The sequence below is a fragment of the Rhodothermaceae bacterium genome, assembly GCA_009838195.1.
In the GTDB taxonomy this organism is placed as follows: Bacteria; Bacteroidota; Rhodothermia; order Rhodothermales; family Bin80; genus Bin80.
On the sequence record VXSC01000037.1, the window covers coordinates 1 to 57,671 of the forward strand.

Annotated in this window: 41 protein-coding genes and 1 pseudogene (1 of these 42 running past the window's edge); 11 read left to right on the plus strand and 31 right to left on the minus strand. The window is 50.8% G+C overall.

All coding sequences use genetic code 11. The features are described 5' to 3' along the window. Positions 1-361: hypothetical protein (locus F4Y64_08650; GenBank protein ID MXX97665.1), on the plus strand; the 361-nt coding region annotated here is incomplete at its 5' end. 689 nt (positions 362-1,050) lie between these two features. Then, entirely contained in the window at positions 1,051-5,217 is a 4,167-nt protein-coding gene (locus F4Y64_08655; GenBank protein ID MXX97666.1) for a hypothetical protein, read from the plus strand. 403 nt (positions 5,218-5,620) lie between these two features. On the opposite strand, the gene F4Y64_08660 is transcribed toward F4Y64_08655, so the two are convergent. From F4Y64_08660 to F4Y64_08705, 10 genes are all read right to left on the minus strand, one after another. Then, entirely contained in the window at positions 5,621-6,235 is a 615-nt protein-coding gene (locus tag F4Y64_08660) for a superoxide dismutase (protein MXX97667.1), read from the minus strand. Between the two features lie 81 nt (positions 6,236-6,316). After that, positions 6,317-6,850, minus strand: coding sequence for a hypothetical protein (locus tag F4Y64_08665; GenBank protein MXX97668.1), 534 nt, complete (start codon positions 6,848-6,850; stop codon positions 6,317-6,319). Positions 6,851-6,859: 9 nt separating this feature from the next. Next, on the minus strand, positions 6,860-8,359 hold the full coding sequence (locus F4Y64_08670; GenBank protein MXX97669.1) for an NADH-quinone oxidoreductase subunit N: 1,500 nt from the start codon (positions 8,357-8,359) through the stop codon (positions 6,860-6,862). Positions 8,360-8,364: 5 nt separating this feature from the next. Further along, complete coding sequence (locus F4Y64_08675) at positions 8,365-8,658, minus strand: 4a-hydroxytetrahydrobiopterin dehydratase (protein ID MXX97670.1); 294 nt, start codon at positions 8,656-8,658, stop codon at positions 8,365-8,367. Positions 8,659-8,674: 16 nt separating this feature from the next. Beyond that, positions 8,675-10,225, minus strand: a complete 1,551-nt coding sequence (locus F4Y64_08680; protein ID MXX97671.1) for a citrate transporter — start codon at positions 10,223-10,225, stop codon at positions 8,675-8,677. 17 nt (positions 10,226-10,242) lie between these two features. After that, the gene (locus tag F4Y64_08685; GenBank protein ID MXX97672.1) at positions 10,243-11,856 is read right to left on the minus strand and encodes an NADH-quinone oxidoreductase subunit M; all 1,614 of its coding nucleotides are present in this window, start codon (positions 11,854-11,856) and stop codon (positions 10,243-10,245) included. An 18-nt stretch (positions 11,857-11,874) separates the two neighbouring features. Further along, complete coding sequence (nuoL, locus tag F4Y64_08690; GenBank protein MXX97673.1) at positions 11,875-13,869, minus strand: NADH-quinone oxidoreductase subunit L; 1,995 nt, start codon at positions 13,867-13,869, stop codon at positions 11,875-11,877. Between the two features lie 8 nt (positions 13,870-13,877). Beyond that, a complete protein-coding gene (gene nuoK / locus F4Y64_08695) occupies positions 13,878-14,183 on the minus strand; it encodes an NADH-quinone oxidoreductase subunit NuoK (GenBank protein ID MXX97674.1) in 306 nt (101 codons plus the stop codon). Between the two features lie 6 nt (positions 14,184-14,189). Next, positions 14,190-14,690, minus strand: a complete 501-nt coding sequence (locus F4Y64_08700; protein ID MXX97675.1) for an NADH-quinone oxidoreductase subunit J — start codon at positions 14,688-14,690, stop codon at positions 14,190-14,192. A gap of 93 nt (positions 14,691-14,783) precedes the next feature. Beyond that, the gene (locus F4Y64_08705; protein MXX97676.1) at positions 14,784-16,421 is read right to left on the minus strand and encodes a hypothetical protein; all 1,638 of its coding nucleotides are present in this window, start codon (positions 16,419-16,421) and stop codon (positions 14,784-14,786) included. A gap of 80 nt (positions 16,422-16,501) precedes the next feature. Between F4Y64_08705 and mdh the strand changes: the two genes are divergently transcribed. Further along, complete coding sequence (gene mdh / locus F4Y64_08710) at positions 16,502-17,449, plus strand: malate dehydrogenase (protein MXX97677.1); 948 nt, start codon at positions 16,502-16,504, stop codon at positions 17,447-17,449. Here mdh and F4Y64_08715 read toward each other — a convergent pair. Further along, positions 17,418-17,708 (minus strand): Smr/MutS family protein, encoded by a 291-nt coding sequence (locus F4Y64_08715; GenBank protein MXX97678.1) that lies wholly within the window; start codon positions 17,706-17,708, stop codon positions 17,418-17,420. The genes mdh and F4Y64_08715 overlap by 32 nt on opposite strands. A gap of 364 nt (positions 17,709-18,072) precedes the next feature. On the opposite strand from F4Y64_08715, the gene F4Y64_08720 reads away from it, so the two are divergent. The 5 genes from F4Y64_08720 (at position 18,073) to F4Y64_08740 (ending at position 22,298) form a co-directional block, all read left to right on the plus strand. After that, the gene (locus F4Y64_08720; GenBank protein ID MXX97679.1) at positions 18,073-18,705 is read left to right on the plus strand and encodes a sigma-70 family RNA polymerase sigma factor; all 633 of its coding nucleotides are present in this window, start codon (positions 18,073-18,075) and stop codon (positions 18,703-18,705) included. Then, a complete protein-coding gene (locus F4Y64_08725) occupies positions 18,702-19,031 on the plus strand; it encodes a DUF971 domain-containing protein (protein MXX97680.1) in 330 nt (109 codons plus the stop codon). The genes F4Y64_08720 and F4Y64_08725 overlap by 4 nt, the downstream gene beginning before the upstream one ends. A gap of 418 nt (positions 19,032-19,449) precedes the next feature. Further along, on the plus strand, positions 19,450-20,061 hold the full coding sequence (locus tag F4Y64_08730; GenBank protein MXX97681.1) for a sigma-70 family RNA polymerase sigma factor: 612 nt from the start codon (positions 19,450-19,452) through the stop codon (positions 20,059-20,061). 215 nt (positions 20,062-20,276) lie between these two features. Further along, positions 20,277-21,155, plus strand: a complete 879-nt coding sequence (locus tag F4Y64_08735) for a PhzF family phenazine biosynthesis protein (GenBank protein MXX97682.1) — start codon at positions 20,277-20,279, stop codon at positions 21,153-21,155. A 12-nt stretch (positions 21,156-21,167) separates the two neighbouring features. Next, positions 21,168-22,298 (plus strand): aminotransferase class I/II-fold pyridoxal phosphate-dependent enzyme, encoded by a 1,131-nt coding sequence (locus F4Y64_08740; protein ID MXX97683.1) that lies wholly within the window; start codon positions 21,168-21,170, stop codon positions 22,296-22,298. A gap of 140 nt (positions 22,299-22,438) precedes the next feature. On the opposite strand, the gene F4Y64_08745 is transcribed toward F4Y64_08740, so the two are convergent. The 8 genes and pseudogenes from F4Y64_08745 to F4Y64_08780 form a co-directional block, all read right to left on the minus strand. Continuing rightward, positions 22,439-22,882 (minus strand): T9SS type A sorting domain-containing protein, encoded by a 444-nt coding sequence (locus F4Y64_08745; GenBank protein ID MXX97684.1) that lies wholly within the window; start codon positions 22,880-22,882, stop codon positions 22,439-22,441. Positions 22,883-23,659: 777 nt separating this feature from the next. After that, positions 23,660-23,743: pseudogene (locus F4Y64_08750) on the minus strand (bclB domain-containing protein). Positions 23,744-25,341: 1,598 nt separating this feature from the next. Further along, positions 25,342-25,701, minus strand: coding sequence for a hypothetical protein (locus tag F4Y64_08755; protein ID MXX97685.1), 360 nt, complete (start codon positions 25,699-25,701; stop codon positions 25,342-25,344). 837 nt (positions 25,702-26,538) lie between these two features. Next, on the minus strand, positions 26,539-26,817 hold the full coding sequence (locus F4Y64_08760) for a hypothetical protein (protein MXX97686.1): 279 nt from the start codon (positions 26,815-26,817) through the stop codon (positions 26,539-26,541). Between the two features lie 9 nt (positions 26,818-26,826). Continuing rightward, positions 26,827-27,234, minus strand: coding sequence for a hypothetical protein (locus tag F4Y64_08765; protein ID MXX97687.1), 408 nt, complete (start codon positions 27,232-27,234; stop codon positions 26,827-26,829). A 29-nt stretch (positions 27,235-27,263) separates the two neighbouring features. Beyond that, positions 27,264-28,589, minus strand: a complete 1,326-nt coding sequence (locus F4Y64_08770) for a Gfo/Idh/MocA family oxidoreductase (protein MXX97688.1) — start codon at positions 28,587-28,589, stop codon at positions 27,264-27,266. Positions 28,590-28,621: 32 nt separating this feature from the next. Continuing rightward, positions 28,622-29,944 (minus strand): Gfo/Idh/MocA family oxidoreductase, encoded by a 1,323-nt coding sequence (locus tag F4Y64_08775; protein ID MXX97689.1) that lies wholly within the window; start codon positions 29,942-29,944, stop codon positions 28,622-28,624. 234 nt (positions 29,945-30,178) lie between these two features. Continuing rightward, entirely contained in the window at positions 30,179-32,317 is a 2,139-nt protein-coding gene (locus tag F4Y64_08780; GenBank protein ID MXX97690.1) for a carbohydrate binding family 9 domain-containing protein, read from the minus strand. A 139-nt stretch (positions 32,318-32,456) separates the two neighbouring features. On the opposite strand from F4Y64_08780, the gene F4Y64_08785 reads away from it, so the two are divergent. Beyond that, positions 32,457-33,278, plus strand: coding sequence for an SDR family oxidoreductase (locus F4Y64_08785; GenBank protein MXX97691.1), 822 nt, complete (start codon positions 32,457-32,459; stop codon positions 33,276-33,278). Between the two features lie 57 nt (positions 33,279-33,335). Here the strand turns inward: F4Y64_08785 and F4Y64_08790 are convergent, their stop codons facing one another. Further along, on the minus strand, positions 33,336-34,277 hold the full coding sequence (locus F4Y64_08790) for a thioredoxin domain-containing protein (protein ID MXX97692.1): 942 nt from the start codon (positions 34,275-34,277) through the stop codon (positions 33,336-33,338). Positions 34,278-34,320: 43 nt separating this feature from the next. After that, on the minus strand, positions 34,321-37,251 hold the full coding sequence (locus F4Y64_08795) for a S8 family serine peptidase (GenBank protein MXX97693.1): 2,931 nt from the start codon (positions 37,249-37,251) through the stop codon (positions 34,321-34,323). Between the two features lie 754 nt (positions 37,252-38,005). Between F4Y64_08795 and F4Y64_08800 the strand changes: the two genes are divergently transcribed. Continuing rightward, the gene (locus tag F4Y64_08800) at positions 38,006-41,368 is read left to right on the plus strand and encodes a T9SS type A sorting domain-containing protein (GenBank protein MXX97694.1); all 3,363 of its coding nucleotides are present in this window, start codon (positions 38,006-38,008) and stop codon (positions 41,366-41,368) included. Between the two features lie 710 nt (positions 41,369-42,078). Here the strand turns inward: F4Y64_08800 and F4Y64_08805 are convergent. The 4 genes from F4Y64_08805 to secA are packed head-to-tail and all read right to left on the minus strand — an operon-like array spanning position 42,079 to position 50,256. Further along, positions 42,079-43,461 (minus strand): phosphoglucomutase/phosphomannomutase family protein, encoded by a 1,383-nt coding sequence (locus F4Y64_08805; protein ID MXX97695.1) that lies wholly within the window; start codon positions 43,459-43,461, stop codon positions 42,079-42,081. After that, positions 43,458-45,050, minus strand: coding sequence for an alpha-D-glucose phosphate-specific phosphoglucomutase (locus F4Y64_08810; GenBank protein MXX97696.1), 1,593 nt, complete (start codon positions 45,048-45,050; stop codon positions 43,458-43,460). Before F4Y64_08810 ends, F4Y64_08805 begins: the two co-directional genes overlap by 4 nt. A 12-nt stretch (positions 45,051-45,062) precedes the next feature. Next, positions 45,063-46,769 (minus strand): DNA repair protein RecN, encoded by a 1,707-nt coding sequence (gene recN, locus F4Y64_08815; GenBank protein MXX97697.1) that lies wholly within the window; start codon positions 46,767-46,769, stop codon positions 45,063-45,065. Positions 46,770-46,782: 13 nt separating this feature from the next. Further along, on the minus strand, positions 46,783-50,256 hold the full coding sequence (gene secA / locus F4Y64_08820) for a preprotein translocase subunit SecA (GenBank protein ID MXX97698.1): 3,474 nt from the start codon (positions 50,254-50,256) through the stop codon (positions 46,783-46,785). A 164-nt stretch (positions 50,257-50,420) separates the two neighbouring features. On the opposite strand from secA, the gene porQ reads away from it, so the two are divergent. Then, a complete protein-coding gene (gene porQ, locus F4Y64_08825) occupies positions 50,421-51,389 on the plus strand; it encodes a type IX secretion system protein PorQ (protein ID MXX97699.1) in 969 nt (322 codons plus the stop codon). Here the strand turns inward: porQ and F4Y64_08830 are convergent. From F4Y64_08830 to F4Y64_08855, 6 genes are all read right to left on the minus strand, one after another. After that, positions 51,370-52,278: a tyrosine-type recombinase/integrase gene (locus tag F4Y64_08830; protein ID MXX97700.1), complete on the minus strand. Its 909-nt coding sequence runs from the start codon at positions 52,276-52,278 to the stop codon at positions 51,370-51,372. The two genes, porQ and F4Y64_08830, sit on opposite strands and share 20 nt — an antisense overlap. Positions 52,279-52,310: 32 nt before the next feature. Then, entirely contained in the window at positions 52,311-53,909 is a 1,599-nt protein-coding gene (locus tag F4Y64_08835) for a 2-oxoglutarate dehydrogenase, E2 component, dihydrolipoamide succinyltransferase (GenBank protein ID MXX97701.1), read from the minus strand. A 56-nt stretch (positions 53,910-53,965) separates the two neighbouring features. Next, on the minus strand, positions 53,966-56,074 hold the full coding sequence (locus F4Y64_08840; protein MXX97702.1) for a sodium-translocating pyrophosphatase: 2,109 nt from the start codon (positions 56,072-56,074) through the stop codon (positions 53,966-53,968). 72 nt (positions 56,075-56,146) lie between these two features. Further along, on the minus strand, positions 56,147-56,779 hold the full coding sequence (locus F4Y64_08845; GenBank protein MXX97703.1) for an aminoacyl-tRNA hydrolase: 633 nt from the start codon (positions 56,777-56,779) through the stop codon (positions 56,147-56,149). Positions 56,780-56,808: 29 nt separating this feature from the next. After that, entirely contained in the window at positions 56,809-57,417 is a 609-nt protein-coding gene (locus F4Y64_08850; GenBank protein ID MXX97704.1) for a 50S ribosomal protein L25, read from the minus strand. Between the two features lie 15 nt (positions 57,418-57,432). Next, positions 57,433-57,671, minus strand: the final stretch of a protein-coding gene (locus F4Y64_08855; protein ID MXX97705.1) for a ribose-phosphate pyrophosphokinase. The gene runs 700 nt beyond the window's last position; only the last 239 of its 939 coding nucleotides appear in the window; its start codon lies off the right edge, out of view; the stop codon is at positions 57,433-57,435.

The window sequence follows — 57,671 nt, forward strand, 5'->3', positions numbered from 1 at the left end:
GGATCGCGCTAAGGTAGCGCTAATCAGGCAGAACCGTCCTGCTATAAGATCTAAAGGACGAATTGGCCGCCTCGATCCTTCGACCGGTGAATTCAAAGAATGGGATTCGCCGAGCGGACCACGATCTCATCCGTACTCACTGGCCGTGATTAACGACAAGATCTGGTACAACGAGTCTGGAATGCGCCCCGATGCACTGGTTCGATTTGATCCCCAGACAGAATCCTTTCAGAGTTGGGCAATCCCCAGCGGCGTAGGAATCATTCGACATGTCTGGGTCACCCGTGAAAACAAACTGCTCATTCACCAGAGCAGTTCTAATCGTGTTGGTCTCGTGACCATTAAAGATTTGGCGAATTAGCAGCTTTGTCCACGGAGTACCTAGTCGAGACATCCCTAATAAGATGCAGAGGGAGGTTCTATTACCCGCCTTTCCGTAGATCCCCTGGATTTATTCATTCGCCCATATCTCGATTTGTTTTGAAAAAAGCATCCGGGTCTCGCGCTGTACGCTGGCCGTTAAAGCAATTGTAATACTTCAATGCTCGGGCCAAAAGATTCAATTTAATGTGAATTAACAGTAATATGGCCAATATTTCCCATTATATAACAGATAAAGGATAGAATCTCTGGAAAAATACTGGAGTAATTACTATCTCCAGTGAGAGGGTCTGTCTATAGCGGTGTAATGATCCGCTAGTTATACAATATTCGCAGGGTGAGTGCGTGGGCCTGTGCCATGCTCCGCTGCGGGACACGCTACCCCCCAGTCGCGCAACCATTGCTACCTGATCGCTGCGCCTAGCCGGTTCGTCAAAAATGAACCTAGGTAGATGGACAGATCCCGCGCGGAGCGACTTTCAGTTCGTGTGAAAAAACAGATCGATCGATCTTATGGAGTGCCAATCCGTTGCGTACAGGGAAGATCTATAAAAAATCTGATATGATTCAAATTATGTCGCTGTTTTATTTGCATAAACGGTAGAGAGCTCCCTCGATTTTGGATTTTGGAATTTTGCAAGAGGCTCAATGTGAGAAAAATTGCCTATAATGCTGGGGCAGACTCACACATTTTCCGATCCAAAAGGATATGGACCGTTGTACAGCAAAGTAATGTTATTTCTCCGGGATGAGGGTGGCAGCCTCAGGACCTGTGCTAGGCCCATCCTGATCTTCGTTGGACTTGGGGTGTTGTTGTCTGTTGTCGCCCTTGGTCAAGTGCCCACGCCAATAACCCATACTGGCGTGACTCCCCGGGTGTTGTGGAATTCGAATTTGCAGGCTCTTGAAAACAGTGAGAACTTCGCGGTGGCAATTGATGGGAATTTGTTGCCGTCGGAAGCAGAGTTTGGCCGCCGTTCCCCGGTGGAGGTGACGTGGTGTTTGAGCCTTTCTGCGCAAGCGGTGATTGCAGGAGAATCAGTGACCGTGAAAGCAACGGTTTCTCCGGTGCAGACACAAGATGTTGACGTTGAAATTTCTTCCGATTCTTTGCTGCGTCCTTTTTTGGACCTGGATGACGGGACGTCGGTCACGATCCCGGCAGGGGCAAGTGAGTCCGCCCCGATAACGATTAAAACTCGTTGGGATGACAGTAATGATTTATTTACTTATGGATGGCTGATAGGAATACCAGAACTGCCACATGTTCACCCTCTCTGTTTATGTCCTGTTTTGCGGATTTTCTCCCCGAATGCTCCCCCGGCGGTCTCACTGTCGGCATCTCCGAACTTGGTGTACGAAGGGGAGTCGGTCACGGTGACAGCCACGTTGACGAAGGCACTGTCGGATGCGGTGACTATTCCCTTGGGATATGGTCCAGGTCGCCCACCGGCATTGGCGTGGTTCGATTATATTACTCTCCCGAGCATTACGATTCCCGGGGGATCCCGTACCGGATCGGGGACGATTACCATTCGGGATGACGGGATCTCTGAGGGGGAGGAGCGTTTCGATGTTGGCTTGAGTTTTCCATTGCCGTCCAAGATAATAGATGGCTACCCTTCGAGGGCGGGTATCACAATTCAAGACCGTGCCCCGGTGGACGTGACGCTCTCGGCATCTCCGGATCCGGTTGAGGAGGGGAATTCTGTCATGGTGACGGCAATGCTGTCCAAGGCGCTGGACACGAATGTAACGATTCCGTTGACCTTGAGCGATGGCTCGGCGGAGGCAGGGGATTATGTGGCACCGTCTCCGGCCCAGGTGGTGATCAAAGCGGGAGCGACGAGCGGAGCCTACCGGATCATGACGGTGGCGGATGACGTTGCCGAAGCAGACGAGACCTTCACAGTGGCCCTTGGCTCCCTTCCGTCCAGGCTGGCCAGGGGAGATCCACACCGGGCCACTCTGACCATCGCCGACAACGACCAAGCCGGGATCCAGGTCCTCCGATCTGTCTCGGTGGCGGAGGGGAGCCAGGAATTTTTGGAGATCGCACTGACTTCGGAGCCGTCCACCTCCGTCGCGGTACAGATGGACTGGTCTTCGGGAACCGACCTGAGTCTGCATCCCATGTCGTTAACCTTTACGCCCGAGGACTGGCATGATGGGCAACTGGTGACGGCGATGGCGGCGGAGGATGATGATTTTGCGGATGATCAGGTTCCAGTGATCCTGACGGCGAGCGGGAGTGACGACTACATCGGGATCGTGGAGACGGTGGTGGTAACGATCATGGACAACGATGCGGGGGAGATACTGGTTGCGCCATCGGTGACGGTGGAGGAAGGGGGCACGCATCCGCTCGCGGTGGGTCTTTCTGCCCGGCCATCGGGCCCGGTGACGGTAACGCTGACGGGACACGCGGGGACGGACCTGGCATTGGAGCGGACTTCGCTCACGTTTACGGTGGCGGATTGGTGGACTCTCCAGCCGGTGGTGTTGACGGCGGGGCCGGACGATGATTTTGCGGACGACACGGCGACGTTGACGCTCACCGCATCAGGTGGCGGCTACACCGGGGTGACGGCCGTGACCGCGGTAACGATCACGGACGACGATACAGCGGGGATCTTGGTGGAGCAGGCGGTGACGATGGAGGAAGGGAGCACGCACCCGCTCCGGGTGGTTCTTTCCGCGCAGCCATCGGGCCCGGTGACGGTAACGCTGACCGGACACGCGGGGACGGATCTGGCACTGGAGCGGACTTCGCTCACGTTTACCACAGCGGACTGGCAGACTCCGAAGCCGGTGATGCTGACGGCGCTGGAGGATGACGAGGATTATGTTGATGAAACAGTCGGACTGCATCTTGCGGCATCGGGCGGTGGCTATGCCGGGGTGGTGGCAACAAGCACGGTGACGATCATGGACAATGATGAACGTCCGGCAACGATCACGATCCACGACCATCAGGGATTGGAAGATGCGGGGGTTCTTCAGCTTCCCATCCGACTCAGTCGCCCCGTTGATCAGTTGGTGACCGTGCAGTATGCGAGTGCCGACAGGGAGGCGGAGGCGGGTCTGGACTATATGACCTCGCGCGGGATTGTGATTTTTGCTCCGGGGGCTACCCGGGGAATGATTGAGATCAAGGTCACCGATGATGAACTTCTGGAAGAAGATGAGTCTTTTGTGGTCACTTTGTCAAATCCGCGCCAGGCCATCATTGCGCGAGAGACGGGGACGGGCACGATTCTGGATAATGATGGCGGGGCGGTGACGCTTCGGGTCGAGGATGCGGTGGTGGTGGACGACGAGGAGCGGGTCCGGTTTCGGGTCGTGCTGTCGCATGCGCAGGGTCAGTCGATCTCGGCTGTGTACCGGACCCGGGACGGGACAGCCCGGGCGGGGGAGGACTATGAAGCGTCTTCGGGGGTGGTGACGCTGATCCCGGGAACCATGGAAGCCATGATTACGGTTCCGCTGCTGCATGGCGGACAGGATCGGCATGAGGAGACGTTCACGGTGCATCTGGAGTCGTCAGGGCATGCAGAGATTACGAAGGGGGTTGGAGTGGCCACGATACAGGAATCAGCCACGGTCAGCGAAGAGGTTCTGGACGCGTATGCGGCGCGGTTTGTTCGGACCTCATCGGCAGAGATTGTGGAGGCATTGGCCGAGCGGTTCCGCTCTGGGGTGGAGGGTGCAGCGTGCGGGGCGGCCGACCGTGCGGAGACGGCCCGGCTCTGGCATTCGGCTTCGTCATGGGATCCGTCTCTGGGCGAACTGTTGGCGGGGTGCCGCATGGCGGCGAGTTCTTACAGTGGTGCATTCAGTGTATGGGGACGGGGGGCATACCGGCAGTTTGGTGGCCCGGATGCATGGACACTGCGCGGCGAGGTAAGTACAGCGATGGTGGGGGCGGACTACCGGTGGCGGGCCGGTTGGCTGGCGGGGGTGCTGCTATCGCACAGTCAGGGGAGTGGATCGTTTGCAGTGATGCGGCAGTCTGGCGAGATCACGTCCGGGTTGACGGGGGTGTATCCGTACATGTCGTATGCAGGTGCGGGCTGGGAAGTGTGGTTGAGTGCGGGTGCGGGTCGCGGACAGGTGGAGATGCAGGAGTTGGACACAGATCTGGCGTCACGGTTTGGGGCAATGGGGGTTCGGGGGAGTTGGGTGTCCGGCGGCAGGATCGGGCTGAACTACCGTGGAGATGTTCTGGTGACGGATGCAAGGCTTCGGGATAGGACGGCAGAGGTGTACCGGGTGCGGGCCGGGGTGGAAGCCAATGCAACGATCAGGCGAGGGCTTCGTCCGTATGTGGAGGCGATGGTGCGCAGCGATGGCGGGCGTGCGGAGACGGGCGTCGGGTTGGAATTTGGCGGAGGGATTCAGGTGGACTATCCGGCGTGGCGTTTGAAGGGGGATGTGCACGCGCAGGGACTGGTGATGCATACGGCGGAGCAGTTCACGGAGTGGGGAATCTCAGGACGGGTGCAGGTGGGCCGTCGATCGGAGGGAGTGATGGTGCAGGTGCGTCCATCGTGGGGACGGGGGATGTCGATCTATGGTCAGCCATTGGATGCGGTGCCGATCGGTGCCAATGTGCACCGGACGGAGTTGGAACTGGGGTACGGCGTTCCATGGAAAGAGGGCACGGCCCGGTCCATTGTGGGGGTCACCCGGATGGCTCAGGGGAGGATGTACCGGCTGGGAGGCGAATTCCATCCGTGGGAACAGGTGAGCTTCTCAGTCTTTGGGCTGGCACATGGCCACGAAACGGCGCTGGCAGACATCGGAATGAATGTGCGAGGGTCGCTGCGGTATTAGATGGATGGAAAGAAGCACAACTGCGAGATAACTAATCAACGGGAATATCCTGACCTCGGCGGCTTGACGAGCTCTATAATTTGACAACCCCTGTTCTGGGTCCTTCTGGAGACGGTTTTTCGTTCACCCCGTTTGCAGTGTTCAGTGTCTTGTTGTGCAAGATCTTTTTTTGTATACCTGTGGGTTCATTCTCCCGAATTTCACGTTTGTTCAACCCTACTAAGCAAGACGACCAAAAACGTCGGCAAGATTTGTGGAGAACTACCGCAATGCACAAGGCCAGACCCAGCAACGAAAGTTTCCGGGTGCCATACCTTCGGCCAAATCAGATTGCCGGTACCTCAATTCGGCAACACCCTCGCTTGCACGGTTAAATGAACTTTTTTCCGCCAGAAAGTCAGGGCTATCCCGTCGCCGCCGCAAAGTTGTCAGCGACCTGTGCCCAGTTCACTACATTCCAGAATGCAGCTACATAGTCGGGGCGGCGATTTTGGTAGTTGAGATAATAGGCATGCTCCCATACATCCAAACCAAGGATAGGAGTATGGCCCTCCATATACGGACTATCCTGATTCGCCGTGGAATACACCTGTAGTGCACCCTCGGAATCTACAATGAGCCAAGCCCATCCACTGCCGAACTGTGTGGCCGCAGCTGCAGAGAATTTCGCCTTAAAATCCTCAAATGATCCAAATGCACTGTTGATGGCCGCTGACAGAGCACCCGCTGGAGAACCACCACCGGTTGGGCTGAGGACTGTCCAAAAGAGATTATGATTAGCGAAGCCACCGCCATTGTTGCGGACAGCACCTTGGACTCCCTCCGGTAAATCAGAAATTCCCCGTAAAAGTTCTTCAATGGACTTCGACTGCAGACTTGCGTGATCCTCCAACGCCTTGTTCAAGTTGGTGGTGTAGGCTTGATGATGCTTTCCATGGTGAATCTCCATGGTTCTCTGGTCAATATAGGGTTCCAATGCACCGTGTGTGTAGGGAAGATTAGGAAGTTCAAAAGGCATTTTAATGTTGTTAAGTTGCGGTGAAAGATACCTCGAACATCACAGATTGTTCGAGAAAACAAGCGAATAGGCTGGAGCAGATTAAGAACGGACGTTCATCAGTTTCTTATAGTCTGCTTCTGTTAAGCTTCCGTCAGAGCGTAAGCGATCAAGGGCCCGCGAAACTGCAGCCCAGTCCGTCTCCTTTGAGTTAGAGGGGTCCGGAAGCAACATAACATTTCGAAGCAGTTGTTCGATATACTCAGTGCTCTCCGGATGCCTTGAAAGATCAAGTTTTACTGAAAAGGTTGCCCTCCCCCTGTTTACTTCCATCACGATGTGTGCCCCGCGAAGCTTAGACCGGCTAGAATCAATAAAAACAATATCGCGATAACATACGGTCTGGGGAGACTCCAGATCTGAGTTTTGAAAAATCAGGCGGTCTTCCAGAAAAACCGCGCCATCTTTTCCGTTGCCAAGAAACGTACCATCATATAGCGCGAGAATATCTTCAGAATGCGCATCCTTCGCATAATCACGGGTTGCACCTCTTAACCTTTTTTGGGGAATTTCGGGAGTAACGTATAACCCGATCTTAGGAGCGTGCGGCAAAAGATCCTCGATCAGTGTTCTCATTTTGAACGGCTACGGAAGGGTTGCAAGCGGACCCTGCGTAAAAAAGGACAGTGTTAGATCCCGAATCCCTGGAACCAAACCAATCCCTAACAACAGGATTGCACATGTTACAAGGACGATGGAGGACGAGCGGGGGATCGGGAAGGCCTCGGATTGGACGGCTGGGTCCGCCTCGGTAGCGGGTTTCATCCAGAATACATACAACACGCGCAGGTAGTAATACCCCGAAAAAACGCTGGCCAACACGCCAACAATTGCCAACCAAGTCAGGCCTGCATCGACCGCTGGTGCAAAGACCGCAAGCTTCCCAAAGAACCCTCCTAAGGGAGGAAATCCAGTCAAACTGAACATGAATACCCCCATCGTGATACCGACCAGAGGCCTCTTGAAACCAATGCCTGCAAGAGAATCAAGGGTTTGCATACGTCCTTCTTTGCCATCCCATTCCAGTAATGCGATCGCACCGAACGCCCCAATATTCATCAGAGCATAAATCAAGAGGTAATAAACTGCTCCCGCATACGCTTCACTGGTCCCCGCGGCCAATGCAATCAATACATACCCTGCATGCGCAATGGAGGAATATGCGAGCATTCGCTTCACATTGTCCTGCGTCAGTGCAAGTAGATTCCCAAATACGACTGTCACCAGTGCAACGAGTGCCAGTGCCAACTGCCAGTCTCTACCCCCAGGTTCCAAGGTTCCAATCCCATGGTAGAGCACGAGTACCAGCGCTGCAAAGGCGGAAGTTTTCGAAGCAGTCGCCATGAACCCCGTCAGGGGCGTAGGTGCACCCTGATAGACATCCGGTGTCCACATATGAAATGGCACCGCGCCAACCTTGAACATAAATCCGACCAGAAACAAGGCAACCCCGACCCAAAACAGAGGGCGTAACCCACTCACAGAATACCCAACAGCCATCTCCGTGAAATACATCGTCCCGGTAGCACCGTAGATGAGAGCAATGCCATACAGGAAGAAACCAGTTGAGAAAGCTCCCAGCAAAAAATACTTGAGTGCACTCTCCAGCGCACCCTCATCACTTCGGACAATGCCAGTGAGGATATAGAGTGCAATGGACATGGTTTCCAGACCAACAAAAACAGTCACCATGTTGTTGGCCGTCCCCAACATTAACATCCCGCTGGTGGCAAACAGCATAAGAGCGTAGATCTCCCCGTAACTCCGACGGATTCCTTTCAGGTAAGGCACTGAAAGAATGATTGAGAAGAGCGCACTGACTAAAATGGTCACGCTGATAAACGAAGCGAGGCCTCCCGTCTGAATGAGCGAGAAAAAAACGGTCGAAGATGGATCGGAAACCTTGAACAACTCGAAGACCATCGCAATCACGACCGACAGCCCCGCAATCCACGGCAACTGGGGGGCATCGTTGCGGAAAACATCCCACACAATGACGATCACACCAACGAGCGAAAGCCAGAGAATAGACGCTCCTCCGGCCAAATCTACCAGGATGGTATCAAATGCGGACGAAATCTCCATAGATGTTACTTACCAAAAACCTTATCAATGGCCTGTGCCAAGAGTACATCCATCTGGCTAACCCGATTCCCCGCACTGTGAGTGGTGAGCTCAATACTGACCTGATTGTATACGTTGTACAAGATGGGATGATGATCTAAATGGTCTGCACAAAACCCAATCCGCACAATGAATGCGACTGCTTCCCGGAAATCTGCAAACTTGAAGGTCCTGGTGAGTCGATCGTTACGAAACTCCCAGTTCTGCAGCGACGCAAGAGCGTCATTCAATGTTTTTTGATCAAGTGGATCACGATTCATGGGCCCAAGAAATTATTTAAAAGATCCATCCGCTATAGAAAACTAGCCAAACCACAGCATACACTGGCAACAAGATCGTCAATCCGTACTTGACTAGGTAACCAACAAACGATGGGACATCGGCACCGTTGGACTCAGCAATAGCCTTGACCATAAAGTTCGGTGCATTTCCGATGTAAGTCATTGCACCAAAGAAGACCGCCGCAATCGAAATTGCCGACAAATAAAGCATGGATGCGTCCGCATTCGCAAATGCTTTCACCTCCACTGCATTATTTATGTCCATACCAAATTTGCCCATCGCTGCCGCAAGGAAGTTGAGGTACGTTGGTGCATTATCTAGTACACCGGACAGCGTACCGGTTCCCCAGTAGAAGGTCGTTGCGGTGAGAACGGAAGCATTCTCCGCAGCATAGTTCGAAATCAATGCCAACGCCGGTACCATGCAGGCAAAGATGCCAAGGAATAACCAGCCAACCTCACGGATGGGTTCAAACGTGAATTCATTCTTTTTCAATGCCTCCTGATCACAGCACTTAAAGGCAAGCACGCACATCGAGAACATGATGATTTCTCGAATCCCAAATGGAAGATGATAGGTGCCAACTAAGTCAAATGGTGTCCCCTTCATTGCCGTGATCACATTGGGATCAATAAATACGGAGACGACAATGATCACAACAAATATGAAGCTTCGGTTCCCCTGCAACTCAATGGTTTTTCCAGAAGAAATATCCGTTGTTGACTTTGCCTTGTTACGGCTGTCCATCACATAAAAAATGGCCAACAACACGATTAAGGTTGGCACCCAAATGTGCCATACATGTGCTGCTGTCCAGAAAAACGGAACACCACGCAGAAATCCTAGAAACAGCGGTGGATCTCCAATCGGAGTCATCGCGCCACCGACGTTTGCAACAATGAAAATGAAGAAAACAATGTGGTACGCTTTCAAGCGCCCCCTATTGAGACGCATATAAGGGCGAATAAATAGCATCGCCGCGCCGGTGGTTGCGATCAGGTTTGCAACTACTGCTCCCACAGAAAGAAGTGAAATATTCGCAAGTGGTGTTCCCCTTGCATTGACTTTTAGGAAGATCCCGCTGGCCGCAATAAATAGCGAAGCCACCAAGGCGATGAACGAGAGATATTCCTGAAGTGCATGCAGCATCGAAATACCGTCGTGCAGTACGAACAGGTAGTACACCGTCACAAAGAGACCCAAACCCACAGCATACTTGGGATAGTGGTGGTGCCAGTGATGTCCATAGAAAAGTGGCCCGGTTGCAATCATCAGAAGAAGAATCACAAAAGGCGCAACCAGCCATAGGGGAGGAAGTACCTTTGCATGCCCCCCACCGTAGCCTTCTTCGTGATCCCCTTCTTCCGCAGTTGCATCCTGCACTGCGTGATCCGCATCCTCTGTACTTTCCATCACCTCCTCGGCACTACCATCAACTTCGTGGACGGTATCATTAGTAGCACCGTCCTCTTGCGCAAAAGCCGTAGAGCTACCTATAACAAGAAACAGTACAAACCATAAGTAAAGTACGCGAGGAATCGTCATGAGGAATTTGGTATTTGTTACGGTTGGTGCGTGGTTGGACTCGGTGATGAAGAAGATCGGTTTGCTCTCCGACTCATCTCATAGGTACGCTGAAGATCGGCATCATCAATCTCCGCATAAGCACGCTTCTCTTCAATAATTTCTATAAGGCGTGTTGCTGCTGGCTCACTCACCTTCAAAAATGGTTGAGGCATGAGACCCAGCAAAACCATCAGCAATGCCATGGGAACCAGTATAACAAGTTCTCGGCGATTCAGATCTGACATGTTCCGGTTTGCTTCAATCGTTAGGGGACCAAAAAACATTCTACTCAGCATCCAAAGCAGATACACTGCCGCAAGGATAACCCCTGTAGTTGCAATAATCGTCAATACGGGCATCCCCGGCGCCTCGCTGCTGAATGCTCCGACCAGAATCAGAAATTCACCAACGAAGCCGTTAAGCCCCGGAAGCCCTGCACTCGCCAGTGCTGTCAGTACCATGAAGAATGTCAGTACCGGTACGGATTTCGCGATACCTCCATAGTCAGACATCAGGCGTGTATGCCGCCTCTCGTACAACATCCCAACAAGCAAAAATAATGCTCCCGTGGAGATTCCATGATTGATCATCTGGATCATGGCGCCTTGAATGCTCTCCAGAGTCAGCGCAAAAATTCCCAGCACCACAAAGCCCAGATGACTCACGCTTGAGTAAGCGACCAGTTTCTTAGCATCTGTTTGCGCACGGGATACCAATGCCCCGTATACAATGCCTATCACAGCAAGGATACCGATCAATAGCGTATGTGCTACAGAGGCACTAGGAAAGAAGGGAAGGCAAAACCGAATCAGACCGTAAGTCCCCATCTTCAACAGCACGCCTGCAAGAATTACAGACCCACCCGTCGGCGCCTGCACATGGGCATCTGGCAACCAAGTGTGAAATGGGAAAACCGGAACTTTGATTGCAAAAGCAAAAGCAAACAGAACGAACAGCCAGGTCTGCATCCCCAACGGGACATTAAAGGCCAACAGCTTGAAATAATTCGTAGTGAATACACCATCGTTGACCGCATTTCCTGCTGCGTATCCAAGATATAGAATTGCAACTAGCATCAAAAGAGAGCCTGCCATCGTGTAGATCACAAACTTGATGGCCGCGTAAATCCGACGCTCTCCTCCCCAGATCCCAATGAGGAAATACATCGGAATCAGGGTTAGCTCGAAGAAAATGTAAAAGAGAAGGACATCAAAGGCGCAGAACACCCCCGTCATGCCAGTCTGCAGGACCAAGAGCAATACATAGTATCCCTTGATATTCTCTTTGATATAGGTCCAGGAACACAAGACAACGATTGGGCCCAAAAATGTGGTCAACAACAACAGCAGCAGGCTAAACCCGTCAATTCCGATGAGATAGCGTACATCCAGACTTTCAGAAATCAACGGAAACTCCACACCGCGAAATTGCAAATCGGCTGCATTAGCTACATCAAATCCAAACCAAAGCGGGAGTGACAGCAGAAACGTGCTCAACGCGACGAGCAGCGCAAACCAGCGCACCGAGCGATCACTCGGCGCAAAAAGCATACAGAGTGCTCCTACCAAAGGTAGAAAAATGATTGCCGTCAAGAGGTTTGCGAACTCCATCGCGGATGCTACTTGATATTAAAGGAGAAATAATGCAATCATTAAAACAGACCCAAGCAGGATTGCCAGTGCATAATTCTGCACAACCCCTGTTTGTAATCGTCCAAATAACCAACTGAATACCATGGATACCCGTGCCACCGCATTCACCAATCCATCCACGACATATTGATCGAACGGTGCAAATGCCTTCTGTGCACCCCCAATCACTGGTCGAACAATCGCCCGATTATAAAACTCGTCCCAATAGTAGCTCGATTGCCACCAGCGGTAAAGCGCACCGAAGCTGCCCTGAATCAACTGATCCCCACCCAACTCATACCTCGCAAAGAATCTCCATGCCCACAAGACTCCTACGATGGCAATGAGCGAGCCCAGCACTATTAACCCAATTTCAACCGAAACACTTACATGAGCATGGACTCCGGGCTCAGCAACCGGACCTAAATGATCTCCATGTCCGACAAGGTAATCATGGATCCAGTTCGACAACCCAATCTTTTCGGCTACTTTAGGGAATCCAATCGCTCCTCCGATCATGGACAATCCAGCCAAAATTACAAGCGGTAGCGTCATTGACCACGGCGACTCATGAGGATGCAATTTGTCCTGCATGGGCCATCTGGCTTTCCCTTCGAAAGTCAGCATGTACGAACGCATCATGTAGAATGCGGTCAGAAGCGCGGTAATAATCCCAATACCCCAGACAAACCATGCATACATGTTCCCATCGTATCCATACTCAAATGCCTTGAACAGGATTTCGTCTTTCGAAAAGAATCCCGCCGTCAATGGGATTCCCGCGATGGCAAGCGTAGACAAGAGATAGGTCCATCGGGTAATGGGCATATATTGTTTTAGCCCTCCCATGAAGTACATATCCTGCGCATCAAAATCGCCATCGTAGCCTTCGTGCCGGAGATCATGCTCGACATGATGCATCCCGTGAATCACACTCCCCGAGCCTAGGAACAGACAGGCCTTAAAGAACGCATGGGTAACGACATGAAAGATTGCGACAAAAAATGCCCCTACCCCTGCCGCCATGAACATGTACCCTAGCTGGGATACCGTTGAATAGGCAAGAACTCGTTTGATGTCACGTTGCGTCAAAGCAATAGTCGCTGCCACAATCGCTGTCACTGCACCCACCACAGCAATCACTGCCATTACCTCTGGGGCCATCAGCACCAGAGGCGAGAGCCTTGCCAATAGATAGAGGCCGCTGGTGACCATGGTCGCGGCGTGAATCAGCGCGGAGACAGGCGTTGGACCTGCCATTGCATCAGGAAGCCAAATGAATAGGGGAATCTGTGCACTCTTTCCGGTCGCCCCCAAAAACAGGAGGAAGACCACGACCATAATGGTGCCTTCCGACATCGCCTCTGCACCCGATAGTACACTGCTGAAGTCCAGTCCTCCGACTTCCCGAACCAGAATGAACATGGCAATGAGGAAGCAAAAATCCCCTACCCTGTTCACAATAAATGCCTTCGTTGCCGCTGCACTGTTCTTGCGTTCCTCATACCAGAATCCGATGAGGAGATATGAGCAGAGTCCCACTCCTTCCCAGCCCAGAAACAGAAGTAACAGATTGTCTGCCAGAACCAGGTTCAGCATCATGAAGATGAACAGGTTCAAATACGCGAAGAACTTCCAAAAAGATCTGTCCTCTGCCATATAGCCGGTTGCATAGAGATGAATCAAAGCCCCGACTCCTGTGACCACCAAAGTCATGATCAGCGAGAGCTGGTCAATCCGATAGGCAATATCAACCGAAAAGTCACCCGCGCCCATCCAGGTATAGACGGAAGTAATGGATGCGGTATCTGTCCCTTGGGAAAAAAGCATCGCTGCAAGCCCAAAGGGAATTGCGACCATCAATGTCCCGACGGTCCCCAATAACCCCTTGTGGACGCGTAAGCCACGCGCAAATAGAGGGATAATTCCCAGTAATACAGCCCCTATGAGCGGCAGTAGAACAATAAGCTGAACAGTCAAATCAGTGGACATTGATTGGCTCAGTGCCTAAACAATTTGATATCATTAACATCGACTGTAAGCTTATTCCGGAAGATTGCGATGACAATGGCGAGACCGATCGCAGCTTCAGCAGCGGCGACCGAAATTACAAAAAACACCAGAATCTGACCAGATACGTCCCCCATAAATTGAGCGAATGCAACCAGAGTAATATTCACTGCATTCAGCATGAGCTCAATTGACATCAAGATCACGATCAGATTGCTTCGGTACAAAACCCCTATCACTCCAATAGAGAAGAGTACTGCACTGAGCGTCAAATACCATGTAAGAGGAATTCCCATCAGGTTCTATTCAAACGTGCGCTTTGCAAGCATCACCGCCCCCACAGTTGCGACCAGAAGAAGGATCCCGATAATCTCAAACGGGAGCACATAACGTGTAAAAAGTGCCTCCGCGATGTTCAATGCAGATCCGGTTTCTGTATTTACGACTGCTGACGACAATGACTCTGAGGTCGTTGCCGTCACGTAAACCATCTGAGCCAGAATCACTGTGAACAAAACAAACCCGACCCCTTTCTTCGCATCAACCCGGTCAACTTCAGGGACTGCACTCAGGTTGAGTAGCATGATGACAAATAAAAACAGGACCATAATTGCACCTGCGTAGACTAGGACCTGCACAACCGCAATGAATTCAGCATTTAGTGTCACATACAGTCCCGCCACACAGAGCATCACAAGAATCAACCATAATGCACTCTGGACGGGGCTGCGTGAAATCAGCATTGCTAGTGCTGCAAACACCGCAATGAGACTGGCGGCAATAAAAAACACTTCAGCAAACATGCAAAATGCTCCGAGTCAAGACTGGGCAAATTTAGGCAAATTTTCGCAGCCGTTCACTATACAGGGGATTGAAAAAATCACGAAATCCCACTTTTACTGTCTTGAATGTATTTGATCAAGCATCTCTTCCAGCGCAGCATCAAATTCTGAAAGGGACCCGTTAGATGTCAGCGGTAACACCGAAATACTTTCTCGCTCCTTGAACATCCAGGCCCCTAGCACCGTGATCGCATCTACCTGCTGCATCGTAAGCCGATCTGGTGGATGAAGTACCCGCTTATGGAAGATGGATTTCGCTGTATCGAAGGTATCTGGGTCACACGGCCATACTGCATGTGCAATCGGAAACCCATACGCCATGAAATGTACCTCTATTTTCCCGTTCAACGTACATAACACTGCACCGGTCCTTTCCAACAGCGCTGTGCGCAGAAAATGTGGACGTGAATGGATGGTTTTCATGAACTCCAATTCATCGCGGATCTGCGCGGCGCGTTCATATTTCTGGAGTTGAGACGCTTTCCTCATTCTACTTTCCAGAAGAGACAATGCTTGTGTATCCCGCCCCTCCAGAAAAGCAGTTGCACACACAAACCCTTCCTCCGTCAGAGGGCCACCAATTTGGGAGCTCTCCAACCCGATTCCATTCCGTTCGGGGGATCGGAATGCGTCTGGGGATGCCCCATAGAGTGATACCAGTACCTGTGCTAAATGCATCGCTTCATTGTGGGTCGCCATTGGACCATAGTGCCTAGCCCCATCTGCCCGTATGTGCTTAATGAGGGTCACCCAGCCTGAGCTGGAAATTTCCCCGAGACGTAAAAATGTCCGACTGCGGTGTTTTCGCCCTGCTTTATTGAATGGTGGGATATGTTCTTTGATTAAGCGCGACTCCAATAGAAGTGCTTCCAACTCCGTCTCTGCCTGCGTCCACTCAATATCGTGGACTTGCCGGATCATTGCACGGATGTGTTGAGCATGGCCCTCTGTACCGGCAAAATAGCTGCGAACCCTCTCACTGAGTACCCGGGCTTTACCAATGTAGAGCAACTTCCCATCCTTCCTCAGCATCTGATAGACTCCAGGAGAATGTGGAAGTTTGTTCAGATAATTTTTGCGAATATGTTCCAGACGCTGCTGATCGGCTGGATTCCTCGCGTAGGAGGTATTTTGAAAACGCAACAATTCATCCAACTCCGTGATCTCGTGCTGTCTTTCCAACATGAGAAGTAACTGGGTCAATACCTCCTGCGTTGCAAGTGCGTCACTGAGGGCACGATGACGATCATCTGGGTTAATATCAAAATGTTTAATCAAGCTCCCCAAACTCCTTGATGGCAGCCCTTTAAGAAGACGACGTGCCAAACGTACCGTGCAGAGAGTCTGACTATTGAGTGCGGGGAGGCCTGCACGACTTAATTCTGAAACAATGAATTTCCAGTCAAACGCAACATTGTGTGCTACGAAAATTGCATCCCCCACGAATTCAATGAAAGCTGGTAGTACATCAGCCACCTGCGACTGCCCATATACATCGGCCGCAGTAATTCCTGTAATCTGAGTAATACGCCATGGCACCTTGCACCCGGGATCAACCAGTCTTTCGAATGTGTCTTCAACCCTATTTCCTTTCACCCTGACCGCCCCAATCTCAAGAATCCGGTCCTGATCCGCATGCATTCCCGTCGTTTCCAGATCTACGATCACAAATTCAGCATCTCTAATCCACATTGGACTCTATTTTGTGAGTAAATTCATCGACTCGTGCGTACTAGCCTTCCAAATTATCACCATCTATTTGAAAGTATCTCATGAATAAGGTTACCGTGATTGGAGCGGGCAATGTTGGGGCCACTGTTGCCGAATGTGTGGCCCGTAAAGATATGGTCAAAGAAGTAGTATTGATTGATATCAAGGACGGCTTATCCGAGGGAAAGGCTCTTGACATCGCCGAATCCGCCCCGATCCACTTATTTGATACCCGGGTTAAGGGAGTCACCAACGATTATAGTGCTACCGCGGACTCTGATATTTGCGTAATCACCAGTGGCGTACCCCGAAAACCAGGTATGAGCCGGGATGACCTGCTGGAGATCAATGCCAATATTGTTCGTTCGGTTACGGAATCATTTGTAGCGGAGAGCCCCGATGCGATCATTATCGTGATCTCCAACCCACTTGATGTGATGACCTACGTAGCCCATCAAGCCAGCGGGTTCCCATCCCATCGGGTTTTTGGAATGGCTGGCGTTTTGGATACTGCACGGTTCCGGGCCTTCCTGTCTATGGAGCTTGGAGTTTCTGTCAAGGACATTCAGGCACTCCTGATGGGCGGACACGGAGATACGATGGTTCCTTTGCCCCGCTATACTAGCGTAGGTGGGATTCCGATCACCGAACTGCTCTCTGAAGATCGGATTGAATCTATTGTCGAACGTACGAAGAGTGGGGGTGGGGAGATCGTACAGCTCATGGGAACCTCGGCCTGGTATGCTCCAGGGGCTGCAGCTGCGGAAATGGCCGAAGCAATCGTCAAGGATTCTGGCCGAGTACTCCCCTGTGCCGTGTGCCCATCCGGTGAATATGGTCTCTCTGATTTATTTATCGGCCTGCCCGTCCGCCTTGGCCACTCTGGAATTGAACAGATCATCACTGTCGATCTGAACGAATCGGAGCAGGCTTTACTAGATGTTTCTGCTGAGCATATCCGCAGTAACTTCGAAGACCTCAGGCGTGTCTTGAATCAATCCGAGGCTTAAGCTCCACCAGTGTAGCCCCCCAACTGCTTGAATCTGTCGCAGTCTTCCAGGAATCGACAAGTGGAGATTTCGCCAGCACGGCATGCACAGTTGCTCGTAGAGTTCCTGTGCCCTTGCCGTGAATAATACGTATGTGATAGATGTCCTCGCTGTGACATGCACGGAGATACTCACGGGTCACATCAGCGGCATCCCGAGGATGGAACGTATGTAGATCCAGAATCCCATCTGTGGGATACTGAGAAATCTCGTCCTTCATGTGCTTACGTCGTAATATGTAAGTGTACGCCCTCCATTCCAGGAGCTAAAAGCTCCGAATGATGCATATCACAAAGTTGCCCTGCAAGGGGATCAAGTGATCTATTCTCTACGCACCATACTCGTTCGATTTCAATTCGGTATCTTTCATAATACTGAACCGAATTATTTAAATAAGCCCTCGGGTGAGGAGCTTTTCTTCGCATGATGGTGCCTCAGCATAAATGGGCGTGATCGGGCCCTTGCATTGGTGCGCCCCGCCTTCAAACTGATACGTAGAGAATTTGTCTAAGAAACCCCGTATAGTACGCAGAGATCACCACAGGCGTTCATCGGCCATCAGCCGCTTTGACGCACTGGATACAATGGTAGATGAGGACCTGATGGAGCTTTTTCAGGCTGGAACTGTGGAGGCCTATAATATCCTGGTGGATCGCTACAGTGAGCGCCTTATGCATTATCTGTATGGATTTCTAGGTGACAAAAAACGCTGCGAAGATCTTCTTCAGGAAACATTCCTTCGCGTTCACCGCAACCGCCACTCGTATCAGCGTATTGCAAAATTCTCTACTTGGCTCTATACCATCGCGGGGAATCTAGCTCGGAGTGAGTATCGAAAGCAGAAGCGTCGGCATATGTATTCGATCCAGTCCGTGAGCAGGGACAATGAGGAATACGAGATGCCACTGCCGGACGAGACCTTTTTACCGGATAAACACACGGAAAGTGCTCTTCAGGATGAGTACATCCAGGAAGCACTGGGTTCGCTCCCACCAAATTTCAGAGAGGTGGTAATTCTGCGGGACGTTCAGCAACTGGCTTACGGTGAGATCGCACAAATCACAGGACTTCCAATGGGAACGGTAAAAAGTCGCATTAATCGCGGACGTAGCAAGTTACAGGGGATACTCAGAGAGATCTATCCCTTTACGGAGGAACCAGATCCCCTCCCCATTGATCTACCAAATAGTACCACACAATTGGAAGCCGTCGAATGAGTCTGCTTCCTGGTGGATTAACCTGCCAGCGTCTGATCATTGAGAAAGATGCTCAGACTCTGGAAGTTCAATGGTCTGATGGCCATCACTGCACTTTTCCACTGGATGGCCTGAGGCGTGCGTGTCCCTGTGCTGCTTGTCAGGGACACGAAAAAATGCATGAACTCCCGGACCCCGCAATTTTTCGCCTCCCTGCCTTAATGCGATGGGAAAATGTTAAGGCCGAAATCGCAGGGAGTGTGGGGGTGCGTCTCATCTGGGATGATGGGCATAACAGTGGCATTTTTACCTGGGCGCGCTTACGCGCTATGTGTCCGTGCGAGTAACCACCATCCCTCCTGTTTTTGCGGAGATTGGCTGGTAAATCCACAAATCCAAAGTATGTAGCTCCGCACTCAAAAGACCTGTCAAGAGCAACCTAAAGCTGTGATAATATCTTCCTCAATCATATTTCGTATATTTAGGTCCGCACTGATATTATACTTTTGCGTACTGATCCCCATATAGTAATTACTGGGTTTTGTGAAAATTTGAATAAGATTGGGCAAATCGTGCCACAATGATATATGGGTTCTGTACGTTTAGTGTGTACTGTAACAAGGTGCATCATTAGTACGTAAGGGGCAGCGAGCCTGTCCCTCAGTCTTTAATAAGATTTATAGTAACGTGAAACAAATAACACGCATCGTTCGAAAGGACTCGCGGCGGCGTACCGCCCTGAGTCGCTTTGACGCTCTTCAGGATATGTGCGATGAAGACCTGATGGAACACTTCCAGGCAGGTGTGGTCGAGGCGTACAATATTCTATGGGAGCGTTGGACCGGTCCCTTGGTGAACTTTCTCTATCGGTTCACGGGCGACAAAAAAGCCTGTGAAGATCTGATTCAAGAAACGTTCCTTCGTGTATACCGGAATCGACATTCCTATAAGCGTATTGCTAAGTTCTCAACCTGGCTGTATACGATTGCGGGAAACTTGGCAAAAACGGAATATCGCAAGCGTAGCCGACGGCGTATGGACTCTATCCAATCGTTTAACCGTGACGGAGAGGAGTTCGAGATGCCCCTGCCCGATGAGACTTTCTCGCCAGATAAGCACGCAGAAAGTGCCATCCAGGATTACTACATCCAGATGGGACTTCTGGCATTGCCGGATCATTTTCGCGAGGTAGTTATCCTCCGTGATATCCAGCAGCTTAGCTATGAAGAGATTGCCATCATCACCGGCCTGCCTATGGGTACGGTAAAGAGCCGGATTAATCGGGGACGCACAAAGCTCCAAGAGCTCCTGCAAGGCATCTACCCCTTCCTAGACGAAGAGGAGGAAGATGATGAGCCGCTTCCTGAGTTTGCATAAGCCAGACAGCTGGACATCAAGTCGGCTGATTAGCTGCTGAGTTGGATCAGGATCGCGAAGGCAGCAACAACTCCTGCAAGTATGGTAAGCGCAATGATGATGTTCTTGCGTTGCTTCCGATTCATGTTCATGAGGGACTCTGTACTGCAATAAAGGCTTTTGGGTACAAATATGCAAGTTTCTGGTAGCAAACCTGGTCTGTGACACACCCGCTTATGGCATCCTTCCCCTTCTTCCAGGTTGATGCATTTACAGATACACCACTGAGTGGGAATCCCTGTGCGATTGTGATGGATGCGGATTCGCTTACGAGCGAGCAAATGCAGGCTATCGCACGCGAACAAAATCTCTCGGAAACGGCATTCATTCTGCACTCTGATCAAGCGGATGTACGTGCCCGCTACTTCACACCATCCGAAGAGATTCCGCTTGCTGGCCATCCTACGATTGCATCGGTCCACCTTCTCGTAGAATGCAGACGTATCTCCCTGACGGGGCCTGTGACCACGATTGCACTGGAGCTTGAAGCGGGGATCATTTCTGTTGACATTCTGACTGCTTTTGGGAAAGCGAATGAGATTGTCATGACACAACTGAAGCCGCAGTTCCTGTCTCTGGTGCCGCACGATCAGGCTCTATCTGCATTTGGCTTATCGAACGACGACCTCATTCCTGAAAAACCGATCCAAATCGTCAGCACTGGAACCCCACAGTTAATGGTACCTGTGCGGGATGTTGATTGCCTTAGAGGAATTCAGGTAGATGTGGCTTCTTTCACACAACTTCGCCGTGAATTCGATTTTTTCAGCGCACACCTGTTTACCCTAAACAACTCGGAAACATTTGCCCGCCATTTTGCCAGCCCACCCGATATATTCGAGGATCCATTTACTGGAAGTGCAACTGGCGGAATGGGAGCATACCTATGGCAGTATGACCTTATCAAGGAGCCTGTCTTTACTGCGCGTCAAGGAACCTGGATGCAACGACCAGGCCGGGCCCGCGTGACGGTCATGGGCCCACGTGCCGATATTACGAGTGTTAAAGTCGCTGGGCAGGCAGTAACGGTGATTGTCGGCACGCTTAATATTTAATCAAAATTAATGATGACTCAAGCTATTGATACTCAGCTTATTCATGCGGGAGAAGAGCGCCGTATTGAGGGAGCAATCCGCATGCCAATTTTTCAAACGGCCATGTTTGAGCATGACGATTCTCCCCTGAGATACATCCGCTACAATAACACACCAAACCAAATTGTGCTCAATCGAAAACTTGCGATTTTGGAAGGAGCTGAGGAAGCATTGGTCACCGGTAGCGGAATGGCTGCAATTAGTGGAGCACTCCTTACCGTACTCAAGCCAGGGGATCATCTTCTGACACAAGACACCGTCTATGGAGGAACACATGGATTCGTTCGTACACTACTGGCAGATCTTGGGGTTAGCGTCTCCTTCTTTGATGCGGATGCTCCCGAAACCTGGAATTCCTTGTTGCAGGCCAATACTCGTGCAGTCTATGTTGAATCCATCACAAACCCCCTACTTCACGTTTGTGATTTGGAAGGGATCGTTGCGTTTGCGCAGGCAAATAAATTGGTCTCCCTGATTGACAATACCTTTGCGACGCCATTCAATTACCCCGCTTCTGCTGCAGGATTTGACTTCTCACTTCACAGTGCAACCAAGTACCTTAACGGACACTCCGATGTTGTAGCCGGTGTCATTGCTGGAAGGGGAGACTGGGTGCGCAAGGCTGGAAAAAATTTAAAGCAGCTAGGAGGCTCCTTGGATCCTCATGCCTGTTTTTTACTTCATCGAGGTGTTCAAACCCTAGCCCTGCGAATGAGGCAACATAATTCCACCGCGCATGCTCTGGCAGAATTTCTTGATTCCAGAAGTGAGGTTGCACAGGTCTACCACCCTGGTCTGAAATCTCATCCACAACACGAGCGGGCAGCTCGCTTATTTGAAGGCTTTAGTGGAATGTTGAGTATCGAACTGAAAGGTGGTTTAGAAGCTACAGAAAAGCTGATGAGTCGCCTCCAGATTCCCGTCTATGCACCAAGCCTCGGAGGTATCGAATCCCTGATGACCCGTCCCGCAATCAGTTCGCACGCAGGACTGACTCCGGAAGAGCGCAAAGCTGCAGGAATTCGTGATTTTCTTTTAAGGATTTCTGTGGGGATCGAAGACTGTCACGACCTGATTGATGATTTCGAACAGGCTCTGAATTAACCGGATCCCCGTTGCTTTTCCCTAGAGGTCGGATCAATATTCTTCATGGTACTTTCATTTGACAGGTTTTCCTACGATACCGGGTAGGAATCTGCTCCGCCGCCTTGGGTGCTGGTTGTTGGCCGAGCACACAGGCAGCCTTACCGCACACGCAGGAAGCGGCCGGCCAGTCTTCGAATTCCCACCGGCGAGTTTGCCTGAATCTGATACACATACAGGCCCGAGGGCAATGCCGAACCCTCAAGACGGATGCTCTGGCTCCAGCCAGCGGTTAGATCGACCGGAGGTTGGGAAAGTACCCGCCGTCCCATCACATCAAACACCTCCACATTCAGGGTGGCGGGCCAAGGAAGATCGACAACGAGGCGTGTGGATTTGCTAAAAGGATTGGGATAGTTTCCGTGAACCATAAACGATTCCGGCACTCCCCCCTGCTCCGACGCGACGGGGCCAAGGAATTCAACATGGAACACCAGACCATCTGTCGCCCTGGTGGCATCGGTCGCCTTAAACATATAAGGAATCGGACTTGACGTAACCATCGTCGGCGTTCCGCTGATCGTGCGAGTCAATGAATCGTACACGAGCTCGGCGGGGAGCTTGGGGGTCAGGGTATAGGTAACCGGTGAAATACCTCCTTGGCATTCTGGGCAATTACTCTACCGGTGCAGAAGAATCGAACAGGGAGGAGCCCTAACGTCAGTAGAGCAAATGACTGATGGATTCCCATAGTCGTACAAAGGATGATGCGCGTCAAACGTTAGATCTTATCCTGACCTCGGCATTCGGGCAACAAAAAACCTTGTTCCATGGTTATTTGTCGGTCCAGACGGCCCCGTCCGACGTTCAATGTCAGTTCTGGCAAAAGATCTTGTCGCCGCCACCAAGCACTGTCCCGTCCGAACGACAGGTGCGCGAATAATCGATTCAAGCCAGCAATCAGGACGACATGTAACAAGTTTCGAGGATTAGTGGGCGGTGCTCAGCGCATTCATTACGGCTTTATAGTCCGCTTTGTCTACTTCGTCTAACAAGGATGTGGCTGCTGGAGCAATGGCAACGAAACGTATGCGGTCCCCATCGAACACGGATGCCCTCGGCGAAGAGCCTCGGGGCCGCTGAATAATTACGAAAACGGTTCCGACTTCAGTAGCATACGAGAGGTTGATTTCTCCGAGAGAAAACGGAAGGGCATAAAATTCCTCTCCACCACTCCCTAGATCAGTATACGCTAGTACGACTCCACGTTCGTGAATTTCACGGGTAATCAGTCCTGAAGACCATCCTGCTACTTCTAGGAACTCCGATACCTGAAAATCACTTGTTCGCAAGGTTACGGTAAAACTCTGAACATTGGCGTTACCCGGTGGTCCTTGCTCTCCTGTAGCTCCCCGTTCACCTGTCCCCCCCTGCGGTCCAGCAGGCCCTTCTGGTCCAACGGGACCTTCGCAGGCAGACAGGAATAGGGCGGCAAGCAGGAATAGAATAGCTGCCAAGCTAAGGGATTGGAGAGAGGGTCCTCTACCATTTATGCAAATAGAAAGCGGCATAATTTCAGTCATTTCAATTTTATCTTGTTGTAATGATAGACGACAGTCAATCCCTGAAAGTGACGGACACTGATGCCACTTTGCACAAGAATTCCCTATCGAAGAGATAGCGGTAAAATAGTGACACTTGAAGTATTTTGTCAGTCATTTATATTCCTTATCTGTGATTTTATCGGAAAATTTTGTTATATTACTGTTAACTCATAATAAATTGTAGCTCCGGGCCAGAACTGGTTCCAGACCTGATGTGCCAGCCGAGTGTGCTGCGCCGTCAACTCATCGGCTATGCGATACCATTCGAGCATCCGTATGATCTCGACATTAACCCGATCTAATCTTCACAGAAATTGGGATCAGTCTGGACAGCATCGGCGAGCACGCGCGCATCCCGGCGGTCATTGGGTCCGACGAATACCAATCCCGGAAGCGATCCAACTGCTTGGGGTTGATGGTAGGCACCTAGAAGATATTCCCCTTGAAGCCGTCCACGACCAGACCATTGGAAACCTCAATGGCAGCTGCAATCTGGCCCGCAGTACAGTTTGCACAATCGAAGATCTAGTCCCACTGTTGGGGATTCCATCCCCTGAATGTGCAATAGAATTCTTACCAATAACGGTTCCTACTGAATTCACGATGCACACCTGGTACGACTCAGTCCCCGAGTCAATGCTACAAAAGATGATGGATTGAGAATTCGTAGACATGATGGTGTATCTGTAGTGTGTGAAAGTAGTCGCGGATTGATGTGATGCTTCATCGGTCCCTATATCGGTGCTCAATGACACAAACTCTCTACGGGGCGAAATCACGGCACTTCCTAGGGCGCGCCGACCAAGCAATCAAGACACAGGAGGCAGTTAGTCACTTTTGGGGAGGTGATCCGCAGAGACCCGATGTGAAACACAAATAGGCAATGCTCTTGTGAGCCTGGAAAGATCAAACGGTCTCAAAATCAAAAACCCTCGGCACAGAACCGATGATCCGTGACCTCTTTCATTGAAGCCCCAAACCCGCAGCTCTATGTCAATCTTCTTCAACTTCTTTGATTGCTCCAATACGTACTTAGGTAGCATCCCCTACAACATACAGGGTGAAATCCCCTCCCATTCCCTTTCCGAAATAGCCAGCGGTGTGTTAGCACCATTTTCTTCGATCTTGGCGGACGGCTTTCTTTGTCTCGCTGGGGCCTGAAAATGAACTGTCCACTGAAGAAGAAGAAGAACCAGAAGTCAAAGTCAGAGTACATGACTGGTGCGATAACCAGAGTGACGAGTGTTGGATTTGACAACCTTCTGATGATCGTAATGCCCAGAGGCCCCCAGAATACAGACCGACCTCCCCGCGAACTGGCGATGTAAATCAAGCAGTGACCTCCAAGAAAGAACGTAACAAGCGACCCATCGAGAGCGGTGGCGAGGCGTGCATTCCCACCTATACCCGAATCTGTGCCAAGCCTTTCGGACGGGGCAACTCCCACCTTTTCAAACGCTTCAGTTGTTACTACAGCGGACACTTCGTGACACTGCGCTAAACAATCTGATGTTGCCTTCACTGTCGCCTTCGACATTGAAGTCTTCGCCACTGCGGCACAACCGAGCCTCGGTGTCCGATAGCGGCAGTTGAGTACATGCCCGCTCGTAGGCCGAATTCAGCGCCTCCTCACGCGTGCTGCCCGTCCCCGTGCCCGTCCCGGATCCGCTTGGTGAACTCAGATTACCGAGCGTGGACGGTTCAAGAGTCAGTGTCACAGTACATTCCCAAGACGCCGATGAAGGGGAGGCAGTGTCACATGCACTTAAGGTCAAGCCGACCGTCGCCGCTGTAAGGATCAATAAGTCTAATCTACGCATCGTTTGTTGACAGAGTATTCGTTTCCGGGTCATACTTTCAGGAGAGCCTCTTGAAAAAACCTAAAATCTAAAACCGGGGCAAATCACAAACAGAGCCCAGTGAACTTTACAGTACAGTTTCCAGTCCGTACGATTTTTTGTGCTTCGGGCACACAGGTCCAGACACTCGCCTAGTGAATATTGTCCAGCTAGCAAGTCGTTATGGACAGGAAACCCTGTTTGCAAAGATAGTAACTCTTCAAGTATTTTTTCGCCAATTGTATTCTTTATCTGTTGTATAATGGCCAATATCGGTGTTATTACTGTTAATTCATGCCAGATTATATGTTTGAGCCAAAGCATGGAATAATCACAATCAATTTAACGGTTGGCGCACAGTGCGAGACCCGGATGGTTCTTTCGCACCAAATCGAGATGCGGGCGAATGACTGAATCCAGGGGATCTACGAAAAGACGGGGGATTAAACCTCCCTCTTGATCTGATTAGATGGGCAAGTTCATCTTAATACATAAAGGTGGTTGGGGAGTCCGATGTATCCTGAGAGGAATCGTTACTTCAGGTCCCAAACCATGGGGTAGGAGCGGCAGAACAGCCGATATGGCATGGACTGTGCTTGCTCACGTATGCAGGTCGCCACTGCAGCCTCTCCGTATTATGCAGGAAAACTCAATGATTGAAATCCCGTCTAATAACCGCTCTGACATGACCCCAGTGTTATGCTCAGGGTAACGTCTGACCCGTCTGTCCTGTCTTGATATTCACAAGGAACCCGAACGGTCAGGCCCCAACTTAAGAATATGATTTCCAAATATTTAAATCTAGAGTCCTTGGGTGCGTCAGTTATTGAACCAGCCCGGTATGGATTCTTCCTCTGTAATCTGCAGATCCTGAATGGCGAACCATCCCTCATTTTCCATTCCGCTACTGTTTTTATATGTGGTAGACTCCCCTTCCAGAATCTCAATATCCACCACATAGGCCAAATCTTTTTTCATACCGGGAGCAACCTCCACTTCGGAGGCTACATCTGCTACACGACCGGTAATCGCTCCGATCATGATCCCATCGCGCGTGTACAGATGCACACGAACCCGCTTGCCCATTAAGTGATACATCGTCTGACCTTATTGGTCTGAACGAGTTGCCATCAACGGCAAATCCACTCCAAATTGAACGACATGAATCCCCCCGCTCAAGCCCTCTTCACCAAGCACCAGGGAGACATGCATCGTTCCAAACTCAGGGTTGTCGAACGAAAATGACAGGGTTTGTGTCTCTTCATCAAACTCGACTGAATATGCGCTGATGATTTCCTCAGGATTATCCTCCTGTCCTTCTTCCGCTAATGAAACCTCTAATGAATCTCCTTGGACAATCATCAGTGTACCCGTGTAAATCCCCTGGGGAGAGTCGATACTGTAAGTCCAGTCACCCGCTACAGGGCTTTCCTCCGTAGACAGTTCTCCAGTAGAGGCACATGCGCCAAGTACAAGTACCAGAAAGAAGATGAATAACGTATATCTATACTTCATAGTTACGTACTATAAGTTAATGTATATGTTTAAGGTCGAACTACCCGGGGTTTGAGAGAGGTCAGTGATTCAATGCGCACGGGCTCCCCCGTCTTTACACTCTCTCTTGCCGCAACTCCAATCAGTACCGACATTGCACCATCTCTGGAACCCGCTGCCTGGCGATAAGGATCTGGAGTATCTTCACCTTTGAAGATATGGTCTTGTAACCTCCGATCTCCCCCACCATGACCACCGCCACCATGCGGGATTTGTATCAATTCAGTCTGCCTGAAATTATCAGTCACACGAAGCTCATCAAAGGGCTCATCTTCCCAGGGCTGACGTTCCTTGATCCAGGCCTCCAGTCTCCCCTCCGTACCATTAAATGCAATCCGGTATCCTTCATAGGGAGAATAGGTTGTACACGAGTAATTGACATGGACTCCATTTGCATACTGAATCTGTGCGCTCATCTTGTCATAGATGTCAATCTCTTCACTCCACACGCATCCATCCCGTAGATAGCCGTCATGGTGTTCGTGAGCAACATAGAGATTCATTGAGCTCTCACTTTCCGTAATATCCCAGTAGTGCTTGCACTTGGAAGCATGTGGGCAGCCTCGGCAATTTGTGTGGCGAAATTCATTGTTATGCCCATAGTATTCAAGATCTCCGTACGCAAAGACTTCTTCTGGCTCCGATTCCAGCCACCAGTTTAATAAGTCGAAGTGATGCGTTGCCTTATGTACAAACAGCGTACCCCCAAACCGTTCCTTTCCATGCCAGCGCCGAAAATAGGATGCCCCATGGTATACATCCAGATACCAGTGAAAATCTACCGAGGTGACCTTGCCAATCCGGTTATTCATCAGGAGCTCCTTCATCGCCTGACGATGCGGAGAATAACGATAGTTGAATGTGACCGTTACATTCTTACGTGTGAGTGCCTGTGTATCAAGAATTGCCTGACACTTCTGAGCATCCGTGGTCATAGGCTTCTCTGTAACGACATCACAGCCGAGTTCCATCGCCCGGATGATAAACTGGTGATGTGTGGAATCCACCGTAGTCACAATCACCGTGTCCGGGCCAGTCACACGGATCATCTCATCGAAATCCGTAAAGGTTGGGCAACTGGCCCCCATGTATTGTTTCACATACTCCAGCCGCCCGGGATTATGGTCACACAAGCCAACATATTCAACCTCATTTGCATAATCACGAATCAGGTTCCGTCCCCACATCGTACTCCCACGAATTCCCGTCCCTACCAGAGCGACCTTCATGCGTTGAGATTTTTTGGTCTCAGGCCTAACAAACAACCCAGCTGCCGCAGCAGTACTACCGGTCCGAATAAAATCACGTCGATTCATTTCTTTGCTGGTTGATTCGTTGGTTGAAAAGATCACTCCTTGAGTTCCCAGCCCGGCTCATATTCCCGCCCCCACATACCCATCGCCTTCTCATCATTCAAAATATGACCGTTTGCCGGATCACAGTGAAGTGTATGTCCCGTTTCCTGAGCAATGTTGCCTAAGTGGCACAGCAGTGTACTCTTGTGTCCCTCATCAATCGGAGAATTCTGCGGAACTCCATCCCGAATGACCTGAAGCATATTTGCAATATGCCGATCTGTGAGCCCTCCACCACCTCGAATATCCAACGTTGCCTCACCTGTTATCCGTGATCGTTTCCATACCTCCCGATTATCCTGATCGTAGACCGTATAGCCATCACGGTCCATAATTACCGTTCCTTGCTCACCATGAATAGATGCACCCCGACCCCGACCCTCAACAGGATAAAGGTTACAGCTTCGGCCATCCCATGTAATGGTCTTGCCCCCCTCAAAGTCAAACGATGCAATTTGCGTATCATAAAACTCCCAATCGTCATCGTAGCGATACCTTCCCCCGGAAGATGTGACTCTGATGGGGTAATCAACACCAAGGGCCCAACGACAAATATCAATCTCGTGCGTCCCATTATTACAGATCTCGCCGGTGCCCCAGTGCCAGAACCAGTGCCAGTTGTAATGAATCAAGTTGTCCTTGTACGGCATTCTTGGAGCAGGGCCCTGCCACAAGTCGTAGTTCAGCCAATCGGGGATCTCAGCAGGTTGGCCTCGACCAATGGACCCGCGGTTGTTGGCATACCACGCCCGGCCGTAGTAAGGACGCCCAATGATCCCTTGCCGGATCGCATCAATGATCTGCGCAGATTCTACAGAAGCACGCTGTTGATTCCCCATCTGCACAACGCGATCATAGCGCTTTTGGGCCCGCACCAGCATCTCCCCTTCTTCAGGATTATAGCTGCATGGCTTTTCCACATAGACATGCTTGCCAGCCTGAAGCGCCATAATTGCAGCGGGGGCATGCCAGTGATCTGGCGCGGCAATGACAAGAATGTCTACATCAGGATTGTCCAGCACCTCACGCAGATCCATCACTCCAGTCGGGACACTGCCACCATTGGCTTCAGTAACCTCTGGAATAGATCTTGCGATCGCACGTTCATCCACATCACAAATGTGCGTGACTTCACAGCCCTCTGCCCTCGCAAACGAAGTGGCGAGTACTCCACCACGGCTGTGAACTCCCATTACGGCAGCTGTAAGCCGGTTTGAAGGTGCGGCTAAACCTCGTGCAGCACCAAGAAAAGTCGCTCCGGCCACACCGGCAGAAGCGGTTTTTATAAATGTTCGGCGATTGGGTAGTCTGGTCATGCGTCGTAATTGTTTGATTCAAAAACAATTTACAACGCAGGCCCATACAAATCGAAATGATTATGTGCGAAAAAGGTATTGAACCTTGAAAAATATCTGTCGACTGCTCTGCCGAAAATACTTTTCAGCCCCCTGTGGGCGGCTGAACTGATCAAAATCGTGCGTTGATCCTACATGTAGTGCCGTGAACGCATTGATCTTGTAGGTTAACAGTGGATCAATTTCCAAAGACTTTTAGAAATCACTGTACTGCACGATAGTGCGCAAGAAGAAGTGACGAGTGAACTGGTATTTCACACGCGTACGTGCAATGTACCCACTGAAGAATTCTTCGCTCGTTTCCTTATCTGAAAGCCGTGAGTAGGAGAATTGCGGTTGAATGGACATCCGCTGCGTCGGGCGCAGTGTCCCCCATGCACTGACTTCCAGACTGTTCCCAATTTCCGGCTCATCGAGAAAGCGGGCAATGGACTCTCCGAGCCCTGCCTCTACTCCCAGACTGATCCTCTTGCTGAAATTGCTGAAGACCATCGCATTCAACCTGGTCATCCCATCAAACTGCGTACCGGCAAAATTCTCCTCCCGGTACCACCAGTTGATTTGAACATTCGTTTGCCGTTTAAGCTGGACGAAGACTGCAGAGCGAAAGAAAAAGTTTTTTTGCAGGCCGTCAAAATTCCAACTGGAACCCACTAACACATTCGGTCGGATCCGATCAACGAACCCCAGCACCTTTTCAGGATAGATCGTTACGCCCTGCCAAAGGTACGCTGACTGGTCGTTATTCTGGCGGACGAAGCCGTTGTCCGCCCGAAATGTTGGACTGATCGCTTCATAGCCCCCTTCAAATGACCAGTACCGCGCCCCCCGATCAAGCTCAACCCTTGCAGCATACCCGCTAAATGACTCACCGTCCAATGCACCTGTGTATCCCTTCTTTCCAAATGTAATGTCCCCCACATCCTTGCTCAATTCTTCATCTGTGGACTCAACACTGTTACTGTACACGAACTGGCCACTGAGTGTATACTTCTGCAGAATCCTTGCAGCTGCATCAACGCTGACGGTTGACCCCGATCCACCTTCATCCAATCTACGATCCGTCACGAGTGCCCCAACGAAGGAATCATTGTTGAAATTATGCCGCACTCGCAAGATATTGGAAACACTGCGCCCCCCTTCCAGCACACGACTCTCTTCCTCAAAGGGCAATAGAAGTGGTGAGTTATTATCTCTTGCGCCGATGTACGCTACATCCACAGACCCAAACCGTCCTGTTAACTTGGCGGCCCCGATCGGATCATTAATGGATCGGGTATAGACGGTCTGGATATCGGTGTCAAACAACCCCGACCCTTCCTGGAAAAATGGACGCCGCTCCTGGAAGAACAGCGCAAACGTGGAATTCACGTCAATCTGTGCCTCGTCCGACTCAATCTGGCTAAAATCCGGATTGACTGTGACATCCGCTGTGAGTTCAGATGTGATGCCATATTTCAGATTCAACGATGGTTCAAGAGTCATGCGATCATTTTTGAACCCGGAGGCGGGTTCGCCCGCGTCCCGGAGTGCACCGACTCCGCCCCCAGTTAATGAGGGTAGTATTTCGAGATTGCGCCCGGCTCTTATACCACGGATCCCATTGATCTCGCCAAGTTGGCAACTTACACATGGATTATCCTGGTCAATAGCAGCCCAGGAATATTGATTTCTGCTTTCACGAGGCCGGGTAATCCAGAGTGTTATTCCCCAAGTTTGCTCGTCTATGCTCGGAAAGCGCAGACTCTTGAACGGAATTGCTATCTCAACCTGGTACCCATTCTCGGTGATCTGGCCACCGGATCGAAACAGGATATCAAATCCTTCATCCTCATTATTCGGGGAAATAAACGTATCGGCCTGGATCCCGAGAGGATTTGCTGCGATGAAATACATGCCTTGGCCATCACGATTGGGATCCAGTACAATTCCGGCATAATCATCCTGCCAAATCTCATCACGATCACTGAGATTGGCTCGTATCTGACTCGGATCATCTACGACAATAATTCCCACATAGAGATAATCGTCATCGTACATGACCCTTCCACTCAATTCCACAGGAGGGCGACTTTGCTCATTCGGGAACACTTCCGAGAAATTACTGATCGGCACAACATCACTCCAGGCATCCTCATCCAATTGCCCGTCAACCCGTACTACTCCTTTTGCTCTGGTGACGGTTAGAGTCGGTTTAAAGCTGGGTTGGAATCCTTCAGAGGATTCGACTTCAGGCTCACTGGTTTCGTATTCTAAACCTCCATTACTGGATTGCGCCTGGGTGAGGGACACCAAACAGCCACACAACACAGTACTTAGAAATAGTCGAAGCATAAATCAGATGGTTTGATCGTGAGGATTATGCTTTTGTATTCCCAGGCATACAACAGCGTCTGCCCGCATTACGAGAGTATTTGCCATATTGTTACGGAGGGTTTACATTTTCTATAGTTCAGATAAATCCAGAAAAATCATGTTTGAAGATCAGGTCGTCTTAATTACGGGAGCTGCAAATGGAATTGGGCTCGCTGCTGCCCAACAGTTTGCCACCATGGGAGCACAGATATTCATCAATGACCTAGATGCAGATGCATGTACATCTGCGGCACGTTCCATCCAAGACGCAGGAAATGCCGCATGGCCCTTACCCGGCGATGTGACGGATCCAAAAACTCCCGATCTGCTGATCCAACGGGTGCTTGACCAGTGCGGGCACCTCAACATTCTGGTGAATAACGCCGGATTTACTTGGGATGGGATGTTGCACAAGATGACCGATGAACAGTGGCAACAAATCCAGGAAGTTCATACGATGGCTCCCTTTCGTTTAACTCGTGCAATTGCGCAAATATGGCGCCCCTTGGCAAAAGAGGAGATGAAAACTGGACACCCTCATCCTCACCGATGTATTGTCAATGTGTCTTCAACCTCTGGCCTTCATGGCAATATCGGACAGATCAACTATGCCACAGCCAAGATGGGCGTGATCGGTATGACGAAAACCATCGCCCGGGAATGGGGCATATTTGGCATCCGTTGCAATGCGGTTGCTTTTGGGTTCATTGATACGAGGCTGACGCGTCCCTTGGATGAAGGACACACGCTCTCGATTGAAGGAGAGGAGATTGCACTCGGGATCCCCCAAAAAATCAGAGATGCCTCCTTTGCTGCGATCCCCATGGGAAGGCCGGGGACGGCGGATGAGGCCGCTGCTGGCATTATTCTTATGGCATTACCACTGGCCAGCTACATCACTGGACATACGCTGGAAGTGACGGGCGGACTCGGAATCTGATTCTTCAAATACGCCGCCTATGCACCAGTTACGACGAGGTCCTTCGCGTAAACTAGGCTATAGATCCTCCCTGACCTTGGCAATCAGGTCATCAAAGGCTTCCACAGGATGCGCTCCACTCAGGAGATAGCCATTTACAAAGAACGCCGGTGTTCCCGTCAGGCCAAAACGCTCGGCCGTTGCAGTCGAAATATCAACCTGAAGTGTCACACTTCGATTCGCTACCGAGGATTCATCGGTAGTACAATTCTGCCAAGCATCAAGATCAATATCAGTTTCCTGCAACCAGGAATGGGCCTGCTGCGGCATTGACTCACTTGAAATATCGCTCTGCAACTCAAAGAAGTTGTCGTGCAGCACCCAAAATGCGTCCTCACTCTGCCTTGCGGCACAATCCGCTGCTACCGCTGCAGGCTTTGCCCAATCATGCATACCCAGCGGGTAATGCAAGTACACAAAACGAATCTCTTCAGGGTACTTATTCAGAAGCTCTTCCATAACTGTGCTGGCCCGCGCACAATACGGACATTGAAAATCACTGAATTCATAAATCGTGATGGGGGCATCCGACGGTCCTCGACTCGGCTTACCTTCGGCAAAACGGCCTAATGCACCATGAGTCTCGGCAGCAACCTGCTTTTCTTGCGTTGCCTGCTCAGCAAATTTCTCGGCTATTTCTGCCTCTGTCAGGCTCACATCGATTGGATTTGTCGTGAGAAGAATAAGATGCCCTTGTTCTTCGGAAAGCAAAAATTGAAGTGTCTGTTGCCCATTGATCGTAAGCGAACCCTGCTTGAGACCGCTATAAAGACTGGGCTCCAACTCCCCAATAGTGAGTTCAGCCCCCTCCAGGTCAGGGATACGGAACCGCAAATTTGCCAAGAGTCGCTCTTGATCAAATCCCTGTGCAGTGACAGAGCATACAACCAAGAAATTGATCAAAAGTAGAGTCCACCGCATGGTAAGCCCGTGAGATCCGTGGCGAACGATGGGTTTCATTAAATGTTGCGAAAAACAGATCGCGCTCGCTCGCCGAGTCTCTTTATCTGATTCGCACAAAACGTCCAACCTGCACGGAACGTTCTGTGGGCGAATCTGCAGTCACACGGTATAGATAGAGCCCCGCAGGCAGCGTCGCACCGTCTAATTCGATATTCTTTGACCAGCCGGCCGTCATATCACTCTCAGGGACGCTCAGAACACGTCTTCCGGTTACGTCGATCACTTCTACCCGAACACGAGCCTGCCAGGGAAGATCAAACGCCAACTGCGTGGTTTCCTGGAATGGATTGGGATAATTGCTGTGAACTGCAAATTTTTCTGGTAAAGATTCTCTTCCACTCGTTTCTTCTATTGCCACAGCGATACAGGTGGGGCCGATTACGAAGTCAACATTTTGCAGCCACTCCTGGAATTCATTATCCTCGGGGGCGCAGAGTTCCTGTCCTGAAAACGCAAGAAACTGGAGGCTATCCAACTGCATCAAACTTCTGGGGAGAATTCCTGTCAAAGCATTGTTTGACAGATCCAACTCTGTTAATTTTGAAAGTTGTCCCAACTCTGGTGGAACCGTCCCGGTAAGCTGATTCTCGTTTAATCCCAATGTTTGAAGATCAGAAAGCTGTCCTAGTTCTGGTGGAATCGGTACGGTAAGCTGGTTGGTAGTCAACCGCAAACCCTCCAACTTCGAGAGTTGGCTCAGCTCCGCTGGGATAGCTCCAGTAAGCCGATTTTCAGTTAAGGACAGGAATCTTAATTCCGAAAGCTGTCCTAGCTCTGGTGGGATTGATCCAGATAATTCATTCAACTCAATAGAAAGCACAATTAGTTTTGAGAGTTGTCCCAGCTCTGGTGGGATCGATCCCGTCAGCAAATTGAATGACAAAATCAACGTTTCTAATTCCATGAGTTGCCCCAACTCATGGGGAATCAAGCCAGAAAGCTCGTTTACGGGTAACCATAAATTCCGTAAACCCTCGACTTGGCCTAATTCTGGTGGAATCATCCCCGAAAGATTATTTCCGGGCAAAATGATTTCGACCCCATCATGAATGACTTGCACTCCGAACCATCCGTTTAATTCCTCAATCGTGGGAGTGGCCGTAGTGTCCCAACCTGAATTGTCCAACCAGTTGTCACCGTCTGTAGATTCATAGAGAGCATGGAGTGCCTCTACCAGACTTACCAAATTGAGAGGTTTGAAGATATTCAACACGTCAGGCTCGTCCGTAAAGGAACCATCGCGAATTTGGACGGAGAAATGGGTCCCGCGAATCTGAGTAGCATCATCGGCAACCGAAAAACGAAACGTCACCATCGTAGAATCTCCAGTATCCAAAATCCCTACTGATTGCTCTGCACCAAGTAGGGTGATATATGGATAGGATTCCAGAGGTGCCAGATTTACCGTCAGCTGTTGGGTGGCGGTTAGGTAATTCACAAAGGTCACGTTGACCGCAACCTCATCCCCAGGATCAAGCTGCTGATTACCGTCGCTATCCTCCCATGACCAATTCTTGACGCGTACAGCCGGGACCGCTACCTCTTGCAAACTGGCCTCGGCATTGACGAGCCCTCCAATCAACTGCCCCTCATGCATGGGCAATGAGTTGTCCGCATCTATATTCTTGGCCGAAAGCCGCAATCGTTCACGAAGCTCATCCGGCAATATGTCGGGAAAACGCGTTTTCACCAGCGCGGCAATGCCGCCGACTAGTGGAGATGAAAATGATGTGCCTGATACATGAAAACAATCTTCATAAGGAGAGCACTCGTCGCTGGTGTACTCGTCATCAGGGAGAGTCGTATTGATATCTACACCAGGAGCATATATGTCGACCGACTTTCCATAATTCGAAAATTCCGCAAGTTGCCCTGAATCTTGCTCAGTTGCACCAACCGAAAGCACCCGAGGATGCGAGTCTGGATAGGTCGGATAGAGATCGTTATTTGAGCTCGCATTACCTGCCGCCGCCACCACCAAAGCCCCCATGTCTGTGGCAAGGTCCAGTGCCTGTGAGACCATACGTAGTTGCCGATCCCCAGGAAATCCACCAAAACTCGTATTGATGATATCGGCACCATTGGTGGCCGCATACAGGATGCCCTCAAAAGCACCACAAATCTCCTCTTCTACGCAGAATATATTTATATGCATCAGCTTTGCATTCCAGGCCGCACCTGCAATCCCCACCCCGTTATCAGATACGGCACTCGCAGTACCTGCAACTGCTGTCCCGTGACCTGTTATTTCTGGATAGGTAGGATCCGGCGTAGGATCATTGTTTGCATCATCCCCATTGTTAAAATTCACCCCGTGCACGTCATCAATGAAACCATTACCATCATCATCTATCCCGTTATCTGGAATCTCATCTTCATTGACCCACACGTTCGCCAACAGATCCTCATGGTCCCAATCTCCGCCGGTATCTATAATTGCAATTACAATCGGATCTGAAGCATCTTCTGCCTTGACTAGGTCCCAGGCCTCTGGCAAATGAACGAGTCCTAGATACGGCTGCTGCTGTGCGTACTGAGGATCATTGGGCTCTGCCTGGAATACTGATCCATATCTACGAAGAACCAACACCGGCTCGGCATACACCACCCCAAATTCCGACGAAAAATCCCGGGAAACCTGCACTGGATCTGTCTGCACCCTATAACGAACATAGTACGTACGGCGAAGGGCCTCCAAGTTCTTTGCTATCTTCGGAGTGGACTCCACATGATCCAAAAAAGGATACACGCGCTCAATACTGTATACATCATACCTCTCTGCCGCACGATCAAAGCCCGACAGATTTGCTTTCGTTGCTCCCTTGCCAATCACAATATCTGACTCAAACTGTACAATTACAACTTGCTCCTGGAACTCAGGACCAGGCTCCTGCGCCACGACTACGTTCGAAAGTCCAGCAAAAAGTAGGATGAACAGGAAGATTGGGTTGAATCTCTTATTCGCTAGCATGATTTAGAAGATGATTGATTTGTGGTGGTAGCCGTTGCAGTTGTACCATCACGACGAAATTTTGTCTATAGCCCGGCCTGAGCCTGTTTGTCTCTAACGAACTGCGCCGGCTTCTAACTCATAGACGTTCCAGAGGAACAAAAGGTCACAAACGAGCCTCTTGCGAAGTTTTTTTGTTGCCCTAACACCTTATCTATTTTGGGGCATCAATTGTCCCCAATTGCCTAGATTACGCGAAGGATCGGCATGGCACAAGTTTCAAATTGTAGTGGATTATTCATGTAGTTCGGCTGTTCTCTGTTTTCAGAGAATCTGTCCTTGAGAATATTATTTCAGCGATTTTATACATTTCGACGTCCTCTTTTGGCGGACGTTTTGTCTCCATTCGATGCGTATTTCCCCAACTTTAGTCCCATCAATTTGAAGATTATTCGCTGGAATGGCTTGAGCTCTGCACCCTGTTCGAGCAGGATACAATGTGCTTTGTTTTGTGCTAGTACGGTTGTTATCCGATGCTGCTGATTGAGTGTGACCTTGAGCGTTCCCCAACTGCAAACCCCGATTGGAGGCTGGAATCAACGATTTGGGTCGATGAAATTCGTAAATTAATGCCAGAATTCGGTCAGCATGACTCCAAAATTTGAAACTTGCACATAGCAGAATGATCACCTCCTACTTTGTACACCCAAGTGATCTTTGGGCGTTTGTTCAATTGAATATCGATCGCGTATCTACTCACTAGATCTCATAAAAAATGCCCCAGCCTAGATCATTTCCTGCTGCAGATCTGTCATTTATCAGTTTGGCTACTTTGGCTCTTGTTGTTTTGTTAATTGGGGTTTCCTTTCTACCCTCTCCTCCACTGCAGCAGCCAGAAACTATCGTTGGCATTGAAAAATCTACCCGTTTTGAAGAGCGGCTCGGGTATCCTGATAAATTTGCGGAGCATTTTGCAGCGGTTCAAGGAATTTATGATGGATATACACCCTATCCTCCTGGCCACAAAATTAGAGAGTTCCAAAAAGCCCTCCTTACCAATGCCAAGCGCGGAAAAATCTCAACCGGACTAAATTGGATTGAGCGTGGCCCCGGAAATGTTGGAGGGAGAAGCCGTGCAATTGTTCCGGATCCATCCGATCAAAATACATGGTTTATAGCTACTGTAGGCGGAGGTGTATGGAGGGCGCGCCGATCAGTAGCATTTGGTCTAGAGAAACTCGATTGGACACCGTTAACCGATCACCTACCCAGTCTCTCAGCTACCACTTTGGATATATCCAGAAATAATCCTAACGTGATATATTTTGGAACTGGAGAAGGGGTGCTCGGTGTCTCTTCCTCCAGCGGAGTTGGAATGTTTAGGTCAACGGATAAAGGAGAAAACTGGACTCATTTGTCGGCAACAAGCGTATCCTATGATGAAGATTGGCGCTTTGTGAACCGTATTGCCGTTCATCCCGATAATCCGAATATCGTCGTAGCTGTAACCAACGGAGCAATTTTTCGCACCGAAGACGGAGGCGAATCCTTCAGTAAAGTCCTGGACCTAAAGCTAGATCTGGGACTGGGAGGGGTTCAGGGCCCGAGAGCCAGTACAGGAAGGGTTCAGGATCTGAAAGCGAATAGAAAGGATTTTAACCTTCAGTTCGCGGCGGTTAACCGATTGGGTATCCTTAAATCAACGGACGGCGGTAAGTCATGGAATACCTCCTTAACAGGATTTGTTTACGGAGCGGAACGAATTGAATTGGCTATTTCTGAATCAGATCCAAATGTCATTTGGGCCTCGGTAGAGGGTACGGGTGCGAGAAGGAATTTAGGTTATCCCATAGCAGATCTTTATCGCTCCGTAGATAATGGCAATTCCTGGCATTTGGTTGAAATTGCTCAGGGAACGTTCCCTGAAGCTACCGTCTTTCTCGGGGCCCAGGGATGGTATGATAATTCAATTACTGTTCACCCCTTTTCCCCCGACACCGTGTATCTAGGTGGTATATTTCGATGGAAAGCCTGGATAAATCCTGGTGGAGAAGAACTTGAACTAAGGACAGTCATCCTTAATAAGCGTGCCCCATTTTTGAGCCTTTACAGCTTTGGGCAAGATTTTGCGGCCGGTAGAGTGGGTGGGGGGCATCTAGATGAGGCGGCTGAAGAAATTACTGAAGACGAAATGTCATCTGTTGAAATTCGATTCGGCCCCGGACTTACGCAAATGGCACACCGATTCACTGTCCCCCCAAACAGTGAACGTCACCGAGACTGGAGAGAAGAAGGAATTCCATATCCCGGATACACATACGCTGATTATGTTGAGGTTCCATTTCAGGCTTGGGATACAGACAATGATCGACAATTAATGGTTTCGTTTCGGGATCAGGGCAATGATGGGGCATGGAATCTTATCCATTCGAATGTCAGGGGTCTCGAATCTTCACACAGCAGGGAACTAACGTTTATTTCCAAATATGACTATGACGCGTCTAGCCCCAAGCCTGAATACACTGAAAAGGGAGGGTTTGCTAAAGGCCTTATGTATTCTTTCTGGCCATACCTCCATCCCGACCAAGCAGAATGGGATCCCAGTTCTTCTCCTGATGGAGTACTTGACATTGATGTTATTCCTGCACGGGGAGTATACCGCACTACGGAGCTATGGGAAAACGGAAATGTTCATGTCGACCACCACGATCTAAGAGTGATTCCGATTGAGGAAAGGATGAACGAATTCCATATTCTCAATGCGAATGATGGCGGAATCGCTTACTCGAGAGACGGTGGATACAGGTGGTTTCAGGGAGACGCGACTGCAGGATTTAATACATCCCAGTTTTACGATGCGACCAAACGTCCAAGTGGTCAAGAGTACCTCGGTGGTACGCAGGATAATGGTACTTATCGTTCCAGTTTCTCTCCCAGTAACCGTCAAGGATGGGCCCATGTATTGGGCGGAGATGGCTTTGACGTAATATGGAAGGGAGCGGATTCATTGATGGGGTCAATTCAGTTTAATTACATTTTGCGATCAATTAACGGTCTACCATGGGAAGTGGCTGGTAATATCCAGGGTTTTGACGGGCAATTTTTAACAACCCTTGGTTGGACACCGGAGTCAAAGGATGTTGTCTTTACAATTTCCCCCACATCTGGTCTGCTTCGATCATTGGATTTCGGGGGCTCATGGCATATAATTCCACTTTCCGACTACGGTCAATGGCGTACCCCCTTGAGGGGTGGCGGTAAGGTGCGTGTTTCTCTTGCGGATCCCTCAGTGGTTTGGGCCGGAAATCGATTTACGCAGGAGTACGGAGGAATAACTCTCCATGTATCTGAAAATGCGCTGGACCCTGTTCCTGGTGATGGAGTTGATCATCCTGTGAGGACTCGTGCAATTCCCCCACCTAGCTTTACACCATCAGCTCGGATTGCTGGGCTGGCAACACATCCTTTTGATCGTGCTACAGCCTACGTCACATTTGCTGTTCCTTGCTTCCCAAAGGTAATCCGAACTGAAGATATGGGAGATACCTGGGAAGATCTTTCAGGATTTGTTGGGGTACCTGAAACGGTTTGTGAGAGCACCAATGGATTCCCTGATGCTCAGGTATGGGATATTGAGGTATTCCCGAATACACCTTCGATCATTTGGGCGGCGACCGACATGGGAATTTTTGAATCGCATGATGATGGCGAGACCTGGGCTTATGCAGATAATGGATTGCCTGCTGTTAGCGTATGGCGTATCCGCATTGTCGATGACGAAATCATTCTCGCCACACACGGTCGTGGGGTATGGACATTGAATATTGACCAAATAAACACCGATACGGATCGTATTGCCCATGAAATTCCAGATTCATTCAAATTGCTCGATAATTACCCCAATCCATTTAATCCGACAACCACAGTCAACTTTAAGGTCGCATCCGAGAGTCACATACGCGTGACCGTATTCGACATGCTTGGACGCAAAGTCGCGATTCTGACAGATCAACCTTATGCCGGTGGAATCCATCAGATTCAATGGGACGCTTCGGCCATGGGGAGTGGCCAATATCTTTATCGTATGGAGGCAGATGACAAAGTGATCGACACCAAATCAATGATCCTGGTCAAATAATGTGTCACTTGCTCTGCAGATTTCGTAAACAATGTAATTTCAAACGTAGCCCGTAGCCTTGTTCTCAACATGCCCCCCATCAGCCATCATCTGTGCAAAGTATTGGCCCGGCCATGACCTGACTTCCCGTTCATTTCACTCATGTCGTGATACCATTAAAGCAGAGAGATCTCCTCACAGCCCCTGATTTGCCGAAGATCAAGAAAAATTCAGGCCCAGGTTCGGGAGAAACGACTGTGCAAACGGATTTCGAGACCCTAACGACATCCCGCTAAAGCGGGTCGGGGGCATTGACATGCACATCTGGATCTACGGCCGGGAAAATCTGGATTCCTATCATACTCGTTGAACAGGGCCATTTGAAGCATTTGCTCCTCGGTAAGTACCACAACTCTGAACATCAGATGACACATCATCTTCTGGTGCCCACGCACGAAAACAAACCGTACTCTAAATTCATCCCTGAACCACCCAAACGCCTGCTCCACCGTGAATCGTTTTCGATAGCAGACCGATCAGCACCGACTCCAAAAACGGCTGGACCTTATGCCTGATGAATCTACTGTCCCATAACACAAGCGCGAATGTGAGCATCCAGTCCCAGTTAAAGAGATTTGTAGATGAGAACGAAGATTTAACGGCTACGAGGCAAGATTACGTCCGTTTTTTCACTGGATGTCATAGATCTTATTGCGGACCTCGGACAAGCATTATTCCCCAAACTGAACCCGCGTATCTTCAACTAATTCCTCTGCTTCCTTACGCGTTGGAGCTTCCGCATAAATCCGAAGCACAGGCTCCGTACCGGACGGACGGACTAATAGCCAGGCATCCTTCATCAAATGCTTAAAGCCATCTAGTGTATCCACCGACTGGACTTTCCGACCTGCAATTTGCCGCAGCCCACCCGTCTGGCGTAAGGCTGCAATAATTTCAGGCTGCTTTTTCGTTTGCACATCTGAGCGGTAGTAGGCATGCGATCCAAACTCATCAAATAACTCCTGTACCAAGGCGGTGAGGGGTTTGCCGCGTTGCACCAGCATCTCCAATAACACAAGTGCCACATAAATGCCGTCCCGCTCCGGGATATGCCCCGCTACCGCTATGCCTCCCGATTCTTCCCCACCAACAAGTACACTGATCTCAAGAAAACGTGGCGCCACATATTTGAATCCGATCGGATAGGTCTCCACCGGTAAGCCCCAAGCAGTTCCCATCTTTTCCAGGATCGCAGATGTTGCAAACGTGCGTACAATCGCACCATTCTGGTTGCACTGTTTGTGCAAATGTGCTGCCAGAAGTGCCATTACCAAGTGAGACGTAACGACATTGCCCCGCTCGTCCACAATACCAATCCGATCCGCGTCACCATCATGCGCAATCCCGATTGCAGCTTTTTCCTGTACAACACGACGCATGAGTTCCCCCAGATTACGCTCTATCGGTTCCGGTGGCCTGCCTCCAAAACCAGGGTTGATCTCCCCGCGAATTTCTGTAACAAACTGATCTCCCAATAGCGTGGATAGAATACCCCGACCTGCCCCATACATTGGATCATGTACAACCTTCAGATCCATGGATTCCAGATCAAATTTCCCCTTCAAATACTCCACATACTCTGTCGTGATATCCCGCTCGATCACCTCCCCCACATCACCAGTATATGAGCTTGATGGATGAGACGAAATCAGGCGTTCAACTTCTTCAGTCATTTCCTGCGTGGCCGATCCCCCAAACTTCGCTTTGATCTTGTATCCGCTGTACTCAGGAGGATTATGGCTGGCTGTAATGACCACTCCTGCGCTCACTTGTGGAAGTAGATGAGTTGCCCAACTGATCGCCGGAGTAGGCGTAGGACCCGCTGCGAGAATCGCCGTAGCACCTTCTTCTGCAATCACCTGCGCGACATGCTCCGCGAATTCACGTCCCATGAAACGCGTATCATAACCAACAAGTACACCAGGGGGTGTGCTCCCGGATTGCTTTAGCCACTGGACTGTTGCACGGGCCAGTCGCCCCAAGTTGTCAAACGTAAACTCCTTTCCTATGACTGCACGCCAGCCGTCTGTGCCAAAGCGTATCGTATTACTCATACTGATCCACCGGCAGATAGCGCTTGGTTCACGATTGATTGCGCTTCCATTGTAATCTGGGCTAAATGTTCTTCTCCCAAGAAGCTTTCCGCGTAGATCTTGTACAGATCCTCCGTTCCTGACGGCCTTGCAGCGAACCATCCATTTTTTGTGGTCACCTTGAGTCCACCGATCATTTCGTGATTGCCGGGGGCTTTGGTGAGCTTGGATTCAATTGATTCACCTGCAAGCGTACTGGCAGTCACATGATGCGGAGATAACCTGGCCAGTGTTTCCTTCTGAACAGGTGTGGCAGGAGAGTCCATCCTTACGTATGCAGGCTTCCCAAAACGCTCAGTCATGACTTGATAATGCTGCGCAGGATCAAGATCGGTTGCAGCGAGAATTTCCGCCGCCAAAAGTCCCAAAATGATTCCATCCTTATCGGTCGTCCATACCCTGCCATCTCTACGGAGAAAGGATGCTCCGGCACTTTCTTCACCGGCAAAGCCGCAGGTCCCTTCGTGTAATCCCGTTACAAACCACTTGAACCCAACCGGCACCTCAAAGAGCTCACGACCCAAGTCCTTTGCAACCCGGTCAATCATGGAACTGGATACAAGCGTTTTTGCAAAGCGGGCATCTTTTGACCACTCTGAGCGGTGCTCAAATAAATACTTGCCCGATACAGCCAGATAGTGATTGGGGTTCATGAGCCCACCTTTCCTGGTGACAATCCCATGCCGATCTACGTCTGGATCATTGCCAAAAGCAATGTCATAACCCTCCACCTTTTCAACTATACGTTGCATGGCGAATTTGGACGAACAGTCCATCCGAACTTTCCCATCATGGTCAAGTGGCATGAATGCAAATGCTGGATCAACGGTGCTGTTGACGACATCAATGGAAAGGTCATAGCGCTCAGCAATCGGCTCCCAGTAATGCACCGCAGCGCCTCCCATAGGATCCACTCCAATCTTCAATCCTGCACTGCGAATCAGACCCATGTTTACAACCGAAGAAAGATCGTTCACATAAGGAGTCATCAGATCCTTTTCTACGGTTGTGGACGCACTCAGAGCCTGTTTGATTGGAATCCGTTTGACTCCCTTCAATCCACACGCCATTAACTCGCGTGCCCGCTCCTGAATTGCCTTCGTGAGACCGCTTGATGCGGGGCCGCCATGTGGCGGATTATACTTGAAGCCACCGTCCTCCGGTGGATTGTGTGACGGGGTAAGAATCACCGCATCTGCCAGATGCTCCGAATGATTGCGGTTCCATTCCAGAACCGCATGAGAAATCACCGGTGTCGGAACGTACCCTTCCCCCAGAATTACATCCAGACCATTCGCGGCAAAGACCTCAATTGCCGTGATGCTCGCGGGCTCGGACAAAGCATGGGTATCCTTGCCAAGAATAATTGGGCCGGTTGCCGACCGAAGTTCACTGACTGCCTGGCTGATAGCCAAAATATGTGCTTCGTTGAACGTGCCCTTGAGTGAAGACCCTCGATGACCTGATGTCCCAAACGTCACCTCCCCTTCCGGGGCCCCCGTGTAGTATGTGCTGACTAATCGAGCAATATCATCTGACCCGATACGCATTCTATATTTCGTTTAATTTTTCATGAGTTCTCTGGCACTCTGCCGCATGGCATCCGTCACTTCTGATCCCGTGATCAGCATTGCGACCTGCTCCAGGGATTCTTCGCTACCCAATCGCCTTATCTGGGTTATGGTTCTACCTTCCGATACCCGCTTTTCTACCACATAGTGCGCATGCGCCAATGCAGCAATTTGCGGCAAATGGGTGATCGCGATCACCTGGTGATTGCGAGCCAACTCCGCCATACTCCTGCCCACCTTGCGTGCAATTGAGCCACTGATTCCAACATCTATCTCATCAAATACTAGAATGGGAAGCCGGTCATTTTTTGCCAGGATCCGTTTAATGGCCAACATAATACGACTAATCTCACCCCCAGAAGCTACACGTGTAAGCGGACGAAAATCCTCTCCTGTATTTGTCGTAATCAGAAAGGCCACATCATCCATCCCATGTGGGTAGGCCCTGTAATTCTTTGCTCCGTTCGCGGCCGTCTGCAACGAAACCCATCCTGCAGGATCCGTGTGCTTCTGAATTCGAACGCGAAGTTTTCCCGCTGCCATGCCGAGTCTTGCAAACTCTGCTGTAATGGAGGATTCGATCTCTTTGGCTACTTCGCGGCGCCTGAGAGACAATTCGTTTGCCGTATCTGAGAGAGTTTTCTTGACATCTGCCAGATCCAGCTCCACTTTTTCAAGAGTTGCATCGTAGTTCACGGCGATCTCATACTCTTTCGCAATCTGTACACGGTGATCAAGTACCGCTCCTACACTGCCACCGTACTTTCTCTTCAGCGTGTCAAGTTCCCCTAGCCGATCACGGATTTCTTCAAGCCGACTTGGACTGAACTCAATCCGAGCACTATAGTCCTGCAGGGTTGCAGCGATTTCCGTAACCGAGATTTGCGCTTGTTCAATCTCCTGGCTCGCCGCCTCCAAGGCGGGGTCAATTCGTGCAAGATCCCGAAGTTCATTCTGTGCAATTGCGAGCTGGTCCGCCGTGGAATCTTCTCGAGCATAGAGCATGGAATGAAGCCGTGCAGTGACACTGTGGAGCTGCTCGGCGTGTTCCAGCCTGTTCATCTCTTGTCTCAGCGTGTCTTCTTCTCCCTCCTGCGGTGCGACCGAATCAATCTCTTCAATCTCATATGTCAGTCTCTCGCGAGATGCTTCCAGGCTGCTTTGTCTGGTTTTGAGCGCTTCATGTTCTTTTATCAGATCACGGACCTGTACATACGCCTGTGAATACACCGAACACATCCCTGCAAGTCCGCCAAAGCTGTCGATCAAGTTTAGATGAGTTTCCTCCCTGAGAAGCGATTGATGTTCATGTTGTCCGTGCAGGTCAATCAACTGTGCTGCAACCCTGCGCATCACCGGAAGTGTAGCTGGCGAGTCATTGATATAGCCGCGGCTGTGGGTCTTCGCAATCTCGCGTCTGAGAATCAGTACCGGCTGCGACGGGATCTCGTTCTCCTCCAATAGCATTGCCAGATCCGGCGATGCCCCCGCATCAAATACTCCCTCAATGATGGCTTTTCTGGCACCGGAACGGATGATACCCGTTGGGGCACGCTCTCCCAAGATCAATTTGAGAGCGCCGATCATAATGGACTTCCCTGCACCGGTTTCCCCCGTCAGAATATTGAGACCGCCCTCAAATTCGACCTCAAGCTCATCAATGATGGCGTAATCCCGTATGTAGAGGGTACGCAGCATCGGGCTGTCCCCTCTATTCACGTCCGTGGCAGAATTTATATTTCTTGCCGCTTCCGCACGGACAGGGGGAATTCCTGCCGACTCGCTCTCCTGCCAGAACGGGCTGACGTTTTGCACTTGGATCCCGGTCGGCCCCGTTTGATTTGGGAGCAATCACGCCGAAGGACGGCGCCGCAGGGCGGTGTCTGGCCTGGGCACGCTGACGATCCATCCGACTAGTCTGGTTTGTGTTTGCTCCCCCACGCCGCTCAACGACCGGTCCTGCCCGGAAGACGAAAGTCACTACGTTCTCGCCAATCTGCTCAATCACCTCCGAGAAAAGCCGGAATGCCTCCATCTTATACTCTACCAGTGGATCACGCTGGCCGTATGCCCGAAGGCCAATCCCCTCCTTCACCTCATCCAGCGAGCGCAAATGTTCGGTCCAGTACTCATCAATCAACGAGAGCATCGCTGTCTTTTCGAGACTATCATTGATCTCCTGCCCTTCTGTTTCAACGACATCATCAATGCGAACGACCGTGCGCAGCCTGCGATGCCCATCGGAGAAATCTACAAACGCACGTTCCGGCTTATTCTCTGCATCACTCTCCTGAACGGTCTTCATGCTGTTGTAGAACGGCCCGGCCAGCGCGCGGCGCTTGCGCTCATAATATTCAACTGCTTTATTGAAGGCATCCTCTGTCACACCGTCATCCCCCAAATCAAAGAACCGCTGGCGGTCAATCTCGTAGTCGAAGGACAAAAGTCGGCGAAACTCTTCCCGCAACTCATCCATCTCCCCTTCACCGTGGTGACGCTGTACGAGTCGCTCAATCAGTTTGTACAGCATATCCAAAACCTCACCCCGCATACGCTCTCCTTTCAACGCATGCATGCGACGATCGTAGATCACTTCACGCTGTGAGTTCAACACATCGTCATACTCCAGCTGTCGTTTCCGGATGGCGAAGTTATTCTGTTCCACCTTTTTCTGTGCCCGCTCAATGCTCTTGGTAACCCATGGGTGCGTGATCACTGCTCCCTCCTCAAGCTTGAGCCGATCCATGACACCTGCCACCCGGTCAGGCCCGAAGAGTCGCATCAAATCGTCTTCCAGCGACACGTAGAACTGGCTTTCTCCTGGATCTCCCTGGCGTCCCGACCGGCCTCTGAGCTGTAGATCTATACGTCGGCTTTCGTGCCGCTCTGTTCCGATAATCGCGAGCCCGCCCAACTTCACAATTCCGGCACCAAGCTTGATGTCGGTACCACGGCCCGCCATGTTGGTGGCGATTGTGACAGCTCCCCGTCGACCAGCCTCTGCAACAATCAGAGACTCCTGCTTTGCACGATCACGCTTTGCATTGAGCACATTATGCTGAATGCGCGCACGCTTCAGCATCCTGCTCAGGGTTTCGGATACCTCAACCGAGGTCGTACCGACAAGAACCGGCTGTCCTTTGTCGTGATATTCTTCAATCTTATCAATGACTGCGCTGTATTTCTCCCGTTTTGATCTGAAGACAAGATCGTCCAAATCCTCCCTTGCAATGGGTTTATTGGTCGGGACTACCACAACATCCATCTTATAGATCTTGTGGAACTCTTCCGCTTCTGTTTCTGCAGTCCCGGTCATGCCAGCGAGTTTGCTGTACATCCGGAAGTAATTTTGAAGCGTGATTGTTGCATAGGTCTGGGTCGCCGCCTGTACTTTGACTCCCTCTTTCGCCTCAATCGCCTGGTGCAATCCATCTGAGTATCGCCGACCCGATAGCACCCGACCGGTGTGTGTATCCACGATCTGAACTTTTCCGTCCTGAACAATGTACTCTGTATCCCGCTCGTAAAGAGTATAAGCCTTTAACAACTGCTCAATCGCATGGAGTCTCTCCGCGCGCTCTGAATAGGTGGAATACAGTTTTCGTGTTTCTTCATCAAGGGTATTCTTCAGGACGCGCAGGTCATTCTGTAGCTTATGCTCACGCTTCTCCTCGGAAAGATCTTCACGACCCCGAATGGACTCGTACATCTTCTGTTTATGACCCTCATATTCCCGCTTTAAACGGGCCGTCTCCTCCCCGACGTCTGGAAGAATGAACAAATTTACATCTTCCCCTGCTGCCCGTGCAATGAACTCGCGCCCCTGATCGGTTGGCTCCAATGCATGCTGCTTCTCATCTAGTGCATAATGCATCTCATCATCCACCACCGGCATTCTCTTTGCATTATCCTGCAAATAGAAATACTCTGTCTTGCGCTTGAGTTGTTCGACACCGGGCTCCTGCAACAGCTTCATGAGCCGCCTATTTCGAGGGAAACCGCGAGATGCGCGCAAAAGCGCCAAGCCCGCGTCCGCTTCAAAGTCTTTTGCTTCTCTTTCCTCACCACGCTCAAGGGCCAGATCACGATTCTTTAGATTCTTTTCTGCTTCCGAGACAAAGCCTGCGACCAGTCGCTTCTGTGCGTGCACAAGCCGATCAACCGCAGGCTTGAGCTCATCAAACCGACTCTTGCTCGCCTGTGGGACCGGTCCACTGATAATGAGCGGCGTTCGAGCTTCATCCACCAGGACAGAGTCCACTTCATCCACAATGGAAAAATGATGTCCGCGCTGTACCAGTTGATTGGGGTCAATCACAAACGAGTTATCCCGCAGGTAATCAAATCCAAATTCATTGTTTGTCCCGTAGGTAATATCCGCTCGATACGCCTTGCGACGCCCTTCCGAATGTGCGTCATACCCGTCGATTACATCTACGGTTAACCCCAGAAACTCAAAGATGGGCCCCATCCACTCGGCATCACGCTGTGCCAGATAAGGATTGACCGTGATCAGGTGCACCCCGCGACCAAGAAGTGCATTCAGATAAACTGGTGCTACCGCAACCAGGGTTTTTCCTTCCCCTGTTTTCATCTCGGCGATATTCCCTCGATGAAGGACTACTCCACCGATCAACTGCACATCATAAGGGATCATTTCCCACCGGATCACTGTCCCTCCTGCCTCCCATTCATTGGGCCAGATGGCCCAGGAGCCTTGAATTTCGGGGTAGGCACGGCGGCTACTGATGGCGTGGTCATGCTCGGTGGCGCGAACCTTCAGGGAGCCCCTTTCGGTCAGACGTCGACAGACTTCCTTGACCAGCGCAAAGGCCTCCGGGAGAATTTCGTCCAAGGTTTCTTCGCCGACCTCCAGCCACTCGTCTTCCAGTTCGTCCAACTCCTCAAAATACTCCTGTCGGTCCTCCAATGTCAGCACCTCTTCTTTGTCTGGTGCATGTCCCGTTCGTAGCGCAGTCTGGATCTCTTGCCTTCGTTCTTCGATCTCTGCAACGGCAGCTCGAATTTTCTGCCGGTACACGTCCGTGCGTCCACGCAATTCGTCATCCGACAGCGCTTTGACAATGGGAGTCGCTTTGAGGATCTCAGCGACTACCGGCTCATACTTGCGATCAATTTCGCGCTGATTCTTATCACCGAAAAATTGATTGATGAAGTTCAACATCGTACTAAAAATTTTCACTACCCACGCTAGATGTGCCCTTTGTAGGGGGCAAACTGCGATATACCCCTATGGTACGCACTTCAACGGAGGGCGTTTAACACGCATTTAGCCTGGATCCGTTCCCCTTCCCTACGGGTACACGGCGTCATTCGTGTATCTCCATTATGGCCAAGCGAAGCACTTCATTCTGGCTGGGTATCGTTATCTGTTTGTTCACAACCTCGAACGTACGGAGCCAAACGCTATCTGGTTTCGATTTTTTGCGGCTTGAACCTTCTGCAGAAGCGGCCGCACTCGGTGGGACGCTCCCGGATGCCACCTCCAGCCAAAGTAGTGCCATCCTTTATAATCCGGCATTGCTGAATCGTAAGGCGGGGGGCAGTCTCTCGGTATCATGGCTGAACCACCTGAGTGATCTCCAGTCCGGCACGGTTACGTATGCCCATGACCTTGGCGGGCTCGGTATGGCTGGTGTGGGAGTACGGTTCTTTCACTGGGGAAAAATAGATCAGGCCGATGCGAATGGCGAGCGCATTGGTACGCTTGCTTCTAGTAATGTTGCACTGTCTGCAGGATTATCTCGTCCATGGCACTCCCGATTCCGATACGGAGCGAGCCTCCATCTAGCCTATACCTCCATTGGTGAATTCAATGCCGTCGCAGTCGCCATGGATGTAGGGCTGGTCTACCATGTTCCTGATCAGGGCCTCACCGCCTCCATCGGGGGCACGAACGTCGGTAGATCTCTTTCCAGTCTTGGCCAATCAAGGGATGCCATGCCCCTGGACTTGCGGATGGCTGTATCCAAGCGACTCAGGTATATCCCGGTACTCGTCGGTCTCACGGTCTATAATCTGCAGCATATCCATGAGATTACGACGGTGAATGAGGGATTCCGGCATGCGATTTTCAGTCTGGAATTCCAGGCAATCCCTGCCTTTGATCTCCGACTGGGCTATAACCACCGTAAACGAAACCTCAAGTCTGATCGGCGGCTGGATATGGCCGGAACGACCGTTGGATTTGGCTTGCACATCCGACGCTTTGAGCTTGATTATTCGTTCAGTTCCTGGTCATTTGCCGGGCTGCACCAGTTCACAGTGACAACCAGGTTCAGTAAGAGGGATCAATGAGGCCCCTTGTTTTGAGATTGTTCACCCGATGGTAGAAGCGGTGTGGACCTATCTGTTCTTTGAGCTCCTCTTTGGAGATCCCTTGCTGAATCATTAAATAAATGGCCGTGTGCGACAGGCTCTGCGGGGACACCTCAATGCGCGTAATCATGGCAAGATCAAGCAGCCCGCGCATACGGGACCGGACAGTACGTACCTTTAACCGTTCATACTTCTCACGGGTGCCGAGTGATTGAAAGAGCGGATCCTTTGGCCCTATCGGTTGTCGCCGCGTTGCAAGATAAGCCCTTAGGCTTTGATAGGTTTGCTGATCCAGGGGCACAATACGCCGATTCTCCCCACGAATATTCAACTCTTCCCCCATCAGGGTATTCTCCAGGTCCTCGTAATTACATTTCGTAATTTCCGTTTCCGACAGGCCCTTACGTAGCATACAGCACAGGATGGCTTGATCACGCAGCCGAATAGGGGCCCTGCCTTCGGAAACCTTAAATAAGCGCTTGATCTCATCCTCTGTCAGGATCCCACGGCCCAAGGGACGAGGCTGGGGCTTGACCCTGATATTTTTGGCCGGATCTTCCTGTAGCAGCCCCTCATTCACGAGGAACACGAAAAATTGCCGTACTGCGGTCAGGTAAGTCTGGATCGTAGCATGGCTCACATGGCGTTCCGTTTTGAGATAGATCGGAAACTTCTCCAGATTTTCCTGGGACAATTCCACATTCCCTCCTTGCTCCAATATCCACAACTTGAAAATCTCAAGCGACTTCCCGTATGTCTTTACGGTGGCTTGAGATTTACCCTGCGCCAGCGTGCTCAAAAAAAAATCCACACGCGCAAGGATCGCATCGGTTGTCAAGGTCTTGACTAGATCGCGATCTTTTAGCATGGAAGAACTCTCCGGGTATCAACTCAGCCGTCTCAAAGCTCCATGTCTGGATCTAGGTTTTCAATCACTTCTGAGCATCGACGAAGGAAAGCAATCCCCATCGCCCCGTCAATGATCCGATGATCATACGACAGGGACAAGACCATCATATGTCTGATCGCAATCGTATCACCATGGTCTGGATGTTCAATAACCACCGGACGTTTGATGATAGTTCCAGTTGCCAATATAGCAACTTGAGGCTGTAGTATGATTGGAGTTCCCATCAGAGACCCGAGTGACCCTACGTTGGTCAAGGTAAAGGTCCCTCCTTGCAGATCATCTGGAAGCAGCTCCGACGCTCGTGCACGATGGGCTAAGTCATTGGCTGCATGGGCAAGTCCGGTGATGCTTAATCGCCCGGCATTGCGGATCACCGGCACAATCAACCCCGACTGTTCCAGTGCGACGGCAACCCCGATATGATGGTCTTTGCGTACGATAATCTTGTCTCCTTCGACAGAGCTGTTGAGCAGTGGAAAGTCACGCAGTGCTTCTACTGCAGCATAAATCAGGAAGGGGGCGTACGTCAGCTTCACGCCATCGCGTGCATAAAAGGCCTCCTTATTGGCTTCCCGAATTCGAACCAGCCGTGTTGCGTCCACCTCTGCAAACGAGGTCACATGCGCAGCAATGCGTCGCGACTTCGTCATATGCTCGGCAATCAACTGACGCATCCGATCCATCTGGATGACCTCCACCCGATCCCCTTTCCGGCCAGAATCCCAGGGAGCCGGCGTTTTTCTGGCGGGTGACACGGCCTTCTTCTTCGGTTTGGGAGAAGGTGCGCCTTTTCGGGATTCCAAGTGATCTACAAGGTCCTTTTTTGTAATCCGCCCAGAACGCCCGGAGCCTTTGATGCCAGCTAGTTCCTCTCGGGAAATATTCTCGGTCTCTGCAATACTGCGAACCAGTGGGCTTAGAAAACGCCCATCCTCCAAATGCCGTGCTCCCTCCGGTTCGGATGGCTCGGGTAATTTAGGTTCTGGCGCAGGCTCAGGTTCTGATACGCTCTCAGAGGGAGATGCTACTACTGGAGTATTTGCACTACCCTCCGCGCCAATAATGGCAATCGTGGTTCCAACATCCACCGTCTCTCCTTCGGGCACCAGAATTTTCCGCACAATCCCTGCAGCAGGGGCAGGCACATCGGTATCCACTTTGTCGGTCCCGATCTCTAGGAGCGTCTCATCCAATTCAACAGAATCTCCTTCTTTCTTATGCCAAGCAATGACTGTCCCCTCAGTGATGCTCTCGCCCATTTTCGGCATTACGACGGGGGTGTCCTCAACCGTAGATGCGGCTGGTGGTGGCGGGCTGGAATCCGAGGATGTCGGCTCCGGGGTCGTTTCTTCGGTATGAATCACAGCAATCACATGCCCGACGGGAACGGTCTCCCCCTCCGGGGTAAGGATTTTCCCGACGACTCCGGCCGTCGGCGCAGGTACATCCGTATCTACTTTGTCGGTCCCAATTTCCAGGAGCGTCTCATCCAGTTCAACAGGGTCTCCCTCTTTCTTATGCCAAACAATGACGGTTCCTTCGGTAATACTCTCGCCCATTTTGGGCATTGGGACTTCAACCTTTGCCATGGCATCAAATTTTTGGACTCATCTCCAACGTACCAATCAACGCCCAAGTTGTTTATTTACAGCAGCGGTGCAATCACAAGAGCAACCACGGCGATTAATTTAATCAGAATATTCAAACTTGGGCCGGATGTGTCCTTGAACGGATCCCCTACGGTATCCCCAACGACTGCAGCTTTGTGCGCTTCGGTGCCTTTTCCTAATATCACCCCATCAATATTCATTCCTCCTTCGATGCGTTTCTTCGCGTTATCCCACGCGCCGCCGGCATTGGACTGAAATATGGCAAACAGAACCCCAGACACGGTGACGCCAACCAGTAGCCCCCCCAACATATCCTTGCTGATAAAGCCAATCATAACCGGCAGCGCAATCGCCAACAGGCCGGGAGCAACCATTTCCCGAATAGCGGCGGCGGTTGAAATATCCACGCACTTGGCATACTCGGCGGGAGCCGTTCCTTCACGTAGCCCTGGAATCTCATTGAACTGCCTTCCCACTTCTACAATCATATCGGCGGACGCGCGTCCTACCGCAGCCATTGCCATCGCACTGAACACATAAGGCAGTGTCGCCCCGATCAGGAGTCCGGCAAGGATATTGGGCTGTGCCACATTAATAGTTTCAAGCCCGGTCTGCTGCATGAATGCAGCAAAGAGCGCGAGCGCCGTCAATGCCGCAGAACCAATGGCAAATCCTTTCCCGATGGCGGCAGTCGTATTCCCGACGGCATCTAGCTTATCGGTTCTCTCCCGCACTTCGGCGGGGAGGTGTGTCATTTCGGCGATTCCGCCAGCGTTATCGCTGATCGGGCCGTAGGCATCCACAGCCAGCTGAATTCCTGTGACCGATAACATCCCAACAGCAGCAATCGCAATTCCATACAGACCTGCCGTACTGAAAGCTCCAATAATCGCCAATGCCAGTACGATCGCGGGAATTCCCGTTGAATACATACCGGTCCCCAGACCGGAAATAATATTCGTTGCAGCACCCGTGACACTCTGCTTTGCAATCCGCAGAGTGGGCTGCGTCGTGGTGGCGGTAAAATATTCTGTCGCCAAGCCAATCAACACGCCGGCTGCCAAGCCGATCAGCATGGCCAAAAATACTCCCAGCGCTGTATAAACCCGTTCACCGACAATGCTTGTCGTTGCAGTCCACTCACCTGGCAACATCCAGGAGATCACAAAGAACGCAGCCACGGCCATGACTGCACTTGCACCAAATTCGCCCAGGTTCAATCCTCTCTGGGGATTCCCCCCTTCTTTGACACGGACAAAGTAGGATGCCAGAACGGAGACAAGAATCCCGACGGCCCCGAGAACCAGGGGAAGAAGTACTGCACTGATGCTTCCCAGAGCTGCACCAGATCCCTCAAATACCGTCAGGAACCCAGTCCCAAGCACCATTGCTCCAATGATGGAGCCGACATAGCTTTCAAAAAGATCTGCACCCATGCCGGCAACATCCCCCACGTTATCTCCTACATTGTCGGCGATCGTAGCGGGGTTTCGTGGATCATCTTCTGGAATCCCTTCATAGACCTTACCAGCGAGGTCGGCCCCCACATCTGCGGCCTTGGTATAGATCCCACCCCCGACACGGGCAAAAAGCGCAATGGATGAGGCACCGAGTGAAAACCCAGAAATCACCTCAATCACCCGAATCGTGGTCCAATCCGTCAACTCGCTATAGGCCAAAAACAATCCACCAAGCCCTAGAATCCCCAATCCTACCACGCATAGACCCATGACCAGACCACCAGAAAAAGCAATGTCCAGTGCAGGAGCTAGACCGGTTCGTGCCGCATTGGTGGTACGAACATTCGCTTTTGTGGCAACACGCATGCCAATGAACCCCGCGGCGCCACTACAAAATGCACCGACAAAGAACGACACGGCAACCATTGGAGATTGCCCTGTATCCGAATCACTTAACCAACCGGTAAAGACCAGAATGGCAGCCACGGATAAAACAAAGACGGCAATGACACGATACTCCCGGTTCAGGAACGCCTGTGCTCCCCGGGCGATATGCCCGGCAATCGTGACCATTTGTTCCGTACCTGGATCTTGTCTGGAGATCCATCGTGCCCGCATCCAGGCAAATATGAGTGCCACCACGCCACAGGCACACACCAAAAGGATTAGAGGGATAGATTGCATATGTGTAGAAATTCAAATCGGCCGTATAAGCAACGAACTCATAATTTGCACGACCGCCTAGGGTTTAGTAGTTCATGATGATTGGGCTCGCCCAGGAGTTTCTTCTGATTGCTTCTCAGAGGTCCGGGTGCGACGATTAAAACGATTCATGGCAGGTACAATCCCTTCTGCAACAAACATTAGGGCCGCATCCCGCGAATGGTCAAGTGTAGGGTTGATCGTTTCCCTCTCTTTTTGGTCGAAAGAGGAGAGTACATGATCCTTCTGCGTGCCCTGCTCAAATTCTTCTCCGATCCCGACGCGCAGCCTTGGAATATTCTCGTCTCCGAGAGCATCAATAATACTCTGCATCCCATTGTGACCTCCTGCACTCCCACTTTGACGCAGCCTTAGCGTACCGACAGGTAAATACAGGTCATCCATGACGACCAGAAATTCCCGGCCGCTAAGTCGCATACGTCGCTGAAAGCTGCGGGCAGATTCCCCACTTCGGTTCATCCAGGTTTGAGGTTTTGCGACGGTAAAGGCGTGTCCCCGCCAACGCCCTTTCCCCGCAACTGAATTCGTTCGGGAATGGGGGCGCAAGGTGATCCTGCAGCGCTCTGCGATCCGGTCAATCACTTCATAACCTACGTTATGGCGTGTTCCCTCGTATTCCGGGCCTGGGTTACCCAACCCAAGGATTACGCACTGTTTCTGTGGCATTAAAAAGCCGGAGTCGGCTTGTCTGGTACCTATTCCTCAATCTCCTCCTCTTCTTCCTCCTCTACTTCCTCGTCCACCTCTTCTTCCTCTTCTACAGCACGTGGACGCATGACTGTCATCAAAATTTGATCCTCCGGTGCAAGAAACTCCAGGGCCTCCTCCTCAAGATCACGTAGATAAATAGAGTCCCCGATATCCACTTCTCTCACATCAATATCAATCCGTGCAGGAATGTCCCGTGGGAAACAACTGACCAACAACTCATTCAAAACAAACTGAGGCGATCCACCCTTTGATTGTCCTACGGATACTCCAATAAAATTGAGCGGGATGGAAAGCGTCACTTTCTCGCCTGCCTGGAGTGCCTGAAAATCAACATGTATCGGACGATCCGTGACCGGATGATACGTAACATCCTTCACGATGCACTCCCAGGAATCGTCTCCAAGACTGACGTTCACAATGTGCGTTCGGTCCGTAAAAATGAGTGGATGCAGGCTTCGTTCACTCGTCACAAAAGGGTGTGCATCCACATGACGCCCATAAAGAACACAAGGAACATTCCCTTGTCTGCGCGCTGCCCTGGCAGAAGCTTTGCCAGGTGTACGCGCCTGTGCTGAAATCGAAATCACATTCATGGATTCTAGAACTAACTAATTAAACAATGTAGAAACAGAGTCGTCCGTGGAGATACGCTGGATGGCATCTGCAAACATCGCAGCAACACTGACCACCTCAATACGGTCAGACTTCCGCTTGAGTGGCACACTATCAGTCACCAGGAGCTTACTCAAAACAGAAGCCTCAACCCGTTCATAGGCTTTTCCTGACAACAATGGATGCGTGCATGCGGCCATGATTTCATGCGCTCCGGCATCTCTGAGAGCATTCG

What these genes read in the sequence shown, in the direction of transcription:
- F4Y64_08655 (MXX97666.1), top strand. Translation starts at nt 1,051, where the DNA reads ATGCTGGGGCAGACTCACACATTTTCCGATCCAAAAGGATATGGACCG.
- F4Y64_08660 (MXX97667.1), bottom strand. Translation starts at nt 6,235, where the DNA reads ATGCCTTTTGAACTTCCTAATCTTCCCTACACACACGGTGCATTGGAA.
- F4Y64_08665 (MXX97668.1), bottom strand. Translation starts at nt 6,850, where the DNA reads ATGAGAACACTGATCGAGGATCTTTTGCCGCACGCTCCTAAGATCGGG.
- F4Y64_08670 (MXX97669.1), bottom strand. Translation starts at nt 8,359, where the DNA reads ATGGAGATTTCGTCCGCATTTGATACCATCCTGGTAGATTTGGCCGGA.
- F4Y64_08675 (MXX97670.1), bottom strand. Translation starts at nt 8,658, where the DNA reads ATGAATCGTGATCCACTTGATCAAAAAACATTGAATGACGCTCTTGCG.
- F4Y64_08680 (MXX97671.1), bottom strand. Translation starts at nt 10,225, where the DNA reads ATGACGATTCCTCGCGTACTTTACTTATGGTTTGTACTGTTTCTTGTT.
- F4Y64_08685 (MXX97672.1), bottom strand. Translation starts at nt 11,856, where the DNA reads ATGGAGTTCGCAAACCTCTTGACGGCAATCATTTTTCTACCTTTGGTA.
- nuoL (MXX97673.1), bottom strand. Translation starts at nt 13,869, where the DNA reads ATGTCCACTGATTTGACTGTTCAGCTTATTGTTCTACTGCCGCTCATA.
- nuoK (MXX97674.1), bottom strand. Translation starts at nt 14,183, where the DNA reads ATGGGAATTCCTCTTACATGGTATTTGACGCTCAGTGCAGTACTCTTC.
- F4Y64_08700 (MXX97675.1), bottom strand. Translation starts at nt 14,690, where the DNA reads ATGTTTGCTGAAGTGTTTTTTATTGCCGCCAGTCTCATTGCGGTGTTT.
- F4Y64_08705 (MXX97676.1), bottom strand. Translation starts at nt 16,421, where the DNA reads ATGTGGATTAGAGATGCTGAATTTGTGATCGTAGATCTGGAAACGACG.
- mdh (MXX97677.1), top strand. Translation starts at nt 16,502, where the DNA reads ATGAATAAGGTTACCGTGATTGGAGCGGGCAATGTTGGGGCCACTGTT.
- F4Y64_08715 (MXX97678.1), bottom strand. Translation starts at nt 17,708, where the DNA reads ATGAAGGACGAGATTTCTCAGTATCCCACAGATGGGATTCTGGATCTA.
- F4Y64_08720 (MXX97679.1), top strand. Translation starts at nt 18,073, where the DNA reads ATGGTAGATGAGGACCTGATGGAGCTTTTTCAGGCTGGAACTGTGGAG.
- F4Y64_08725 (MXX97680.1), top strand. Translation starts at nt 18,702, where the DNA reads ATGAGTCTGCTTCCTGGTGGATTAACCTGCCAGCGTCTGATCATTGAG.
- F4Y64_08730 (MXX97681.1), top strand. Translation starts at nt 19,450, where the DNA reads ATGTGCGATGAAGACCTGATGGAACACTTCCAGGCAGGTGTGGTCGAG.
- F4Y64_08735 (MXX97682.1), top strand. Translation starts at nt 20,277, where the DNA reads ATGGCATCCTTCCCCTTCTTCCAGGTTGATGCATTTACAGATACACCA.
- F4Y64_08740 (MXX97683.1), top strand. Translation starts at nt 21,168, where the DNA reads ATGACTCAAGCTATTGATACTCAGCTTATTCATGCGGGAGAAGAGCGC.
- F4Y64_08755 (MXX97685.1), bottom strand. Translation starts at nt 25,701, where the DNA reads ATGCGTAGATTAGACTTATTGATCCTTACAGCGGCGACGGTCGGCTTG.
- F4Y64_08760 (MXX97686.1), bottom strand. Translation starts at nt 26,817, where the DNA reads ATGTATCACTTAATGGGCAAGCGGGTTCGTGTGCATCTGTACACGCGC.
- F4Y64_08765 (MXX97687.1), bottom strand. Translation starts at nt 27,234, where the DNA reads ATGAAGTATAGATATACGTTATTCATCTTCTTTCTGGTACTTGTACTT.
- F4Y64_08770 (MXX97688.1), bottom strand. Translation starts at nt 28,589, where the DNA reads ATGAATCGACGTGATTTTATTCGGACCGGTAGTACTGCTGCGGCAGCT.
- F4Y64_08775 (MXX97689.1), bottom strand. Translation starts at nt 29,944, where the DNA reads ATGACCAGACTACCCAATCGCCGAACATTTATAAAAACCGCTTCTGCC.
- F4Y64_08780 (MXX97690.1), bottom strand. Translation starts at nt 32,317, where the DNA reads ATGCTTCGACTATTTCTAAGTACTGTGTTGTGTGGCTGTTTGGTGTCC.
- F4Y64_08785 (MXX97691.1), top strand. Translation starts at nt 32,457, where the DNA reads ATGTTTGAAGATCAGGTCGTCTTAATTACGGGAGCTGCAAATGGAATT.
- F4Y64_08790 (MXX97692.1), bottom strand. Translation starts at nt 34,277, where the DNA reads ATGAAACCCATCGTTCGCCACGGATCTCACGGGCTTACCATGCGGTGG.
- F4Y64_08795 (MXX97693.1), bottom strand. Translation starts at nt 37,251, where the DNA reads ATGCTAGCGAATAAGAGATTCAACCCAATCTTCCTGTTCATCCTACTT.
- F4Y64_08800 (MXX97694.1), top strand. Translation starts at nt 38,006, where the DNA reads ATGCCCCAGCCTAGATCATTTCCTGCTGCAGATCTGTCATTTATCAGT.
- F4Y64_08805 (MXX97695.1), bottom strand. Translation starts at nt 43,461, where the DNA reads ATGAGTAATACGATACGCTTTGGCACAGACGGCTGGCGTGCAGTCATA.
- F4Y64_08810 (MXX97696.1), bottom strand. Translation starts at nt 45,050, where the DNA reads ATGCGTATCGGGTCAGATGATATTGCTCGATTAGTCAGCACATACTAC.
- recN (MXX97697.1), bottom strand. Translation starts at nt 46,769, where the DNA reads ATGCTGCGTACCCTCTACATACGGGATTACGCCATCATTGATGAGCTT.
- secA (MXX97698.1), bottom strand. Translation starts at nt 50,256, where the DNA reads ATGTTGAACTTCATCAATCAATTTTTCGGTGATAAGAATCAGCGCGAA.
- porQ (MXX97699.1), top strand. Translation starts at nt 50,421, where the DNA reads ATGGCCAAGCGAAGCACTTCATTCTGGCTGGGTATCGTTATCTGTTTG.
- F4Y64_08830 (MXX97700.1), bottom strand. Translation starts at nt 52,278, where the DNA reads ATGCTAAAAGATCGCGATCTAGTCAAGACCTTGACAACCGATGCGATC.
- F4Y64_08835 (MXX97701.1), bottom strand. Translation starts at nt 53,909, where the DNA reads ATGGCAAAGGTTGAAGTCCCAATGCCCAAAATGGGCGAGAGTATTACC.
- F4Y64_08840 (MXX97702.1), bottom strand. Translation starts at nt 56,074, where the DNA reads ATGCAATCTATCCCTCTAATCCTTTTGGTGTGTGCCTGTGGCGTGGTG.
- F4Y64_08845 (MXX97703.1), bottom strand. Translation starts at nt 56,779, where the DNA reads ATGCCACAGAAACAGTGCGTAATCCTTGGGTTGGGTAACCCAGGCCCG.
- F4Y64_08850 (MXX97704.1), bottom strand. Translation starts at nt 57,417, where the DNA reads ATGAATGTGATTTCGATTTCAGCACAGGCGCGTACACCTGGCAAAGCT.